Below are 55,887 nucleotides of genomic sequence, written 5' to 3' on the forward strand. Positions count from 1 at the left end.
CCTGCGCTTCGTGCCAGCGCTGAGCTGCCATGACCGCGGCGACCAGCGCCACCAGAAACCCGAGGACGGCCGCTACGTCGTTGCGGCCGGCCGCGTAGGTGGCGTTGGACAGGGCCTGTGAGGAGGTGCGCGACAGCTCGCGCGCCTCGCCGTCGAGATCGCGTTGTCCCGGTGCCCGCCCGGCCCGCTCGAACTCGATCGCTGCGAGCCTGATCTGACCGCGCACCAGCATCGGGGAGATCAGTGCGGCGACGACCACCAGGTCGCCGAGTGCGGCAACGTCGCCCGCACCCTGGAGCAGTCCGCCAAGGCCCAGCTGTTCGGCTGCCGATCGGACCTTGGCCTCGACCGTCTGCCAGATCTCGGCGGCCGGAATGTCCGGCGCGCTGGTCGGCTTCTGCCAGCGCTCGCGCACGCGCGGCAGCGACAGGTCGTAGGCCAGTCTGCTGCCGGAGAACCACACTGCCCGCTGCCCGCCGTCGCGGTCGCCGGGCAGCGCCACCGAGTAGCCGGTCACGTTGCCGTCGGGGGCGATGCGCTGCTTGACGCGGACGCCGGCGGCTTCGACCTTGGCGAAGAAGTCGGCGTCGCTGACCGCGGTCGCCGCTGCCGTGCGCACTATCCACTGGAGCTCCTCGCGCGGAGTCTGCGACAGTCCGCGTTGGGCTGCCTTCTCCTGCTCGCCCTTCGTCGGCCAGCGCTTCGCGGTCTTGTCTCCGTCCGTCAGCCGACGCAGTCCCCAACGCACCTCGAAACGGCGCGCGACCTGGTGCATCTTCGGGATGTCCTGGCGCAGGTTCGGCCGACGGCCGTCCTGCCTGGCCAGCGTCGCCACGATGTGAATGTGGTCGTCCGCGTGCCGCACCGCCACCCACCGGCAGCCGCGGTCATCACCGTGCGGGACGATGCCGGCGGCGTGCATCATCTCCCGCGCGACCTCCGCCCACTCCTCGTCAGTCAGGGTCCGATCCTCGGGGGCGTTGCGCACCGCGATGTGGTACACGTGCTCGTCCGGGCGCTTGCCGCGCAGCGCGTGCACGGGCGCGTCCAGCAGCATCCCCAGGTCCCCGATGGTGAGGTCCCCTGGGAAGCGCACGGGGTCCTTCTTCACCATCTCCGGGTCCCACGCGGCCACCATGTGCGGGTCGATGTGTTCGTCCCGCCGGCCGGGTCCGTAGAGGTAGAAGAGCAGCCCTGCGGTGTCGCTCCCACCGTCGGCCTTCTTCGGCATCATGATCCGTCGCGCCTCTCGCGCATCACCTGGAGCGTGGCGTCGTCCAGCCGCTTGACCGCGGCCTCCACACGAATGGACACCGCCTCCAACTGAGCCGGGGTGACCGTCCCGCCCGAGTTCAGCACGAAGGCGATCTGGTTGAAGTTGTTGCCGATCCGGCCGAGCTCACCGCGGGACTGGATGAGCTCGGCAAGGACCTCCCTCGCGTCCACCGAGACCGGCACCACGATCTCCTTCGCCACCGCCAGTGCCGCCCGCGCGGCCCAAGCGGCTGGCGCCATTCCCTCACGGCCTGCCGCCTCGTGCAGCACTGCTAGCTCGTTGTCGTTGAACGCGAGATTCACCCGGTGAGATCGCGGTGCATCTGCCTGCCGCTCCCGGCGCCGAACCCGCTGCTTGTCAGCCACCCAACCCCCTACGCTCGTCAACGCCGGTCCGTGCTCGGACCCACTCAACGGCCCAAAGCGAATCGGAACGATCCGCGGGCCGCTGCCGCTTATTGGAACAATAAGCACTAACTCGCTACAGGTAGTTAGCGTCAGAAAGTCTGCTGACCGGCGGCATCAGGGTACGGCGAAAGCCTCTGCCGTCCTGCGGGATTTCGGGTAAACGGCCTGTGCCGCGGCCGGTGCCGGCTCTACGATGCCGAGCATGACGACCGTTGACGATGACTTCATCCAGCAGATGAACGCGATCCAGGCTGCGCGCGCTGCGGCGATCCAGCCGCTCGCCGAGATCCGTTCCGAGCGCAACCGCCTGTTGCTGCTCTTGGCCGCCACCGACGAGCCGTACGCGAAGGCGTACGCCGCGGCTGAGGCCGCCGGCTGGAGTGCCGGGGAGCTCACGACGCTCGGCGCCGAGGCGCCGACCCGTCGGGCGACCGGCCGTCCGCGCAAGGTCGTGGTCAGGAAGCCTGCGAAGAAGGACACGGCGCCCGCTTCCGCCCCCGCCGCTGACGCTGACGCAAGCTAGGGCGAGAGCCGCACTTCGGCGACAACGGCGGGCTGATCAGACCGGCCGAGACATCGGTCGGAGAACAAGGTGAGCGCGGCACCCCGGTTCGGGTGCCGCGCTCACGTGTGTACCGCTCCCTCCCCGGCTGTTCGATCGTCCGGTCGGGCTTCTCCGTGTCAAGGTCGTACGTCCGCTGCTCGGCCTTCGCTCCTTCGTCGCTGCGGCCTGTGCTGCGGGCGCTCCACCTTGACACTCCGGCGCCCGACCTCTTCGACAGCCATACCGGGGAGGGGTCGGGGGGCGGTCAGCGCCTTGGGTCGGCCCGGGCTGATGTCTCCTCGCGGGTGCCGCAACGAGAGCGGCGCGAATGACGCCCCTCTGCCCATGGAAAAGGTCCCGTCTCCCGGTGAACGGGGAGACGGGACCGGCCCGGATATCGACTCGCCAAGGCCGTGGTGTCACCAGGTAGCACTGGCGAAGATCACGGGCGCCACCAACGCGTGCAGCTCGCCCTGGAGCGCAACCGCCGGGAACTCGGCGATGGTGTCGAAGGGGCCCGTCATCAGCATCACCGCGCGGTGGACGTTCGCGGCACGCCGCCAGTCTCGGCTGAGCAGCAACGTGTCCTGGAACCACACCTGGCCACCGGGACGGGCGACTGTCAGGTGCTGCTCGCTCAGGACCGCGGACCACTGCGGGTTCACCTGGGCCGCTTCCGGATCGGCCGACCAACCGTCGGCATCGAGTACCACCCGGAGGGGACTGCGGGGCCCGTGGGGGATCATCAGCGCGGGCCGGCCACGGATGAGCTCGGGCCAGGGGCGGCCGTCAAATCCGCTCGCGGTCACCTGCACTGCACAGGGGAGCATGCGTCCCGGTCGTGCCCCGAGCACGAGGTCGTCGTCGGTCACTGTGTGGCCTCGGGATCGGTGAGGTAGGTCAGCCGGTCTCCGCCGTCGGTCTCGCGGATCGGTGAGGCGGTCAGGATGGTCAGGCGGTGCTCGGCCGGCCTGCTCGGGCGTGTCGAAAGCCTCGCCCAGTTCAGGCCCTCGATCGTGAGCTCGGGGGCCTGGCGGATGGTGTCGGCTGCCAACTGAAACGCTCCGGCCTGGGTCAGGCTCTGACGGTGCAGGGCCGTCAGCGCACCCTCGGGCACGACCGTGTCGGCGTCGAGATAGACGACGACTCTGCTGTTCGTGGCTTGACTGTGAGTCGGGTCGTGGCTGTCGCTGAGCTCGGGGTCGATCGCGGACACCAGCAGCGTCACGCGGTAGTCGGGCAGCGGGTTCCACAGGGCTCCGTGCACGGTGAGCGTGTCGGCGAATCGAAGGGCGTCGGCCGCGGCTTGCAGGGCGTCCGCCTGCGTGGAGCCGGCGCACTCCAGCGCGGTGTAGGCGTTCACGGTCACGTCGTTCTCGCCGAACGCGTTGAGGTAGCTGAGGGCCTTGTGCGCGTCGCCGATGGTCCGCATCAGGTCCTGCCCGATGGCTGAGGAGATCGGGCGCGGAGCTACGGCGGCGGGTCCCTCCGAGGGGCGCATCGCCGGTGTGAGGTCGGGCCGGTGGCCGTCGCCGTCGTGCGGCTCGGCGGGAGAGTTCAGTGTGGGTGCCATGACCGGAACATAGGGTCGGCGGCGGGCTCGATGCCCACGCAAAGTGCGTGGGTTACCGAACGGCGTCCGGGCACAACAAGGTCCCCGGAGTCGGCGGGCGACTCCGGGGACCTGGACCGCGCACCGGCCACGGGGGAACGGCTGGCGGCGGTCGCTCAGGGGGTGGTGACCGGCTCGCCCGCCGACGTTCCGGTCACCGCCCGGCTCAGTGCGGCGAGGCTCCGCCGGGTGCGCTGCGCGTCAGCTTCGAGCAGTGCCCCGCGAAGCTCGGCGGGGTTGAAGAACGGGCTGCCGAACTCGCCTCTGCTGCTCAGCCACGTGGCAGCCTGGTGGCACTGCAACCGGTTGGCGGGAACCAGCAACCAGGAGCCGGTCGAGAGCACTCGCACTCCCGGCAGATCCCGGCATCCGTCCGCGGTGCCGACCGCGGTGCCGACCGCCACCAGGACGACCAGCTCGCGCCGGTCGTAGTCGGCGAGCACCGGGTATCCGGCGTCCAACGGCAGCGTGAGGATGTCCAGTGCGGCGAGTCCGAGCTCAAGGGGCGCCACAACCGCATCCCAGTCGAGCCCGCACGGCGTCAGCACGACGGTGTGCTCGCAAGCGTGACGCATCCGGTGAAGAACCAAGTCGTCCGGCTCGCCCAACGCCGCCCACGGCGGGACATCGGGTGGAGTGAAGTCCGCAGAACTGCCCATCCCTGCACCGTAGGACCGGTACAACGGAATGAGCCCACGCACTGTGCGTGGGTCGTGGTGGTGGTCCCAGCTCGGAGCAGCAGCATGGACAGTCAAGGCATCGGTCGCCGCGTCGCCTACTGGCGGTCGCGCCGACGCATGACGCACGCAACACTCGCCTCGCTGCTGGAGCGGTCGGTGCGGTGGGTGGAGGACCTGGAAGGTGGCCGGCGGCAGAGCGACCCGCGGCTCTCGGTGCTGGAGGCCATCGCGCGCGTTCTCCAGATCGAGCTGGGCGCGCTGCTCGCCGATGCGCCCACTGCGCAGTGCGCTGACGCGGTAGAGCTGGCGCAGATCCGGGCGACGCTCCAACGTCATGATGTGATCACCGGAACGGCTGGCGCCGACTGCGCCGACCCTCTCCCGGTGCACGTGCTGCGTGCCCAGCTCGTGCACGCGCGCTCCGCGTTCCAGGCCGGTCGGTTCGGCTTGGTCAGCCGGTCCGTCCCCGAGCTGCTGGTGACCACCAACACGGCCGCGGCCCTGCTGTCGGGCGATGACCAGCTGACGGCCTACCAGCTGCTCGCCCTGACGCTGGAGCTCGCCGAAGCCGCCGCGATCAAGGCGGGCGACACCGACCTGGCGACCGTCGCCGGCCACCGGGCGGTGGCTGCTGCTGAGCGCTCCGAAGACCCGGTCATCATGGCGTCCTCGGCGCGCCACCTGGCCGACGCCATGACCTGCCACGGCCAGCCGGAAGCGGCGGTTGCCTTCGCGCTGGCCGCCGCTGCCCGGCTCGCGCCCGCCCTCCTTGCGCGCGGCGGTACGCCTGCGGCCACCAGCGTGCTCGGGATGCTCTACCTCAAGGCGGGACTGGCGCAGGCCGCGGTGGCGGAGTCGCTCGGCGAGACCCCCGCGGTGGACGCGGTGTTCGACCTTCTTGGTGAGGCCGACGGGCACGCGAGTCGGTTGGGCCGGCGCGACGGCAACGAGCTCTGGACCGCCTTCGGCACCACCAACTGCCAGCTGTACCGGGTGGCCGCGCACGTGCAGCTCTTCGACGGCGCCGCCGCGGTGGCGGTCGCCACCGAGATCCCGCCGCCGGCGACCGCGGCTTTGCCGCGCGAGCGCCGTGCCCACCTCTGGGGCGATCTCGCCCGGGCGTACACACAGGCCGGCCGCTACGAGGATGCCGTCACCACCCTGCTGCGTGCCGAAGACGAAGCGCCGGAGGAAGTGCGCTGCAGGCCTCGGACCCGGCTCCTGGTGGAGGACCTGCGACTGCTGGCGGGCAGCTCTGGCCAGGGGCGCTTGCGCGCACTGGCCGGGCGCTGTGGACTGCCGCAATGAGTCGCACTCTCTACATCATCGGCTGTGCCGCCCCGCCCGCCCGCCGGATCGCCGTCGGCATCCGCGCCGCGCAAGCGGCCGGCTGGGACACCTGCCTGGTCCTGACCCCGTACGCCTACCGGTGGCTCACCGAAGACCCCGACCCGGCGCTGGAGTTCACGCTCGACGCGCTCACCGAACTGACCGGGCACCCGGTGCGTCACCGGTACAAGCTGCCCGTGGAGCCGGACGTGCTGCCGCCGGCGGACGCGTTCCTGGCGGTGCCGTTGACCTTCAACACGATGAACAAGTGGGCGGACGGGCACTCGGACACGCTGGCCGTCGGTCTACTGACGGAGGCCTTCGGTCTCGCGCACCGACCGCCGGTCGTCGCTCTGCCGCACTGGAACGATGCTCAGGCCGCCCACCCGGCCGTCGAGCGCAACGTCGGGGTGCTCCGCGCGGCCGGCGCCACCGTGCTGCTGGGTGGTGAGGACGGCTTCGTCCCCCATCCGCCCGGCCGGAGCAGGCCGGATGCGTACCCGTGGTCGGCGGCCGTCGCTGCGCTGCCGACCCTCGTGTCGGACTGACGTACCGACAGCTCACCGCCCGACCCGGTCGGCAAGGCGCCCACCGCGGTGATCGCCACGGCCACCGTCCCAGGCCGCAACGGGCCCACCAGGGGCGCATGAGGGCCCCGGCGGGCTCCACGATCATCGTGGAGCCCGCCGGGGCCCTCTGTCGCCGCACACGACCGCGGCTCGACCGCCGGCCGCGGTCGCCTACTCGATCGGCTCGAAGTCGGCGCCGCACGCCCGGCACATGATCCCGCCGAGCTCGAACATCCCCGGGGTGACCCACATGGTCCGCGGGACGCTGCAGGAGCATCCGACCTTGAGTCGCTTCCCCGCGCGGGTCGGCGTCAAGACGCGACCGACCTGGTCCTCGGCGAACAGGCCCTCCTCCGCGGTGCTGGGGACGACGGGGGTCGCCGGGCCGGGGATCGCGGAGAACTCGAGTACGGCAAGGGCGAACGCGTACTTGTCCACGGTCGCGTCCGGCAGCGTGACCGCGGCGAACCCGATGCGGTTGGTCGGCTTCTTCGGCGCCGTGAACCCGAGCTCCACGGCAAGCTGCGCGAAGTAGTGGTTGTGGTACCGGCCGCCCTCGCTGCTGGTGTCGCGCAGTCCGCGCTTGGCTGCCAGCGCGTGCACCGCCTCGTGCAGCAGCGCGAACAGCAGCTCGCGCGGCTCGCCGTGGAGAGCGGCGCTGCTGACGTAGAGCTCTCCCACGGCAGTGTTGCCGGTGCTCCAGCGGCCGGACGTGAACTGGGCGAGTTTCGCCGACCGGGCCGGACCGGTGACGGCGACGACGGTCGGAACGTCCGGGTGGTTGCTGCGGATCTCGGCCCACATCGCCTCAAGGTTCCCCGCGATTCGGGAGCCGTGACCGGGTGAAGTGCGCACGGCAGAGCTTGACATGTCCACGTCAGGTCACATCCTTGGTCATGTCGACAAAGCGCGAGTAGTGACCCTGGAAGGCCACCGTGATCGTGGCCGTCGGCCCGTTGCGGTGCTTGCCGACAATCAGGTCGGCCTCGCCGGCGCGGGGGGACTCCTTCTCGTACGCGTCCTCCCGGTGGATCAGGATGACCATGTCCGCGTCCTGCTCGATCGCGCCGCTCTCACGAAGGTCGGAGACCATCGGCTTCTTGTCCGTACGCAGCTCCGGGCCGCGGTTCAGCTGGGCAACAGCAATCACCGGCACGCCGAGCTCCTTGCCCAGCTTCTTCGCCGCCCGGGAGATCTTCGTGACCTCCTGCTGCCGGTTCTCGTACCGACCCGCGCCGAACTCAACGAGCTGCAAGTAGTCGATCACGATCAGGCCGAGCCCCTGGGGCGTCATCGCCTGGCGTCGGGCCTTCGTGCTGATGTCCATCATGGTCAGGCTCGCATCGTCGTCCACGACCATCGGGGCGGCCGAGATCCGCGGGGTGCAGTTGCTGACGCGCTGCCAGTCCTCTTCGGTCATGTTGCCGGTGCGCATGTGGTGGAGCGCGATGGTGCCCTCGGCCGACAAGATCCGCATGTGCAGCTCTCGGCGCGGCATCTCCAGGGAGAAGAACATGGACGGGAGACCGCGGCGGATGCTGCACTCACGGGCAATGTCCATGGCTACGGTGGTTTTCCCCATAGCTGGCCTCCCGGCAATGACGATGAGCTGGCCCGGCTGGAGACCATCCGTCAGAGCGTCCAGATCTGCGTACCCGGTCGGGATGCCGGAGATCTCGCCCTTCTTCCGCTTGCCCCTCGCCTCCATCCAGTCGAGCGTCTCGTCCAGGCCCTCGCCCAACGGCTGCTCGGTGCCCTTGCTCCGTTGCTCGGTGATGGCGTAGATCTCGGCGCCGGCCGCGTTCACGATCTCGTTCACGTCGCCCTCGGCGGCGTAGCCCATGCCGGCGATCCGGGTGCCGGCCTCGACCAGCCGGCGCAGCACCGCCTTCTCCCGGACGATCTCGGCGTAGTACGCGGCGTTGGCGGCCGTCGGCACCGAGTTCACCAGGGTGTGCAGATAGCTGGGGCCGCCGACCCGGGTGATCTCGCCGCGCTTGGTCAGCTCGTCGGCCACAGTGATCGGGTCGGCCGGCTCGCCGGCGGCGTAGAGATCGAGGATGGCGAGGTGGACCAGCTCGTGCGCCGGGCGGTAGTAGTCGGCCGCCTTGAGGCCGCTGTCGCTCACGTCGCCGATCGCCGACTTCGTCAGCAGCATGCCGCCCAGCACGGACTGCTCGGCCGCGAGATCCTGCGGGGGGACTCGCTCGAAGTCGCCGCTGGGGGCCTGCTCGGTGTAACTGTCCCAGCTGCTGTCATCTGACTCTGCGGGCCTGGGTGCGACTACGCTCATGGGTGATCTCCTGTTCGAGGTCATGGCGGCCGGGCCTTTCCACGGGTTCCCCGGCCGCCGGTTCTTTTTGTCAGGCGGCGACGGCGTTGGCCGGCTGGCCGGCCGGGCAGCGATACGGGCCGCGCGCGTTCACCGGGTCCTTGTAGTGGGTCGGGACCGGGGCGTACGGATCGCAGTCCGCGCACTTCGCCAGGGTGGTGCTTCGCTGCGCCGGGAGCTTGGGCTCGGCGGGGGCGCCGAGCTTCTGCGCACCGGTGGCGCCGTCCAGGCCGCACCAGGAGGCCTGAGTCGAGCCCATCCACCGGGCGAGTTCGATCAGCCAGGGGATCGACTTGCCCTTCGCGATCAGGCCGGCAGCCGAAGCGTCGAACTCCTGAGCCGCTCCCCGCCTGCGGTGCGGGCCGAAGCCGGCTTCGATTCGGGCGGTCACCCAAGCTCCGCGGATCTGATCCAGTGCACCTGCGGCAACACCCTGCTCGGCCTTGCTGGCAGCCGGGTCCGGCTGTTGATCTTGCGGCGCAGCGATCTTCTCTTCTTCGGTGACCGTCGGGGCAGCGGGGTCCACGTGGGCACCCGGTGCGGAAGAAGAAGAAGGGACTGAGTTAAAGGACAGAGTTGGGGTGCTTGAAGCACCCGGGTTCGGTGCTTCAAGCACCCGGGTGCTTGAAGCACCCGGGTCAAAAGCGGACGAATCGTCACTATTCAGGTGGGGGGTGCTTGAAGCACCCGGGGTGCTTGAAGCACCCCCCTTGGGCTTGTCGGCACCACGCTTCGTGCCCTTGTCGGCGCGGGGCTTGCGCTCGGGCGCGGCCAGCAGATCCGGCCGTCCTTCGGGGGTCAGCGGGCCGAGACCGCGTTCGGCGCGTTCGGCGTTCACCTTGGCGAGTTGGCCGGCGCCGTAGTAGGAGTACGGAATCAGGAGGTCGTAAACTTTCGGCCGCTTGTACTCGGGGATGTGCGCCGCGGCGCGCTGGTCGCCCTCGCGGATCACCCCCCGGTCCTCCAAGGCGTTGAGCCTCCGCGTGACGACGGACTTGTCGCACAGTGCCGAGCCGGCGAGGGTGTTCCTCGACTTGTAGGCGCTGGTGCCGTCGGAGTTAGCGTTCTGGGCCATGCTCACGAGGATCAGCCGCTCGTAGGGGTCGGCTACGGGGGAGTGTTCGAGAGCCCACTCGATGGCGAGGAAGCTCACCGGGCGCCTCCGGGAGTGAAGCCGAAGTCCGCGGTGTACAGGCTGTGGGGCAGCCGAGCATGAAAATCGCCCTCAAGGGGCGTGGGAACTTGCGTAAGACCGGGCAACGCGGGCATCCTTTCCCGCGTACGCAACGACGGCCGCACCCCCAGTTGGGGGCGCGTCGCCCCGGTACACCCGAGCGAGGAAGGGCCAATGGCCTAAACTCATCTGCCCGAGTGCCAGCCGGGGGTGTTACCGTCGATTTGTACGCTTGTGGACCATTGGCCCGGCACACTCGATCCCCATCGAGCCGGGCCTTTGGTGTATCTACAGGTCATTGTGAGCGAAGGTCACGCTCAGCGGGTCGAAGGTTACCGCCAGTCCAGGGTTGGTAAGCAAGTCGGCGCGCCGGAATGGGTGTACTGACTTTATGACGCTGGATCACCGCTCGAAAAGCTATATCTAGTGGAGCTCTCCGGAGAGAGGCCCTAGATGTGGTGATCCGAGCCGCGGGTTCCGGGGGAACTAGCCCCCCGGAACCCGGACGTCTGTCAGGCCACCTTGCGGTGCGTCAGGTTGTGCTCGGTGACGACCAACTCGGTTACCTCGATGACGCGGCCGTCCTGGTCGCGGGTGACCCGCAGGACCAGAGAGACCGCGGCAGGGTTCGGCAGGTCGAGACGCTCGCGCTGCTCCGCGTTCGCCAGGGCCGGCCGAGAGTCCTCCGTCTGGCTGATCGTGAGGCCAGCCTCCTCGAAGCGCGTGAGCATCCCGCCGGGGCCGGTGCTCTCCTGGCGCAGGATCGGGATCAGGTCAACGATCTCCGATCGGAACCACGAGCAGGCCGTCTGGAGCCGGACGTCGCCGGCCAGCATGAGGCGGTCGCGGACGAAGGTCTCGGTGCCCGGCTCGACCCCGAGCAACTCGGCGATGTGGGCGGGGGCAGGCCGGTCGTCCAGCTTGGTCGTGACGGTGGCCTGCATGCCGGCATCCTTCACGTCGGCGTAGAACCCGCGCTCGGCGCCGTCCGTCGGCCCGGTCAGGTTGGTGCCCAAGCGCTTGATGTTGAATTCGGTCATGGTGGTGTCCCTTCCTTGGGAAGTTGCTGTTGAGGTGTGATCCCGGCGTGTGAAGTCCGCAGGGAGCTAGCTGTCGAAGACCAGCGAATTGCGTCCAGTCATGACGATCTGGGTGACTTCAAGGACACGGTCATTCTGGTCTCGGGTCACCCGCGTGACTCGCAGGACGGCCGCTGGAGCGGTGAGGTTGAGCAGCTTGCACTCGTCCAGCGTCGCCAAGGCGGGGAAGACCACGTTGCGTTGCTGGATGGTGAGTCCGAGGTCCTCGAAACGCTGCAAGTACCCGCCAGGGCCCGTGACCTCTTCCCGCAGGATCGGGATGGCCTCGGATATGGCGGGGAGGAACCAAGTGGCGGCGTGCTGGTAGACCAACCCGTCACCCTTTTGGATGCGGTCACGGACCAGGGTCCGACTGCCGGGTTCGACGCCAAGGAGCTCGGCGACCGCTTCCGGTGCAGGGCGATCTTCGATCGTGGCCGCGACCGAGTAGGCGATGCCTGCTGCCGCCATATCGGCCGGCAGGCCGCGGGTCTCGCCCGGCGTCATCAAGCTCGAAGTCAGCCGCTTGAGCTTGGCCGTGTCGTTCACGATCGTGCCTCGACGCTTCCGGACACTCAGGAGCCCTTCGGCCTCAAGTTGGCCGTAGGCCCGACGGACGGTGCTCTCCGCGAGACCCACCTGAGCAGCCATGTCGGCCTGCTTCGGCATGGGGTCGCCAGGTGCATAATCACCCGCTTTGATCTTCTCTCGCAGCTCGGCTGCGAGGTTCTCCCACTTGGGGCTGTTGGCGGCGTTCACGGCGGGCCTTTCGGTATGACGTGCCGTCACCATAGCCATAACCGCGACCCGAAGTCCAATAAGCACGTGGTTATTGACGACGTGTCACAGGCTGTGCCAGAGTCGTCCTTGTCGCCAGCCGGACCGGGACGCGACCCCGGAAGGGCAGGTCGATAGATGCACTACCGCCATGCCGCTGACCGGGTGATTTGCTCGGGAAAAGGCACAGCGGGCTTCGGGAACGCGACTCCCCTGGCCCGCTGCTGGACGGTCCCGATCAACCTCAATCCAACTGAGGGAGTGAACCGCCGTGCGCACTATGCTGCCCTATTCCGCCGTGCAGACGCACATCGACCCCAGCACGATGGCCGATTTCGTGGCCGAGATGATGGTCGAGTACGACCTCTTCGAACTCTCCACCGAGATGGGCGTTGACCTCCTCGCCTTCGCCGAGCACGTGCTCGGCGAGGACGCCGAGGAGCGTGCCGCCCGCCTCGCCGCCGCCGCGGACATGCTCGCCGACGACCCCACGCTGTACGTCGAGACGTTCCGCCTCGCGTCCCGCTCGCTGGGCTCCGCCAGCTCGAACCGGGACGCCGCGATCTACCTGCTGCCCACGGCCGGCGCTCGCCTCACCAGCACCCGGAGGGCCGCCGCGTGAGCGACGACAGGATGGCCCTCCTCATGCCCCTCTTCTACTTCCGGACCGTCCTCGCCGCTGCCTTCGCCGGCTGGATGACCGCGACCCACGCGAACCCGACCTTCACCGTGGAGCAGACCGCGATCTACGCGGCCATCAGCTTCGGCTTCGCCCTCTGGGCCCTCAACGAGGGTTGGGCGCGACTCCAGACGCAGGTTCGGAGGTTCGGGCGATGAGCTACACCCGCCGCACCTTCGGCCGACTGGCCGTCGCCGCCCTGGACTTCCTCTTCGAGCCCGTGAAGAGCGCGGGGCTGCTGGCCGCGCTTGGCGCCGATCTGGTGATCTGGCCGAACGACATCCAGCGTGTCGCTGAACACCGTGGCCTGTTCGTGGTCGTCCTCGGTATCGTCGCCGCGCTCGACGCCATCGCATGGTTCTGGCCGGCGCCGACCGAGCCGGTCGAGTTCGACCCGTACGGGATCTACGACGAGCACCTCTTCGACAATCCCGAGATCCCGCTCCTGTCGGCCGACCAGGCCGCGGCGAAGCTCTGGGCCCTCGGGCTGCCGGCCGCCGAGATCGCCGCCATCTTCGACATCCCCCAGCACAGCAGCACCACCCGCATGAAGGAGATCACCCCGTGAGCACCGACCTGTCCGACTTCTACGCGGAGAAGCGGCGTGACCGCGCCGAATCCGCCGAGCAGGCCAGAAAGGACAAGGCCGCTGAGGCTCAGCTCCGACGCGACGAGGCAGCGACTGCCGCCGAGCTCAAGCGCCAGGACGCCAAGGCCGCGGCGGAGCTCAAGCGCCAGGAGCGCCGCGAGGTCGAGCAGCGCAAGAAGCGCGAGAAGGCCGAACGCCTGGCCCGCCGTCAGCAGCGGATCGAGTCGGCCCGGACGTGGCTGGCGGAGGAGTCCGACACCGCGTTCTCGATCGCGATGATCGTCCTGGCCGTGGTGCCCGCGATCATCTCGCAGGTCGGTGCGCTCGACGGCAAGACCGACACCGGGTCGGCTGTCTCGCTGGCGCTGATGCTGGAGCTCGGCGCCTGGTCAGCCACCGTGGGCGCGTCCAGGGCGATGCGCGACGGCCGCCCGGTCACCCCGTACCGGCTGGCGATGTGGGGATGCGCCGCCGTCGCCGCGGCGATCAACGTCTCCCACAACGGCGGACTCGGCTCCTGGTTCGGCTGGGTGATGGGCGCCGCGTCGCTCGCCGGCGTGGGCTTCTGGGAGCTGAGGTGCGTCGGGCGCCACGGCACCAGCCGCCGGACCAAGGCCCAGCGCGTCGAGGACAAGCAGCGCGCCCGGCACACCAAGATGCGCCGCAAGCACTTCCCCGACCTGTGGACGCTGGCCGACCGCATCCTCGCCGACGCCGAGTTCGGCAGCATCACGCAGGAGCAGGCGTGGGAGCAGGCGCGGGAGGTCTACCACGGCACCACCAAGCCCGGCATGACGCCGGCCGTCGTGGCGATGCGCAGTGTTACCCGCCGACGGATGGAGCAGGCGCTGGCCGTCGATGGGGAGGCCGACCCGCTGTTCCCCGACACCGTGCCCGACGACCTTCTCCGGCAGTTCCGGGGAACCTACGGGACCGTCTACCGCTCGCCGCTCAACGGTGACGAGGACGGCGACGACGGCCCTACCGGACTGAGCGTGCAGGGTGTACCCGCAAAGCCCTCCGGCGGCCCCTCTGAGGCGGCCGAAACCCTTGGGGGTAAAGGGAAGCGCGCCCTTCGGCGTCTGGCGCAGAAGGGCGACAGCAGGCCGCTCGATGAGGCCGATCTCGCCCGGGTTCGACTGCTCGCCGAAGGCCTCGGCGGTAAGGGCAAGCTGTCCGCCCGCAACGTCCGCGAGGCGATCGGCTGCCGCAACGACTACGCGATCCGACTGCGTGACGCGATCAAGAACGAGGACGTCGAGCAGTAGCTCGGCCGGGGGCGGGACGGGCCACTCGTAGAAGGGTGTCCAGACCCACGAGAAGAGCAGCCCGCCCCACCCCGCATACCGACTCGATCAACGAACCAACGAGGGAGCGGTCACCATGATCCGCATCATCACCGCCGAGACGTACAAGCACCTGCTGAGCCGTGAGGTCGAGGCCCGCAAGGTCGCCGGCCTGGAGGAGGAGCTGCTCGACACCACCGATCAGCTCGACACCTACAAGTCGCAGCACACGGCCGACATGCAGCGGCTCACCGAGCTGACCGATGAGGCGAACGCCCTGCGGTACGACTTGGCCGCCGAGAAGGACAAGCTCGCCGAAGCGGAGCGCGCCAAGGGTGCCATCGCCGCCGAGTACCGCCAGATGCTGGCCAATCCGGCGAGCGAGTTGCGCGGGACCCTGGCGGTGACCTTCATCAAGGAGATGGTCGCCATGGCCAAGGAGAAGGGCCACGGCGACGCGTCGTACATCGACCTCCTGGACGCGCTGATCGTCCAGCCCGCCGCTGAGGCCCAGAGCGCGAAGAGCACCGCGCCCGACTGGGTCGCCTCGCAGCAGCAGTACCGCGTGGCGCTCGATCAGGTCTGACCCGCTCCCACGCCCAGACGACAAATGCGGCCCCGGCATCAACTTCCTACGGTCCTGCCGGGGCCGCGTCCTTCCCGAAAGAAGGTGTGACCATCATGGCGAAGACCAAGACGCCGGCGCCAATCGCCGCCCCGGCTGACGACTCGGTATACGTCGTCGCCCCCGGAATCTCGACGCCGGCCCCCGCCGAGCAGGTCTCCGAGGTGAAGACCCCGAAGACCCGCGCCAAGGGCGGCGTCGTCCCTGCGCACCACACGCTGATGACGCTCTCCAACGTGGCGATGGTGGCGGGCGGCTCGCTCTACCAGGGCGGCGGAGTGGGCGGCGTGGCGATCGCCGCCGGCGCTGCCGGCCTGATCGGCACCGTGGCCGCCGCTCGTCGGATCGCCTCTCCCCCGGCGAAGAAGTCGAAGGACTCCGGCGGTGCGGGCTCGACGGCCGCCAAGCTGGCCCGGCTCCGCAACGGCTCCTCGAACGGCTCGACCGGGAACTCGGGCTCGAAGAAGGGTGGCGGCCTGTTCGGCGGAGGTTCACGTGGCGGCTCGACGCCCGGCTCCTCCGGCTCGGCCTCGGGCCTGCGCCTCCCCGGCCAGACCAAGGGCGGTGGGTCCGCCGGTGCGGGTGGCGGATCGGGCTCGAAGGGCGGCGGCCTGTTCGGCGGGGGCACCACGAAGGACGGTGGCTCGGGCTCGAAGGGCGGCGGCAGCTCGAAGAACTCGAAGGATGCTGCTGGGCGCGGTGGCCGGGTTGACGCCGGCAAGTCGAGCGGCGCCTCCGACAGCAACAAGAAGAGTCGCAAGGGGAAGGCCGCCGGCACCGTGAAGGCCGCGGCCGACCGGATCAAGCGGGCGACCGACCCCGTGGTCGAGCCGGTCAAGAAGAAGGCGGAGAAGGTGGCTGACAAGGCCGCCGATCGCCGCGACGACCCGGTCAAGGCCGCCAAGCGCGAGGCGAAGAAGCTGGCCCGCGAGGCGAAGCAGGCCCGCAAGGTCGCCAATTCGCCGAAGGCGGCCGAGAAGAAGGCCGAGCGCAAGCGCAAGGCCAAGCACGCCGGGCGCATGACCAAGGCCGGCGTGCTGGCCACCGGCGGCGGCCTGTGGAACACCCTGTGGAACCTGATCACCACGGGCAAGCCGGTGGGCTTCTTCAAAGCCTTCCGCATCATCTGGAAGCGCCGCGCCGAGCAGGCCCGCGCCGAGAACGACGCCGCCAAGGCCGGCGGCATCACGGCGACGAAGGTGGACGACCCGGGCAACACCCCGGCGGCCGGCTCCACCAGCTCGACCACCACCACGGCCCCGGCGACCACGCCGGAGCTCATCATTCCGAGGGGTGCCATGTCCGCGTTCGCCAACAATGCCCAGCAGGTCCAGGACGCCTACAGCCGCTACAGCGCGCCGAGCATGATGTCCGTCTGGGCGGAGTACAAGGGCCTGCCGAGCGGCATCCGCGCCGCGGCCGTCGCGGTCCTGGCGCTGGCCACCAACACCAGCGACAAGTACCCGGCCAGCAAGAAGGTGGCCGCACAGGTCGGCGCCGTCTACGCCCTGGTCCTGCAAGCCGCCAAGGTCGCGGACGAGATCGGCCCGAACTTCGGCCTGGTGCACGACCACGACATCATGCGGCACGTCGCCCCGCGCAACGGCTTCACCGGTGAGCAGATGTGGAACCTGGGCGCGAAGCGCGGTGACGGCTCCACCGGCAACGAGGTCAGCGTCTTCGAGCTCGCCGCGCAGGCCACCGCGACGACCTACACCCGGTACTCGCCGCCGGACATGATCGCGGTCGGGGTCGAGTACAACGGCCTGCCGACCGGCCTCGAAGCGATCGCCGCCGCCGTGCAGCACCTCGCCACCCGGTCGGCCGACAACTTTCCGGTAGACCCCCGGATCGCCGAGATGGTCGGTGCCGTCGCCCGCCTCCTGCGGGCCGCCGCTTCCGCCGCTGCCCAGATCACCCCGCTCTTCCGTCGGGAGCACGCCACCGACATCTCGAACCACGAGAAGCCGCGCAACGGGCCGGCCGCCGAATCCATGTGGAACGTCTGAACCTCCCCGACCGGCACCCCGACTACCCAAGGAGCACATTCTCATGAGCAGCAGCACCGCCGGCCGGTTCCTGGACTGGAACAAGAAGGCCACCCCCGGCTGGATCACCGCCACCGCCACCACGGGTGCACTCGCCGCCGCCGAGCTCGGCCACCTCAACCACATGCCGTGGATGGTGCCGGCCGGTGTCGGTGCGGCCGGGGCGATTGGCCAGCTCATCGCCACCACCAAGCGCACCCACAAGGACGGGAAGGACGTGGTGAAGACCGGCCTCGCCTTCCGAGCGGCCTGCTGGCTCGCCGGCGGCGGCTGGACCGCCTTCGCGCTGGGCACCGGCCCGTGGACGTGGGGCAACTTCGGAATGCTCACCGCCGGCTCCCTGGTCTGCTGGGGCCTGGGCGCTCGGGTGAACGAGGCGGAGGAAGTCACCCGCGAGGTGCGCGTCGAGATGCGACGCAAGCTCGCCCGGGACAAGAAGGCCGCCGAGTGGGTGGACCGCATCCGCCGCGTCTGCCGCATCGAGCTCCTGGACGAGAACGGCGACGCCGAGGTGGGCATCGAAGACTGGAAGAGCGGCACCGGCTACACGGTGCAGCTCAACCTCCGTGAAGGCGGAGAGTCCTGGGAGGACATCAAGCGCCAGGCCGCCGCGCTGGCCGCCGACCTCGACCTGCCGATGGGCTGCGGCGTGGACGTGGCCATGGGCCGCAGTCGCCGCGCGGTGATCCTGCGGGTGAGCACCGTCAACGTCATGGGCCAGGACCTGCCCTTCCCGACTGACTACAGCCCCACCACCATGCAGAACCCGGACGGCACCGAGAACCCGATCGCCATCGGCAAGCACAGCGACGCGGCCGACGCGCTGATCGGCCTGCTCGACAACTGCGGCGTGGCGATCGGTCAGGTCGGGTCCGGCAAGACCAACCTCCTCAACGTCGTCAACGCGCAGACCCTGCGGACGACCGACACCCTGGTCTTCCACCTCGACGTGACCGGCGCCGGCGTCTCCCTCCCGTGGCTCCGGTCCTGGGCCCTGCTCGGCCTGGTGGACCGACCCGTCATCGACTGGGTGGCGCCGACGGTCGCTGAGGCTCGCAACATGCTGACCTTCTGCCTTGAGGTGATCGCCGCCCGCAAGCGCGGATACCAGGACCGGATGAACGCCAAGAACACCGACAAGCTGCCGATCGGGCCGGATGTCCCCGAGATTCTGATCATCGTGGATGAGGTCGCCGAACTCCCCAACGAGATTCACGAAATGCTCGACTCGGTGACCAACACCGGCCGCGCGGTCCGGGTCCGTGAGCTGATCTGCGGCCTGCGGGCAACTCAGGACGTGATCACCGCGGCTATGAAGAAGCAGGCCAAGAGCCGCATCGGGATGTTCGTCACCGACCCCGAGGAGCTCTCGCACCTCTTCGCCGGATACCAGAACCTCGACACCGCCGAAGCCCCCGAGCCGGGCACCGGCTTCGTCTCCTACCTTTCCGACCGGGCCCGGGCGTTCAAGGCCTTCCGCATCAAGCCTGAGCAGATCAACGAGATCGCCGTCGCGGTCGCCGGCCGCCGGCCCGCGATGGACCTGCTGTCGGTGGGCGTGCCCTCGGGGCACCTCTACTCGTCCCGGTGGGCGCGCACGCTGCCCCTGCTCTACCCGGACGCCGCCCTCGCCCCGGCGGTCGAGTCCTACCTGCAGAGCACCGGCTCGGTGTTCCTCAACTCGGCCCCGAGCACCGGGCCGCTCACCGTCGTGCTGACCGACCCGGACAGCGGGGAGACCTACGTCGGCTCGACCGGGGACGACACGATCGTGGGCGGCGACGCCATGCGCGATGCCATCCTCGCCGCCGCCGCTGCCTTCGACACCGAGAACACCGACGGGGATGACGACCCGGCTGGCCCGGAGACCACCACCGAGGAGGAGATCCCGCAGGACCTCCCGAAGGTGGACATGACCCGCCTGGCCAACTGGCAGGACCTCGCCCTCGCCTACCTCATCGAAGCGCAGGCCGACGGGATCAGCGCGGCCGACATCGCCGACAGGCTCAACTCGGCCGGCCACCCCACCACCCGTCAGACCGTGTCCGGCTGGCTGTCCCGGATGGCCGCCAAGGCGGAGGCCCGCCAGATCAAGCAGGGCAAGAACGTGGTCTACGTCCACTCGAACTACACGCACGGAGCGTAACAACACGTCGTGTCGGTCGTGTCGGTCGCGTAGCCGACACGACAGGAGAGGGGGCCAGGGTGCCCCGCAGAAGCCCCTGACCCCCTCTTTTGCGCCCTGATCCAGGCGACACGACCGACGCGACCGACACGACGAAGCCTCCACCGCCCCCAATCTCACCCAGCGTAACCAATTGAAAGGACCGACCCCATGAGCGTGCTCAGCGGCCTCATCAAGACCCGCACCGCGAAGCAGGACCCCGCCAAGGAGCTCACCGAGGAAGGCCTCAAGATCATCGAGGAGATGCGCAAGGTCGGCGAGCGCGACCCGCTCCAGGCCAACCACTACGCCACCCTGGCCACCGCACTGTTCACCGCGGCCACCGCCGTCATTGCGCTCGACGCCCGCAACGACGTCGCCCGGCGCTGACCCGTCTACGACCGTCGCCCTCAGTGGTGGACTCGGAAATTCAGAGTCCACCACTGAGGCCGGCGGCCGGCTGACCGGCCGGACCGACAATCACCGAGGGGAACCCCATGACCGACCACCGCACCGCCGCCGCCGAGCTGCTGGCCAAGGGCCGGATGAGCAACGAGGCCGACGCCATCGTGCACGCCCTGCTCGCCCAGGTCGACGCCTCCGACCGGATGGCCGCCGCCTTCGAGCGCATGGCCGACAGCCTCACCGACGACGCCGAGCAGGCCGAAGCGAGCAAGGCGACCTACCGGGACCAGGACGAGGCCCGACGCGCGGCGGAGGCCCTGGCCGAGGAGCTGGAGGAGAAGGCCCTCGACGTGCTGTTCGACCAGGGCGCGAAGGGCTGCACCGCGCTGGAGTTCGCCGACCTGCTCACCGGGCGCGGGATCGAGGCCACGCGCAAGGTCCGCGAGCGGTGGCTCGACAGCTGGTCCTTCGGCGACTCGGCGATCCGCATCTCCGCCCGCCCGGGCGGGCTGCGGACCTACATCCACGCCGCCCACGCCCCGGCGCCGGCCGACGAGTTCGACACCGTCTGATCCGGCATCGAGCTCCGTGCTCCTCGGCTCCGGCCGAGGGGTGCGGAGGCCGACCGGCCACAGAACCCCCCAAGGTCCACAGGAAGGCACCGCCATGTCCGAGACCGAGATCTACCAGCCCGCGCCGATGAACCTTCAGGCCTACCTCGCGCAGCAGCAGTACGCGGCGCCCCTTGTCCAGACTCAGCCGTTGCAGCCGTACTACCTCACCGACCCCGCCACCGGTCAGCAGGTCGTGGTCATGGGCACCGCGCAGAGCGCGCTCTACCTGCACCAGTCTGCCGCGCCGGTCATGCAGCAGGTGCCGGCCGCCGGGGTGACCGTGGATCGCGGCGCACTCTTCCCTCGGTGGGCTCGACGGGCCGCTGTGATTGTGGCTCTTCTGTGCGCGATCGCCTGGGGCGCCGAGAAGGTGTTCGCCGCCGCGGACCGGGCGCTCGCGCACCTGCTCCACTTCCTTGCCGAGCTGCTGACCGTCGTTGGCGAGGGTCTGTTCCTGCTCGGCCTGGCGGTTGCCGCCGGGGTCTTCATCAAGGCGGTGGCGTTCGGCGGCTCCGAGAAGAGCACCAAGAGCGCCAAGGGTGCCGACGCTGGCCCGACCTTCATTCAGAACGCCAGCGGCCTGTTCGCCCGCAACGTCATCAAGAACAAGTGGTGAGCGTCCTCGCCGTCGGCGCGAGGTGAACGGCCGTCCGTTCCACCGAAGGGGGCGACTCGCGACCGCGGGCCGCCCCCTCGCCCGTTCGGGTGACACGCGATCGTGGGGCTAGAAATGCAGACTCAGAGTCGGCATACTCTGTACATGCCGACCCTGAGTCTGCTTTATTGGGTGGGCAGCAACGAGAACACAACCGCCGGGAGCCTCCCGGCGAAAGGACGGACCCCCATGCAGCAGAAGACCTTCACCGCCACCGCCGGCCCCGTCGTCACCGCCATCAGCAGCATGACCGGCGTCATCCGCGCCATCGTGGTCCCTGGCCTGACCCAGGCCCGCGTCACCGTCCGGACCGCCGACGACAGCGGCCGTGCCGCCGACGCGGTGGCCGGCGCCGAGATCCGGCAGGACGGGCGCCTCCTGAGCGTCGTCGTCCCGCCGGTCGAGAGCGGAAACACGAGCTTCAACAACGGCTCGACGGTCTTCCAGAGCTTCGGCACCGTCCACCGCGGCGAGGAGGTCGTGGGGATGGTCATCGACGGAGACTTCAACGTCGCCGGCGGCACGGAGTTCGGCCAGCCCCGCACCGGAAAGGCGGCCAGCGAGATCGACGTGCTGTTGGAGCTGCCCGAGGGCAGCGACCTCGGGGTCCGCACCGAGCTGGCCGCCACCATCAGCGCCGGCGGTGCGCTGCGCAACGTCGACCTGAAGTCGGGCGTCGGCAGCGTGGTCCTGGACCGCGTCGTGGGCGAGCTGACGGCGAAGACGGGCACCGGCTCCATCCTCGTCCGCGACTACGCGGGCACCCGCGCCACGCTCAAGACCGGCGTCGGCACGATCGACGTGCACGTCTCCAACGACGCCAGCGGCGACCTCAGCGCCATGTCCGGCGTCGGCAACGTCGCCGTGCGCGGCGCCACGCACCTGCGGGTGAGCGCGAAGTCCAGCATCGGCCGCGTCACCCGATGACCGGCCCGGGGCGGTCGGCACAGCTTGCCGGCAGAGGCGACCGCCCCGGGTGCACCCAACCAGCTCCAACGCGGAGCGGGAGGGACACACCCATCCTCCCAGCCACCAAGGAGCACCAGATGACCCCCCGCCCGAACGCCGAAACCAGACGGGCCGCCCGCGAGGCGATCGAGGAGCTCAAGAAGGTCCGCGACAAAGCCCACGCCGATGCCGAGATCGCCAAGGTCGAAGCCGACAAGGCGATGTGGCAGGCGATCGACGCGCTGATCGCACAGGGCAAGGTCCTCCAGAGCGACGCCGCCACCGCCACCGCGTACTCGCGCGACCACGTGGCCAAGCAGACCGCCCGCTACCGCGGGGCAGTGACTCAGCCGACCCGCTCAGCGCAGGACGGCCCGGGAGACAGTCCCGCCGGGCCCGATCTCCCGGACGCCGGTGCCGATCGCAGCACCGATCAGCTCGACACCACCAACCAAGAGGAGTAACGGACATGACGTTCGGCCACCGCACCTACAGCGGCCTGATCCAGGTCGAGATCCAGACCATCGGCACCCTGCACCCCGGCGCCCTGGAGCTGATCGGGGACGGGCTGTACTTCGACTTGGGCTCGAAGTTCCGTAACCCCCACCACGACCCGGCCATGCGGTACCGCACCGGCCTGGACCCGGAGGTGCGGGAGCACGTCCTCACCACCGACGGCGTGATGCACATGGTCGAGCGGATCGCCGAGAGCGCCCGGGGCGTGCTGGCCGGATACGCCGACAGCCGGCACCAGCTGGTCCGGGTGACCATCGCGTGCCGGGGCGGCCGGCACCGGTCGGTCGCGGTGGCCGAAGCGGTGGCTGAGTACCTGCGGGCCGGCGGGGTCGGCGTGGATGATGTCATCCACCGCCACATCGAGCTGCCCGTGGTGGAGAACCAGAAGTGAGCGGCCTCGAACCGCGCGCACGACGCGCTGAGGAAGACCCGTGGGCAGCGTTCTGGGTCGGCGACCAGGTTGCCGTCACCGGCGGCAAGTACGCCGGGCGGCGCGGGAACGTCTTCTACGTTCAGACGGACGGGTTGGTGCTGGTCACCGGTATCACCAGCACGGTGCGCGAGGCGGTGGTGGGCGTGCCGGCCATCAGCCCGGAGCACCTGATCCGCACCGGCCGGGCGCCGTTCCAGGTCGGTGAGCAGGTGGACGTGACCGGCGGCCGGTACCTCGGTGGGTCCGGCCCGGTCTCGGCGGTCCAGTCGGACGGCTCGGTCCAGATCGCCGGGCTCGGCGGACTGTGGTCCGTACTGGTCGGCGACCCGGTGGTGCGGCCCGAACTCCTGCACCGAAAGACATCCCAAGACTGCGGCGACTGCCAGGGCGACACCTGCCTGACCTGCAACGACATCCCGGGATCGTCCGAGGTGCACGACGCCTTGACGCAGCTCGGCGACCTGGCCCACCTGATCCCGGCCGCAACGGCAGCCCTGCAGCTGGTTGCCGCCGCGATCCGCCACGGCGGCGCCGACCAGGCCGACGTAGTCGAGGCCGTGAAGGACAGCGGTCTGGCCGACGCCTTCGCTGGCATCTTCGACGCCGCTTCCGATGCGGTGTTGGACGAGCACATCGCGGCTGGCTTCGACCCGAACGACTTTGACGTCCGCCTCGAAGCCGACAACCTCACCGCCGTCGGCAGCGACATCCGCCGGGCGATCTCCCCGCACATCTGAGACCGGCGCCACAGCTCCACCGCACCCGCAGTGCACACCGCACCACCCCGCGGCGGCAGGCTCGACTACAACCCCGTGGTCAGCCCGCCGCCCGGCCCGCACAAGGCGGGCCTGGATCACCGACAGGGAGAACGCCACCCATGACCACTGCCACAGACACCCCCGCCGGCCGTGTCCGGCACTTCATGAGCCTCAACCCCCGCTCCCCCATCGCGGCACGGCTGACCAGCCCCTTCGAAACGATCGAAGTCACCGTCGCCGACTTGTCCGCGGTGGTCTCCGGCAGCGCCACCAAGGCGCAGGAGAGCAACGTCAGGGTCTTCTGCGAGGAGTACGAGCGCCGCATGGAGATCGACCACGACGGCGTGAAGCTGCTCAAGGAGGACGTCCGCACCTTGCTGGACTTCCTCGACCCCGAGCGGCTCGACCCCGCCGACGTGGTCGACGTGACGCTCGACTGGCCGGAGGGCAGTGAGGGCTTCCGCCTCACTCGCCGCCAGCTCGGCGAACTGCTGGTGCAGGCGGAGGCGCTCGCCGCCGAGAACGACTGACGTAAACACCGCATCCTGCGGGACCAGACGCAGCAGGATGCACACCGACGGTCCTGATCAACCCCGAGCGGGGCGGCCCACTTTCCACGGCCGGCCGCCCCGTCCACTCCCAAACAAGGAGCACACGCCATCATGCAGCACACCAACAAGGCCGCCAGCTTCGCCGCCACCTACGCCCTCCTGCGGGCCGCCGGCGCCGTCGCTGACCACTGGATTCAGACCAGCGAGCAGAGCGTCACCAAGGGCAAGCCGGGCCATGAGGGGCGGGCCGCCTGTGCGGTTCACGTCGCCTCCTACGTCGGCGCCCAAGGCCTCGCACTGGTGGCCGGCAACCGGGTGCTCGGCCTGGGGATGCGGCCGAGCCGGATCGCCGCCGCGCTCCTCATCTCCGGTGCGACCCACTACATCGCGGATCGCCGTCGCCCGCTGGAGCGCCTTGCCGAACTCACCGGGAAGGCGGAGTTCTACCACCTGGGCGAGGACACCGTGAACGCCAAGGGCGAGCGGGCGTACCACGTCGGTACGGGCGCTTACCAGCTCGATCAGTCGTATCACCACCTGTTTGAGGCTTTCGCCGCAATTGTCAGTACGGTCTGATACACCGTCACCCGGCGCGGCGGCGAACCCGCCGCGCCGCCCAGGTCTCAGCGTCCACGTTCAGCACCACCAGCTGCTGGACGCGCGACTGCCCCGGGCGCACGTAGTCGAGCAGGTCCCGCACCTGCTCGGCCACGGCCGCCCGGCCGGTACCGACGTAGAAGGGAAAGCGACAGATGACCAGCCCCCGCCCCTCCGAGACCGCCCAGAGCGCCGTGGAGGCGATCCGCGAACTCAACCACCTGACGCTCAACCGCAAGATGACGGCCCCCGAGATCAAAGCCACCGTGCAGGAAATCACCGCGCTGGTGGACCACCTCCCGCAGCTGTTTGAGCAGCTGGCCAGGCAGCTCGGCAGCCGCCAGGCGGAGGGGGCCATCGAGATGGACACGCAGGACGACCCGGCCGTCATCGTCCCCGAGGTACTCGCCCGGCTCGCCGAAGCGGCCGGTCTCACCGAGCCCGCCAACCGCATCACCTACGGCACCCCGGCCGGCCCGCTGAGCAAGGCCCTGCACGACGCCGCGTCCTCCCTGTACCAGATGTCCCACAAGGGCAACCTCGACGGGTACAAGGACAGCGCCGATGTCTGACGCGCTGGAGACCCACCTGCGCTACGACGCGCTGGACCACAAGGCCGACTGCAAGCGCCCGGCCTTCGAGATCGAGTACCGCCAGACCACCGGCCGCCGCAACTACCCGGCTTCCGGCCACAAGTGCACCGCCGGGCAGACCGACGAAGACGGCTACGACTGCGACCACGGCAACTCCTTCTCCAAGACCGTCCTGCGCGTGATCTGCCGCTCGTGCGAGCAGGCGTACAGGATCGACGGTGAGTCGGTGAGCCTGACCTCGATCGACCTGGACAGGCTCGACGTGGACCTGCACCCGCGCCGCACGGCCGGGCTGTACCTCTACAACGGGCCCTGCAAGAACCTCTACAACGGCAACCCGGAATGGGTGCTCGCGGCCCACGCCGAGAACGCCGGCCACTTCCCGGTCGCCGAGCAGCACGTCGCCGGGGCCATCTTCTGCGGCTTCACCAAGCGCGGCGCCGTCGAATGGTCGGCCGTCGCCGGACTCGTCGTGGACCCGAAGCAGCCCTACAACGACTTCTTCCGGCACAGCTGGGTCCGCCGCAGCGCCGACCAGAAGTTCCGAAGCCTGACCGCCGCGGCGAAGTGGATCGCCGAGCAGAGCGCCGAACTGCGCGCCGAGAGCGCGGAGACCGGGCAGCAGGCCGGCGCATGAGCGCGGCCGACCTCCCGCCGGGGCAGCAGCAGCCCGGTGTCCAGCCGGTCGACGTCCGCCTCATGGGCGAAGAGCAGGCCGTGCGCCGTCTGGTCGAGGCCCTGGCGAAAGCCGCACCGTGCGGCCCCGCGACCTACCGCCCGATGCGCGGAAGCACCGGCACCCGCGCCTACTTGAGCGTGATCGTTCCTACCGAGGAGCCGAAGTGACCGACACCATCTACAGCGACACCGCCACCAAGGCGTACAGCTCGGAGTGGGCAGGCGAGAAGTTCACGGTCGTGCCCATCCCGGCCGGCAGCCCCGGGATTCACCTCCTGGCCAAGCTGATCGGCATCGACACGCCGGCCGCGACCGAACTCCCGGTGGAGGCCGTCAAGCAGGCCGCCACCGACACCGGCCGCCAGCCCCAGCAGCGCACCCTGCTGCGGGTCGCCGCGCAGCTGCTCGACCAGGCGCACCGGGACAGCACGGTGACCGCGACCGGTTGGCAGGCCTTGGTCGAAGCCCGCGAGCACCTGGTGCGCGCCTGGAAGGTCGCGCCGGGCGCATGGGGCTTCTCCTCCAGCCCGGACGGCACCGCGCAGTGCAACATGTGCGGAAACCGATCGCCCGACCTCCGGCAGGACACCACCGCGCCGTACGCGGCCGAGACGGTGCTCAAGGACTGGTACGACGCCCATTCGGACCTCTGCCAGCCCCTCCCCCGCCCGAGGTGCCGGGGATGCGACGCCTGCGGCGGGTGCGCCGCGGCACCGTCGCCGATCCACTCCTGTAACCGCTGCATCTGCCACGACGGGGATCACGAGTAGTCCCGTCCAGCTCCTAGGCTGAACAGTGAAGGACCCCGGGCAGGGTAAGTGCCCGGGGTCCTTCACTTTCGCAGGATATTCGATCGGCGATGCGGGGCCCTTCGACGCCCCGCCTGCCGTGTACACCCGGTATCGGCCCGGGCGGTGCCGCTTCTACGCGGCGGCCCGGGGCCGGTAGGTCAGGCTCCGGGGTTGCTGAACGTGGCCGCCGGAACCGGCGGCTCGCCGGCCTGCTCCGGGATGGGCGTCTCGGCGGTGCCCGCGGCTTCGGCCTTGGCGGCTTCCTCAGCGGCGGCTTCGGCCTTGCGCTTCTCCGCGGCCTCCTTGGCGAGCTTCCTCGCCTCTGCCCGCTCGGTGGCCTCCGCCTTGCGGGCGGTCTCCTTGTCGATGGCGGCCTTGGCCTTCCGGCGCGCCGCCGAGAGGTCCTTCGCGCTCTTGGTCAGAAGCTCAGCCAAGGCATCCAGCTGAGCCGTTACCTCGTCCGGGGCAGCCTTCATGGCCCTGCGCAGGGCGTCGGCATCCGTGACGCTGGCGGCCTTGGCGAGGATGGCCGTGCTCACGTTGTGGATGCGCTTGGCGGCCACGTGCGTCGGGACGGGAAGGGGCGACTCTGAATTTCCGAGTTCCCTCGGACCGGTCAGGAATCCGAGCTCCCGAGCGACCTGTTGCAGGACAGCCTGCGTCGGCCGGGGGCGGGCCGGATTCTTGGCGGCTGCGGTTGCGACCAGCTCTCGGGCAGCGTCCTTGCCCCGCTTCTCCAGAACCTCGGCCACGACCTTGCGGGCGGACGCCCGGATCAGCAGGTTGGCGACCTCGTCACCCAGTGCGGACAGGGCGCGGATGCGCTTCGAGTCGGCGATGAGCTCGAAGACGTAGGTGTCGTCCACCGACAGCACGTCGGCGCCCCACGTGCCGAAGTTGGTGTAGCCCGCGGTGACGTGGAGCTCGTTCGTCTGGGCCACCTCCAGGATGATGCCCTTATTGAGATTGACGTAGCTCTCGACGTACCGGCCCTTGGCGTCGATCTCGTCCAGGAGCAGGCGGACCCACTCAAGCTGTTCTTCCTTGGTCTCCGCGGCGAGATCGTCCACGGTGACGACCCGCTGGTTGACGAAGAAGCCCTTGGTCTCCTCCAGCTCGGCCGGCGGGTTCTCGATCGCGGGGTCCACCGGCACATCGACACCCGACCCGCGGCTCGTGCGGGTGTTGCGCTCGCGGTCCGTGCGGGGGTTAGCCATTCTTCTTCACTGCCTCTCGGAGTAGCTCGGCGGCGAGCTGGGACATGGCATCGTCCTGGGCCAAGCGCAGCGGCTTGCCCAGGGCCTGGCCGTAGCCGTCGCGCCCGGACTGGTTCGGGATGGTGGTCTTCAGGACGGTCTGCTTCTCGGCTTCGAGATCCGCACGGAACTCCTCCGCCATGGCCGTTCGGGCATCGGTCCGGGTGAGCAGGACGACAACCCGGGGGGCCCTGCCCGTGAGGGCGAGCTGCTCGACATGACTGATGATCGACCAGATCCGCTTGAACTCCGCCTTCGTCGGCTGCATGGTGACGACCAGGAGCTCGGAGGCCGCCAGCACGGCAAGACAGCCGTTACCCCGGTGACGCATCCAGGCGCCGGAGTCCATCAGGCCGATGCCGTGCTTCGGCGTGATGCTCGTGATCTCACGCAGGACACCCGAAGCGGCCGGGGCCCGGTGGACCGAAGCACCGAGGTCGTGCTCGTCCGACCACTCAAAGAGGCTGCCGTCCTCGCTCTCTCCGGGAACGTCGGCATCCATGCCGGCGCACGGAATGCCCCAAGCCGACCAGTGGCCAAGCATGTGCCCGGCGATGGTGGACTTGCCGTCCCCGCCCTTGCCCACTATCCCGATACGACAGCCTTCGGGAGGCAGCGGATTCACGATCGTCTCAGTCATGGATGGCAGGCTATCGGGGTCGGCTGGCCTGACCCACTCTCAGTGCGCAGTGTCCCCCGGGAAGGTTGCTCCGGGAACACAATCTGCCCGCTGACGACCGATGTCAGGACGGTTGTTTCACCCGCCAGGGTGGCCTTCACGCGTCCGGGCCCGGTGCGCCGACCCGGTGCGCTACGGTATTCACCATTCACCACCAAGGCCGGAGCGCTGGCCGAAGCCCTGCCGTCCGGCCCACGACCGGCGGCACCGCGGCAGAGGTGTGAGGGACGGGGATCTCCCCGCTGACCCGGACACCGCGCGAGAGCAGCCCCCTTGCACGTGGTCTACCTGTAGCCGACGCTCCCCTTTCGCGCGGCCGGGTCGTGGGACCGATCGCCGCGCCGGAAAGGCACGTCATGCCCAAGAGCGGACGCGACAAGAAGCGGGACGCCCGCACCCGCAAAGCCCGGACCGGAGCGCCCCTGAGCGCCGCCACCACCGGCACCGCCCACCAGCACACCGCCCCGCCGCACCTTGCCGCGCTGCTGGACGACACCGACCCGAACCGGGTCTACTCCCGCGCCCTGACCGCCCTCGACGGCACCGCACAGCAGGACCAAGCCCTCAAGCTCGTCGGTCACCTCCTCGGCGCCTGCGACGTGAAGTGCCGGCCCTGCCAGGACAGTGCCGCAGCGCTGGCGGTCAAGGCGGTGCCCGCGCCAGTCGTCGCCCTGGCCGCCGCTGTCTACGCCACCCACCCCGGCCCCGGCTGGGTGGCCTCCGAGACCACCCGAGCCCTGTGGCCGGCCATCCGCGCGCTGGCCGACCGCGGACATGCCGACGACCTGGTCGCCGCCGCGGCCCGACTGCTGCCGGGCCAGCGCCGCGAGCTGCTGGAGGACACCCTCGACATGGCGATGCTCACCGGGATGACGCACGAGCAGATCGTGGAGCACATGCCCCCGGTGGAGGTCATCACCATCCCGGTTCCCGAGCCCGAGCCGGACACCGAAGGGACGTACGGGGTCCTCGTAGGTCAGGTCACCATGGGCGACGGTCGGCCCCTGCCCATGCTGACCCTTTACCCGGAGACCCCGACCGCCGGCCTGGACGACCTGCGCCGGCGCACCGACTGGCGCGATTGGGACGGCATCACGCTTCCCCCGATCGACTTCAACTGGCGCCTGCGAACCGACATCGCCACCAGGTCGCTGACCGAGCTCGTCCACATCGACAGCGAAGGATGGGACGGCGAACTCCTCTGGCGGGCCGGCGAGAGCGTCACCCTCCCCCAGCCCTGGTGGGACCTGCTCGACCGAGCCCAGCACGTCCTGGTCGTCGGTCCCAGCGACGACAACGGCCAACCCGTTGCCGGCGCCACCGCCGTCCTGGCCCGAGTGAGCTTCAATTGACCGGGCCCCAAGACGCGCTCCTGACCTTGACCGCGATCGGACGCCGCGCTGGCGTCGGCCGCGTAGCGGTTGCGACCTGGCGACGACTGCACGAGGACTTCCCGCCCGCGGTCGGCGGGAGCGAGCAGAGCCCCCACTTCGACGCCGATCAGGTCGACGCCTGGTTGCGCCTCCACGGCAAGGTCAGCGACGACGACGAGGCGCCCCCGACGCCGCCGGCTCGCATCGACTTCGGCGACGGCCGGGTCGTGACCATGAGAGCTCCACGCCTGGCCGACCACGGAGACCGGCGGGAACTGGGCGGGTACGTCGACCCGGACGTGTCGGTGCCTTGGCCAACTGCGACCGTGCGGGTCGAGATGACGAACGCCGAGCCGTTCGAGGTGGCGGACGCTCAGATCGACTTGAAGTCCTACGGGCAGCCGTGGCGGTACCTGCGCCTGAGCTGGCGGACCGCTGCTCGTACGGCCGCTGATCCGGAAGGAAGCATCAGCCCGGCCCGACCTTGATCGCACCACCAGCCGGATGCCGGCAAGCGAGAGGGCGGCGACTCCCCGCGGGGAGTCGCCGCCCTCCAGCACGTTGCGGCCTGGCCAGCGCGGGCGCCTACCGCTGGTTGGGCTTGCGCCCCTGCTGCGTGTCCGCAGCAGGGCGGCGCAGGTGCTTCGCCTGCTCGCCCGCCCCGGCGGCCGGCTTCTTCGTCGGCGTCTTCCGGGTGGTGGAGCGAGACCTGGCCGCAGCAGCCGATACCCCCATGGTCGCGGCCGGCTTCTGCCCGGGCAACGGCTTGCGCAAGGCCTCGCCCATCTTCTGCAACGAGGCGACGTTCACCTCGTTCGTGGCAGCCGGTCCGCCGGGACGCTCCTGGCCGGCGCCGGCACTGGCCGGGCCGTTCCCCATCGTGAGCAGAGCCTCAGCGCTGGGCAGGCCACCCAGCCCGCTCCTGCGCTGGGCGACGCTGTAGGCGCCGGCGGAGTTGCCGAGCGCAAGCAGCGCCTCAGCACTCGGCAACTCGGCCGGGCTGCGGCGGAGTCGGTCAGCCGCGGCCTGGGCTAGGCCGGAGATCGACTCGAAGGTCCGGATCGAGACCGCGCGGACGAAGCCCTGCACACGCACATCGCTGAACAGCCGATCCGCGTACTCGCCCGCCCGTTCCCGCAGCGTGCTCAGCAGGTGCCGAGCGGCACCACGGACGGTCTGGATCTCCTGCCACTCGGGCACGCCCTGCAACGACGCGCTGCGCTCGTCGGTGCGCTGCAGGGCGCTGCTGACCGCTTCGGCTGCCGTCGGCGGTTCGCTCTGCCCGGAGGGCTCCCCGGCGGAATGCCCGGGCTCCGCCGCGGGGGCGGGCACCTGCGGCGAGTCGGTGCGCGACCACCGTCCCTGGAGCGTTTGCAGGTCGGTCTCCAGGGTCGCGCGCAGATCGTCGGCGCTGCCGTGGTCGGCCGGGACGTTCTCCGCCCACGCCTCCATGACCCCGGCCAGCTCCTCGGCGAGGCTGCCGACGGATTCCGCCGGTGCCGGCGTCTCGGGAGCTTCGGGGACAACGACGTCAGGCTCCACCGGGGTGGCGCCGCTGTTGTCGGCGGCCGACAGCGGGAGTTCGTCCATCTGCGGTGGAGCCGTCTCGCCAGCAGGGGCGGCGGCCGGCGCTTCTTGGGTCTGCTCGGTCATGGTCGTCGGCTCCGGGGTCGGCTCGTCGTGCTGGATCGGCTCGGTTGTTGTGGTCACCGGGTCACTGGGTGCCTCGCTGGCTGTGGCTTCGACGCTGCCCTGGTCTGCGGCGGGCACGTCGAGCGGTTGCGTGAGCGCCGGTGGCTGAGCGGGCGGCTCCACCGGAGTGTCGTGCTCCTCGATCAGGGCCTCCAAGTACTCCTCGCGCATGGCGCGCATCCCATCGGCGTCCGTGCCCAGCCACTCGTCCAGCGACGTGTAGGCCGCCGGCACCCGGCCGGTCCGGACGTACGTCTCCAGCTCCTGCTCCCGGCCGTCCTCGTAGGGCGGCACGGCAGCGTCCTCCGCCCCGGCGTCCTCGGCGGGAAGGGCTTCGTCGGGTTGGACAGTCGGTGCAATGGGGCCCGCGGCCGTCGGCTCGACGGCAGGATCGGGCTCTGCCACCGCGACCGGCTGATCGACGGTCAGCTCTTGGCTGGGCTCGGGCTCGGGGACCGTTCGCTCCTCCGGGAGGGCACGCTGCTCTCCCGGAGCGGCGTCCTCCGTGCTGGCGGTGGCGAAGAGGTCGAGCTGCCCGTCGGGCGCCTCGACGGCGTCCGGCACCGGGCTCTCGTCGGCGGGCGCCGGACTCGGAGCATCGACGGGCAGCGCGTCGGCCGCGTCCTTCACCTGCTCGTCGTCAGCGGCACTCGCCCCCTCCCCGGTCGGCGTGCTGACCGGTCCGTCCGCCACGTCGCCGACCGCACCCTGGCCAGAGGAGTCGCCGAGCTGGATCTGCTCCGGCTCGACGGCGGACTGCTCCAGCTCAGCCGCTGAACTCGGTGACTGATCCACATCGGCCGCCGAGAACAGGTCCTCCTGGACCGGCTCCACGCCGACCCCGGGGGCCTCCACCGCCCCCTCCGCTGGGGCGTCGGATGCCGGTTCGGCGACCGGCCGGCGGGCGCTGGTCAGCTGGTCCGGCTGGTACGACACGACCGTGCCGTCGCGCTGCACGTAGACCGCCCCATCGGGAGCATCGGACAGGACGTACCAACCCTGCTCGTCCACGTCGGTGACCGGTTCGCCGAACTCGAACCGGCCGCCGATCAGCTGCCCGGGCGCCTCATCCGCCGTGCCCTCGACCTCGTCTACTCCCGGCTCCGTCAGTGCACCGGGGGCCCCACGTTCCTCGGCCGGCGCCTGCTCGGCACCGGCGGCCTCCGGCGTGACGCCCTCGGAGTGATCGGGGAGATCGACCCCTTCGGCCGTCGCCTGCGGCTGACTCGGATCGCTGGAGCCCGCGACCACCGGGCCGGCTTCGGTCCGGCTGCTGACTGCCGGTTCGACCCGGACACCTTCGTCTGCCGCTTCCCGCTGCTCCGGCTCGACCTCCACGATCGTCTGCTCGCGCGTCGCAGCTTGGGCCCGCACCGCATCGGCGGCGGCCTGGAAGCGGGCGGTGAGGCGCAGAGCGACCACCGCCACCTCCCGAAGGGGACCGCGGAGTTCCTCCTCCACCGCCGGCGCCAGTACTGCGGACCACGCCGCCACCGCGTAGAAGTTGCTCAAGACCCTGTCGGGCCCGCCGGCGTCAGCAGGACGCATGGTGGCCACGCGGTTGTAGGCGATGTCCAGCTCGGCGATCGCATTGTCGGGGGAGCCGAAGCCGTTGGGGCGGCTCCGCCGATCCTGGTCGATGTAGAGCCGCACCGTGGGGATCTGCTCCCACCGCCCGTAGGCATCCCGCAGCGCCTCCATGTCCGTGGAGAGCTCCACCTCGACGGCGTAGGGCTCCGCGGGGCCCAACTGCGGCACCGCCAGATCCGGGGCGGCGACGGCCAACACCGCCAGCGCGGCCGGCTCCGACCGCTCGGCGGCGGATCGGTCCCCGCGGTCCCGATGAGTCTCGACGGTGCGTCCAGCCGCGGCGAGAACACGCACCGCTGTCTCGACACGCCCGCGGCGAGTCTCCTCCTTCCACGTCCGCGGCAGATACCAGGCACCAATGCGCCGCGATCCCTTCCACCCGCCGGCAGCCCACATCGCCGCCTGGGCGGTGGTGTCACCAGGTCGGATGCCGAACACCAGCGAGTCGGCGCCGTTGTGCAGCACCCACACCGGATCGCGGCCCTGCGCGTCCAGCTCCGGCCGGTGCACCTGGTTGCCGTAGACCACGGCGTGGTGACGGGCCATCCGCTGGGCGACGGTCACCTCGTCGTCGGTGCCGCGCACCGTGTCTCCCTGCACGGTGCCCTCGTAGCGGTACTGCACGAAGCTCCATCGCGCCGAGCCGACCTCCTCACCCGACGGGCCGAACAGGGTCACCGTGCGATCCGCGGTCGCGTAGAGGTAGCCGTCCTCGGCCCCGGGCACCGCGATGGCATCCGGCGGCGGCCCCGCCGGCGCCTCCGCTTCGGGCGTGGCAGGCTCCGGCGGGGGAGCATCAGCGACCGGCGCCGCCACGGGCTCCGGCTGCACACCGGACTGGCCTGCGTCCGCTGTCGGCGCCGCGGCCGGCTCGCCAACCTGCACGTCGGGACCTGCCGTGTACACCACGTCCGGCCCGGTGCTCACCACGGGCTCGACCGGCCCCTCCCCCGGCGCGGCTTCGGCCCGACCGGTCTCCTCGGCGGGCACGATGGACTGCTGCTCTCGCAGCGCCTGGTAGGAGAGTGGACCGGCTTCCTGGAGCGCGACCTGCCGGTCCCGACCGTCCTGTGCGAAGTACACCCCGACCAACTGCTCGGAGTCGCTCCCGGCCACCAAGTCGTCGGCGAACTCCCTGAACACCAGCTGGAAGTTGTCCAAGTCGTTCACGCGGGCAGCCTGGGCCAGCCCGGGGTCAGTGCCCGCCGCCGTGACGAGTAGGGCCGCGATTTCACCGGCCGTAGGCGGCTCGACCGCAGCAGGCTGGGCACCGGCTACCGATTCCTCTGGCGGCGCCGATGGCACGCCCTGCTGTTCGGCTGCTGCTGCCGCGGGCGCCGGTTCCTCCCCAGGGCCCGGTTGGTCGTCCACTGCGGGCGGCGTCGGCGGCTCGGCGCCGAGCTGGCGCTGTTGGCCCGCAGCGTCCCCGCCCTGGGCCGGGTCGCGGCTGCGGTCGTTGTCCGGGAGCGACTGGATCAAGCCGACGAGATCGTCACCGGAGAGGACCATCGCCGACCCGCCGAGCTCGCCGACCATCGCGCGAGCGTCGTGCAGTGCCATCTCGGCCTCGGTCATCTCCCGACCGGGCGAGGTGTCGAAGGGGGCGCTGTCGCTCGCTTGCTTGCCAGCTGAGGCGGCGCCCTCGCGGACCGCCATCTCCAGGAACGTCTTGCGCTCGCGGGCGGCCTCCAGCTCGGCGTGCTGCTCGAAGGGCCGGCCGATGTGCGACTGCGTGTCCACCAGCTGGGCCCGGAGATCGGTGATGCTCTGCCGGGCCTGCTCGACCGCGGCTTCCGCGCCATCGGCCGCTTCCGTGATCGCCCGTACGATCCGCCAGCTCTGCCCCTTGCCCATCCACGACAGGTTCAGCCGCAGGGTCTGCTGCTCGCCCCCGGCGGACAGGTGGGCGTACGGCTCGTACACCAGGTCGCGGCCCATCTGGCGTCGGAGCAGGGTGAAACTGACCTCCAGTCCGCGCCACGTGAACCCGGTCCCGGGGCGCTGCACTGTGCCCGCCGCCTGGGCCACCGCAGCGAGAGCGGCGGGCACGTCGTCGGCCTCGATGACCCCGCCGTCCGCCGTCCGCCACAGCTCATCAGTGGCACCAGCCACAGCGCCGGCCAGCGCCACCGCGGTGATCGCGGTTTCCTGCGCTTCGCCGATCTCGCTGGTGAGCACCTCGACGCGCCGACGCATCCGGCTCTGCGCCTGGCGGTGTCCGTCGGCCCGGGCGTGCAGCTGGGTGAGCTTGCCGGTGGCCTCGGCCAGCTCCAGCAACAGCGGGTTGCCGGACGCGATCGCCTTGGCCTCGGCGAATCCCGCGCCGACCGGGTCGATCTCCTCGATCACCCGGCCGACCTTCCGGCCGGACATGATCTGGGTGACCGGCCGCTGCTTACGCTCCAGCCCCTGGAACATGTAGCTGTCGAAGCTGTTCTCCGAGATGTAGCGGAAGAACTTCACCGGCCGACCGATGTCGATCATCAGGTTCCCTGGCCGGTCGAAGCGACCTTCGCGCTGTTCCCAGTCCGCGGGCCGGTGCGGCGGATCAGCGTGGTGCAGGGCCACGCCGCGCGTCTGCACGTTGGTGCCGACGCCGGCCTTGTCGGTGCTGGCCAGCAGCACGGAGACCTTGCCGGCCCGGCAGTCGGAGAACAACTGGGTCTTCGCCAAGTCCGAGTTGTAGTCGTGGATGAACCGAATTCGCTCGCGGGGGATGCCCTCAAGCCCGTCCACTCCGTCGATCAGACCGGCGCGGATCTTCCCGTAGACCTGACTGCCTCGCTCCTTGCCGGGTGTGCCCAGGTCGCAGAAGACCAACTGAAAGCCGCCGGCGACATCGTCCGCATCGCCGGGCAGCTTGAGGTCCTTGGTCTCGTGGTACTCCTTCAAGACCTCTCGGACGATCGCGCCGGCCTTGCCCGGTCCGTCCGGTGCCAGACCCACCAGTTCCAGGTCAAGGGCGGCCTTCCGGCCGTCGGTGATGACCTTCAACATGTTGTCGTCTTTGGGCTTCACCTTCCCGGCCTGGATGTCGTCGATCCGGTCGCTGATGCCCGCCACGTAGCTCTGGAGGTTGGCCGTGGGCTCGATGGCGACGGTCTGATCGTCGCGCTCCGGCCGCTTGATGTCGAAGGACTCGCGCGGCCGAAGCTCGGCGATCTCCTGAAAGAGCGCCAGCGCCTCGTCGGCGTTGGCGTACTCCACCGGCCGCCGCTTGAGCCGGAAGGACACCCCGTCAACGCCGACCTCGGGCCGGGACTCGAAGTGGATGAAGTTCGCCGCCCACGCGTCCGGCATCTCCAGCCCGATCTTGGCCAGCCGCTTGGGCTGCAAGTAGTGCTGGAAGACGAACATCTCCCGGATGCTGTTGCTGATCGGCGTGCCGGTGTAGAGGCAGGTCACGTTGTCACGGCCGGTGCGCTCGCGCGTGACCTGAATCTTCAAGTCCAGGTCGGTGGCCCGCTTCGACGGCTTGCCCAGCGACATCCCTTCGGTGGTGGCCGGCAGCGCCAAGTTCTTGAAGTAGTGCGCCTCATCGACCTGGATGAAGTCGACACCGAGGTTCTCGAAGCTCACGCCGGCGTCGGACGCCTTGGACCGCAGATCGCTGGCCCGGGCGTCGAACCGCTCGACCTGCTTGGCGATCTCCTTGATGCGCCGTGACTCTCCATCCTCTTCCACGTCGCCGAGCGCTTGCCGGTAGGCGTCCGCCAGATCCTCCAGGTACTTCGCCTCGGAGACCGGGTGCACCCCCAAGCGCCCGAAGGAGTTGTGGGTCATAACCACGGCGTCCACATCGTTGGTGGCGCAGCGCGTTGCGAAGAGCATGCGGGACCGGGCGTCGGCAAGGTCGCGCTTGCCGGCCATGAGGATGTTCGCGGTCGGGAAGACCTTCTTCCCGTCCCGGGCGATCTCCTCCAGCAGGTGGTTCGGGACCACGATCATCGGCTTGTTGACCAGGCCGAGCTGCTTGAGCTTGAGCGCGACCATGAACATGGTGGCGGTCTTCCCGGCGCCGACCGGGTACGGGCACAGCGACCCTTCTTCGGCGCTGAGGACCCGCTGCACCATGTCCCACTGGTGGGAGTACGGCGTGAACTCCGGGTCGATGCCGTCGATCGTCAGGTGGCGGCCGTCGTGCTTGCGCAGCACGGTGGAGTTGAACAGCCGGTTGTAGTCGCCGGCCAGGCGGTCGGCGCGGTCCGGGTTCTCCCACACCCAGGAGGAGAAGCGGCGGGCCAGGTCGCTCTGCTTGCCCTCGGCGAGCAGCGTCGCGCTGTCGTTGCGCACGCGCCGCTCGCCCCCGCCCGGGAGCGGGACGTTGTCGTAGACCGTCGGGGCCTGGCCGTTGAGCGCCAGGTCGAGCAGCTGGTAGCCGTTGACGCGGTCGGTGCCCCACTCGCTGGTGGCCGCGGTGGGCAGCGTCATAGGCTGATCCACGCTCCACGTCGCGCTCCGGGCAACGTGGGTGATATCGACCCGACGCCCCAGCACGTCCTCGGCGAAGTCGGCCACGTCCTCGACCGGAATCCAGGGCGCGCCCAGCTTGGCGCGGATCTCCTCCGGCGCCAGCGGCTCGGGCTGCACCTCCGTCAGCGCCGCCACGTGGCGCTCGAACTGCTCCTCGCCGCGGGCGACGGCCAGCTGAGCCCGCTCCAGCTTGTCCACCACCGCGCCGGACAGGTAGTCGTCCGCGGTCAGCAGCTCCCCGCCGTCCGGGTCGGCGAAGACCAGGTCGCCCAACGCCTCGGGGACCTGCTCGGCGGTGATGCCCAGCAGGCGGGCGATGGTCGGCTCATCGACCCGGTTGTGCTCGTTCAGGCACAGCGACAGCGCCTCTTCGGGCGTCTCGGCCGACGTGGGCCGTTCGATGCGCCGGTTGACGCGCCGGGAGAGTAGCGCCGCCTTCGTGGCGGTCTGCGTCTCGTCGTCAAAGCTCTCCAGCGCCAGGACGGCGACCACGTCGGGGTCGCGGCGGAACCCGCCCAGCCGCGGATGCCGGCGGCTGATGGCCGGCAGTCCGGTCTCTTCGTCCACCGCCCCCTCGTGCAGGGTGTAGCGGTTGATCGGACCGTGCGCCGTGACGTAGATGTCGTAGAGCCGGTTCACCTCGGCGCGCAGCGGCTCCAGCTCTGCGTCGGGCCGGTCGTGATCGGTCTCAGCCGCCATCAGTGCGAGCGTCGCGTCGCGCAGTCGGATCAGCTTGGGCAGCTCCTTGCCTGCCCGCGGTACCGCGGTCAGCGCGCCCTCGATCACCTCGTGCGGCACGTCGCCGACGAGGTGGAAAGAGCCCTCCCGCTTGCCGTCCGCCCGGACCGGGAAGGGCATGTTGTCGGCCGTGAACTGCTCGGCCTCGCCCGCGACGTTCCAGCCCCAGCCCTTCGCGCGGGCGGCGGTGGCGATGTCGCTGAACGCCGCCTGCAGCGCGGCGTCGAAGTCCTGACTGTCGGGGGCCTGTACCTGCAAGGTGTGGCCGTACTGGGCGGCCCGGCCCTGGACGAAGGTGCCGAGCACGTGCTCGGGGTGCTGGATGAAGTAGTCGTTGCAGATCTGGTCAGGCACGCCGGGCACCCGGCTCGTGCCCATCCAACTGCCGTAGTCCGGCTCGTCGTGGTCACGTCGGCGCAGGACCAGGATGTCCGCCAGGACGTTGGTGCCGCCCTCGGCCAGCGCGCCGTTGGGCAGCCGGATCGCGCCCACCAGGTCGGCGTGCTTGCCGATCGCCCGCCGAGCGTCTTCGCTGGCGGAGTCCATGGTGTATCGGGAGGTCAGCAGGATGGCGATGCCGCCCGGCCGCAGGGCCTGCATCGAGCGCCAGATGAAGTAGTTGTGGATGCTGTCGGTGACCGCCTTCGGCGCGGTCAAGTCGGACACCGGGAAGTTCCCGTACGGCACATTGCCCAACACCAGGTCCACGCTGTTGGAGCGCAGGGCGGCGTCCTGCAAGCGGGCGTTGAGGATCTTCGCGTTCGGGTGCAGCAGCGCGGCAATCCCCGCGGTGGTCGGATCGCGCTCCACGCCGAGCCACCGGACATCGACGTCGGCCGGGGTGCGGCCGATGAAGGCGCCCTGCCCACAGCCCGGCTCCAGAGCGTCGAGTACGCGCTCGGTCGGCACGCCGAGCTCCCGCAGCGCCGACCAGGAGGCATCAATGATCCCCCCGGGCGTGTAGTAGGCCGTGGGGGTCGCCTGCTCGGCCTGCCGGTAGGCCTGCCGCGGCAGGATCTGTTGAAGCTGCTCGCCGATCTCGGCCCACGTGCCGGTGCGGTCCGGGGCCAACGCCGGCGCGAGCGGTCCCCAACCGGGCCAGTGCCGCAGCAAATCCAGGTCCGCGGCGGTCGCCTCGACCTCGTCGGCTTGGATGCGCAGCAGTGTCTCGACGGCGGTCAGGCTCGCACGGGCACGGCCGATCGGACCCAAGCGCTGGCCGGCCGTCTCGGACGGCTGTGCCGGGACAGGGGCTACCGCAGTGTCAGCAGGTGAGGACAAGGGCTCTCCCAGTGGATCTCCGGCGCTGCGTTAGCGCCGTTCGCTGCCCCGACCAGCGGGCGAGCGGGCGGACGGCGGTTCAGACAGAGGCGGCGTACGCGGACAGTCGCGCCTCGAAGGCGTCGTCGTCGTTCTCCGGCAGGCGCGAGGGGCCGTCCTCCTGGCTCGGCGTCAGCCCCGGGTGCGCGAGGACCATGTCGATCCAGCGCGCCACCCGCGCGGGTGCCGGCACCAGGGCCTCGCCCATGAACCAATCGACGGTCCCGGCTTCGGCGGGCAGCACGGCCTTCCAGCCGTACGCCTCGTCCCAGACCAGCTCCAGGTCCTCCTCCTCATCGGCGTACGGCCCGCTCTCCGGCGGCGCCAGCGTGATCACCGCCGTGCGCACGGCGGGAGGCTGCCCGGTGGGCCAGGCAAGGAGCACACTCAGGCCGGCGTCGCCCACTGCGGCGGCAACGGCCTCGACGTAGGGCTGGTGATTTGTGCGGGTGATCAAGATGACTCCCTTGGTGCTGATGGGGTTACGGACCGGTCTAGCACGGCAGTTGTCCACCGCGCCGACCATTAACGATGGCGTCCTGAGACGTTGGCGGCCCGGAAGCTGCCAGTGGTCGGGCGACGGCGGACAGTGTCCGATCGCCCTCATTTGGCCTACGCCGGGGTGACCTTGGCGCCCCGATGTCGTTGGCGCGTACGCGGCCAGATGACCGCCCGCGGCCTACACCGTGCCGTGCGCACGACAGCAGACCGCGGGAGGGCCGGTTGACCTACACCGAGTGGGAGCACCTCGCCGACACCATGGCCGCCGACGGCGCCTCGAAGTCGGCGCGGCTCCGCTGGAGTTCGGGCCTCCTGCCCAAGGTGGCCTGGCGTGGGGCGCTGATCGGGCTGCTGGTGACTGGCCTGGTGCTCGAAGGGCACGCCGTGCTGCCGGTCGAAAGTCGTACAGCCGCGGCAGCCATCGACCAGCCGCTGCCGGCAGCAACCCCGCTCGTGCTGCCCTTGCAGGACTCTCCCCAACCGGCCACCCCGACCCCCGAACCCGCTCCCCCGGCGTCCGTCGAACCACCTGACGAGCCCGCATCTGACACCACGCCGGAGCCCGAGTCGGCGCAGAGCCCGCGGCCCTCTCGCGCGACGCCGACGCACCGCCCCCGGCCGAGCCACGGCGGCCGGCCGGAGGAACCTCCGAAGCAGCCGGCCCCGGGTCGGCCGCCGGCTGTTCCCGGTGCCCCGGCGGATCTCTGCGCCGAAGGGAGCCGGTACGGACAGCTCCCCGGTGACCTCGTCCAGATGTGCCGCCAGCTGCTCGGGTAGCCGGTGACCGCAAGATCTCCCGTCCTGGGGGCGGAGCTCGGCGCCCGGCGCCGCAAGACTTCCCGTTTGCTCCCCGGACGCGCCGCCAACGGCGGGTTCGCCGAACGCTGAGGCGTGGTGCTGTCCGGCGCGAATGGCGGGTAGAGGTCGCGCTCGGGCTGCGCGCCGGGCAGTGCCGCGCAGCCCTGGGTCCAGGGCGCGGGAGCGGCCCTGGTACCCCAGAGAGCAGGTGCCGGAAGGAGATCAGCGGATGAGCCGATCATGGCTGGTGGTTCCACAAGTTGACCGTGTCGGAGAGTCGCAGCGGCTTGTCGGCCGGCCCCTTGATGTGGCCGGGCACGATCCGGTCCTCGTGCTCGCAGTCGCCGGCCTCGTGGGTGCGCGGGCTGAGGCAGGTGTACCGGCGGTACGGGCGGACCGGCCAGCGGCACGTCCACTGCGGTTCGCGGCGGCCGGTTGACGCCTGAGCGTCCTGTTCGGCAGCGGCCCGGGGTGGCCGGTGCCTCGTGTGGACGTTGACGATCCGCACCGCGCTGTCGTCGGGGATGTTCGCCCTGCGGTCGCGCTTCTGGCCGTGGCGAGGTCGCGGCACGGTCTCCAGCTCGGTGAACTGGGCGTTGCCCTGCTGGGCCATCAGCTGCCAGGCGGTGTAGACGATCTGAGCCCAGCGCATCGTGCTGTCCGGCGCGGCCTCGCCGAACGGCACCCCGTACGCCAACACCACCTCGTTGTCCCAGGAGATCGGCCCGGTCCCCGGGGTTGTGGCGAGCAGCCCCGCGGTGACCTCCGTGCCGTCCGGGCCGACGCTGGCCACCAGGTCGGGTGGCAGCAGGTCGTAGGGCGTGCCGGACGCCGCGTAGAACGTCATCCACACACCCCGAGTGGCCGGGTCCAGGCGGCGCAGGTCGCCGTGCGCGTCCTGGTTCAGCCACTCGACCGAGCCGGGGCGGCCGTCCACCCGGGCTGAGTCGGGAGTCCATGTTGACCAGGACACTGCGACGATCGGTGAGGTGAGCGACAGGTCCGGTCCCGGCACAGTGAAGCCAGTGCCGGACATGGCCTCGGAGAGGTTGATGGAGTAGCCGCCGATCGGCGACTCGAAGAGCATGAAGCCCTGGTCTGCCGGGAGTCTGTTCTCGCGCACCGGCTCGGTGGGTGGGGTGGCCGCGGCGGCGAGCGACAGGCTCACCATGTCGGCGGTCGCGTAGTAGAGGCGGGCCTGCTCCAGTCGCTGGACCTCAAGGCGGGCCAGGAGCTGACTGCCGATCGCGCCCGCCGAGTAGGTCGTCCCGGCCGTCGGCACCCGAGGGATCATCGTGGCCTTGCCCGCGTTGATGGCTTGGGCGAGCATCTGCATGCCCGTCACGGAGCTGGTGTAGTTGATCAGGTCCGCCCGCCAGTCGGGCAACTGCTGCGGCTCCGGAGCCGACCACGGTGGAAGTGTCCTCGGATCGGGGACCGCGCCTCCGCCGTGCCCGTGGCGGTCCCCTTCTGCGACTCCCTGGTCGGCCATGCTGCTTCCTCCTTCATCGTCCCGGCGAACCGGGGGCGGGGCCTGCGGTGAGTGGACGTGCGGCACGGCTCTAGGCCTCGGGGGTGAGCTCGAAGTCCTGGTGACACACGCCGCAGGTGATCGGCCCGCCGTCGAGCAGGCCCGGCGTGGCCAGGATTCGGCGGGGTCCCACGGCGTCGCGGATGCCACCGTGGGCGTCGCGGCGGACGTGCGTGAGGCAGCCGCAGACGATGGTGCAGCGGCTTCCGCCGCGCGGGTTCTCCGTGCGCTGCGTGCCCGTGGGCATCTCCGGCAGATCGGTGCCGATCGCCCCGGGCTGGACGACAACGACCGGCGGCAGCACCTCTCCGGGCGCACTGCCCTGTTGGGCGATCAGCCGGGCGTCGGGGTCCTCGATCAGGTGCCCCACCGAGGCATCCAGGGCGGCGATGACCTCGGCGTAGCGGGTGATGGTCACCTCCCGGATCAGGCAGTTGCTGTATCCGCGGCGCTGCTGGTCGGCGTCTGCGCGGGCCGGCGGTTCCAGCCCCACCTCGCTCGCCAGCTTGGCGAACTCCCGGTTGTGGTACCGCCCGCCGCTGCTGGTGTTCTTGATGCCCCGTACGGTGCCCAGGGCGTGCGCGGCCTCGTGCAGCAGCGTCTGCATGATCCTCACCCCACCCAGCGCGAGCAGCTCGCCGCTGGCGAAGAGCTCGGGGCGGACGGCGCTGCCGTCCTTTGCGGTCCACGACCCGGCCCAGTGGTGGCCCCAGGTGACCGCGTCCTCGCCGGGCTGCCGGCCGTGCCCGGTGATCATCACCACGGACGGCAGGTCGGGGTGATGGGCGCGGATGGTGTCCCAAGCGTGCTCCAGAGCTCGGATGATCGTGGAGCCGTGGGCGTGCTCCCCCGTGATTTCGGGGGCGATGGCGGTCGTCATGGGCAGCACCTTATCGTGCTCACGATAAGAAATGTCCCCGAATCGGGGACATCCCCAGGAATCCTGAACACCAGTCACCTTTCCGAGTGGCACAGGCATGTGTCGCCGGTTCGGCGACACATGAGAGGCTTCGCCGGTGAAGGACAGCACCGGTCAGCAGGCCGCAGAGCAACTGCTTAGGGACAAGTACGGCGCCGGCCGGGAGTTCCTGGACCCGCTGCAAGTGATGCAGGCGGTACGGACTGCCGCCTGCGGGTACGGGGTGCTACCCGGCGACGAGCCGCCGGCGGTGCCGCTGGACGATGTCCTGGCGGCCCTGACCCAGGTGAAGGCCGCGCGCGCTCGCCTGGATGCGCTGGAACTGGACCTGATCGGCGCTGCCCGGAGCCGCGGCGGCACCTGGCAGCAGGTTGCCGACCGCCTCGGCTTCGAGCGGCGGCAGGCTGCGGAGGCTCGAACTGCTCGACTGGAGCGCGCCGTTCATGAGTTGGGCGACCGCGACCCCGCGGAGCAGCGACTGGTGCGGGCCCGCCGGCGGGCCGCCGACGCCTGGTGCACGGCCAACGCGGTCCGGCTCGACGCCATCGCCCGCCGACTGGCCGACGTGCTGCACGAGGCCTGGCCGCAGCTGGAGCTGGACGTGCTCGGCGGCCGGGCCGTGCGGCAGTTGGACACCGCACTCACGGACGGCGCTGACCCGGTGGATCTGGTCGCCCACCTGGAGAGCATCCGTTCCCGGCTCATGCCCTACAACCGGCCGCCCCTGGAGTTCACCGGTCCGCGCGCTGAGGAGGCTGAGCAGACCCGCGACGCGCTGGCGGAGCTGCTGCACGAACTGGACCGGGTACGGGCGGAGGTGCGGTCGGCCGGCCCAGGCCGGGCGGTGACCACCGACAGCTGACCGGACCGGCCGACGGTCACCGGGGCAGCAGCACCACGGCGGTCGCGTCGTCGCGGTACCCGTCGCTGTTCTTCTGGACTGCGGCCACCACCGCCTCGGCCAAGGCCTGCGGATCGCCCTGGTACTCGCGCACCAGCGCTTCCAGTTCCTCGCGGGACAGGTCGTCGGTGCCGTCGGAGACCAGCAGCAGCAACTCGTCGGCCGGCGCCTGGGACAGCGCGACGGTGGCGACCGTGGCGGTGGAGAGGCTGACCCGCACCCAGTCGTCCATCAGTGGTGGGAGCTCCACGTTGCCGTGCTGGCGCAGGTAGGCGCCCATGGTCTGCGGGTCGGTCCGACGTCGGAGCGCCGATCCGTCCCAGCCGTAGACGTGCGCGTCGCCCACCCACGCGAGGAGTGTGGGGCGTCCCGGCTCGGCCAGGGCCAGCACCGCGACGGCGTCCGGCGCGTACTCCTCGACCCCGGGGTCCTCGATCAGGCTGGCGGCGGCCATGATGCCGGCGAGTGCTCCCCGGGTGGACCCGATCCGCACTGCCGTCTCGGCCAGCAGCCGCATGGCCACGGCGCCCGCTGGGTCGTTGCCGATGCCGTCCACCACGGCCGCCGCCACGATGCCGCCGGCCGACCGGAAGGCCGACCCGGCGTCCATGTTGTACTCCCGGACACCGCGGCGCGTCGCCACGGCCGTGATGATCTCCTGCGCAGTCGTCATGGTCAGCTTCGCGGGGTGTGGTCGGCGTCGAGGGTGGTGTCGAGGTGGGAGAGGTTGTTCTCCTCGTCGGACTCGTACGGCTGGAAGCAGACGTGGCACTCCATCACGCCGTCGTCCTCGTCCGGCTCGTCCTGCGAGGCCGGTTCGGCGGTCGTCTTCAGGGCCACCGTCTTCCCGCGCCGGCGCGGGCTGATCGGGTCGTCGGCGGCCGGGACGGGCGCGAGTGGGGCCTCAAGACTGGCCGTGAGGAGCTTGCCGTCGGCGATCTGGCCGATGGCGATCTGCGGATTGTCGAAGAAGTTGGTCATGCCGGTTCCCTCCGGGCGGGGCTGGTCGTTGTCGTCCTGGTTGGCGTCGGCCGGGCGGGAGCCGCCGTCGAGGTCCACGAGGTCGCTGGCCGGGACAATGACCCTCCTGCCGACCGTCGTCGGGCCTCCGGGGATCAGGCCCAAGGACTGGGAGATTCCCTTGGCCACGGCCAGCTGGGCAATGGCAGTTCGGAAGACGGGCACGTTCTCGCTGGTCATCTCATAGGCAATGGCCCGCTGCCACGAGGGGTTGTCCGGGTCGTAGACGACGGTGATGGGCGCCGCGGTGCCCTCCGGCCACCAGCCCTCGCGTACCCCGCGCCCGATCGCGCGGGACAGGCCGACGGTGGGGCCGTTGAGCTTGCCGACGCTGCTGCGCAGGGTATCGGCGTCGGCGTAGCCGTCGCCGTCGATCACGACGATCTCGGCGAAGCGGCGGGCGCTGGCGGGGAGCGAGCGGAGGTAGCGTTCCGCGCGCTGGACGGTCCACTCGGTGTCGGCGGTAACGAGCAGTTCGTGGCGGTGTTCGGCGACAAGGTCGAGCAGTCTCCGCTCGAACTCTTCCGATGCGCCTTCGATGGTGATCTTCATGAGGGCCTTCCGGCAGATACTTGCCCGGCTCTCCGGGGTCTGTAGGGCGAGTGTGCCCGCCAGCCCCCGCTTCGTCTAGACCCTGGAGAATCTTGCCGGAATTCCTCACGCCTTCGAGTGACAACTTGTCAGGTGTCCCCGAATCGGGGACGCGTCGTCACTTATCAGTGGTAAGCTCCGCCTCACTCGTGATAAGACTCCTTACCGTGGGAGACAAGCTAGTGCAAATTGATGACGCCTCACTCGGCCCCCCGGCGGCGTCCGCCGAGCTCGTTGTCCGGCCTGATCGGCAGATCGTCGCCGACGTGTCCCCGTGGACCACCGCGGACTTCCAGCTGACCGAGCACACCCGGCAGAAGTTGCGCGACGCGGTGCCGGCCGAGACCTTCCGGGCCTACACCCGGTGGTGGGGCCAGGCCGCCACCTGGTGCGCCCAGCACGGGCGAATCCCGCTGCCGATGCGCGCGGAGACGCTCGCCGAGTGGACCAGCACGCTGACCGACACCGTCTCGACGCGCACCGGCGAACTGCTCGGCGTCGCCTCGCTGGAGCAGGCCGTCGCCGCGGTGCGCGCGGTCCACACCGAAGCCGGCTTCGACGGCATGCCCGGCACCAAGCTGGCCCGGCGTCTCATCACCGCGCACGGCAAGACGCTGGCCGACGCCGGACGCACCGAGCGACAGTCCGCGATCGTCACCGCCGACCAGACCCTGGAGATCGCCGAACGGTGCGACCCGACCACCTTGGCCGGCGCCCGCGACCGGGTCCTCATCTCCTTCTCCTTCGCCGCCTGGACCCGCCGCTCCGAACTCGCCAAGCTCAACTGGACCGACACCCGGGTGAGCACCGACCCGGACAAGCCCGGCCTCTACGTGCGGTTCCGCAGCAGCAAGACCGACCAGACCGGCAAGGGCGCCGAAGTCTTCCTCCCCGCCCGCGGTGACGCGCTCTGCCCGCTGCAGGCCTGGCGCACCTGGCGGCTGCTGCTGGCCGAGCGCGGCATCACCGGCGGCCGGCTGCTGCGCGGCGTGGACCGCTGGGACAACGTCCGCGACCAGCTGTCCGCCGGCTCGGTCAACGACATCTCCAAGCGCCTGGTCGGCGCGGCCGGGTACGCGGTGGACGAGCAGGGCCGCGAGTTCACCGCGCACGGCTGGCGCGCCTCCGGTCGGTCGGCCGCCCGCAAGGCCGGCGCCTCGAAGGAGAGCGCCGACCGGCACGGCCGCTGGTCCCGGAAGTCCAACACCGGCGACCGCTACGAACGCGACCGCGGCGAAACCGCCGATCACCCCATGGCCAAGGTCGCCGCCCAGCAGCAGGCCGCCAACCGCGCCCGGGCCGAAGGCGAACAGGACCGGCCAGCGTCATGACCGCCCCACACCCCAACCACCGCACAGGAGCAGGCAGATGAGTCAGCGCAGCACACAGGCCTTCAACCTCGGCCGGCACCTGTCGGAGAAGACGGACGTGCCGGTCGAGCTTCGCCACGAGAGCGGCGCTCGGTGGCTGGTGCAGTGGCCCGACGGACCGACCCGCGACCAGATGCGGGCGCTGGTCACCGAGATGCTGGAGAAGCACCCGTACCACTTCGGCCTGATGAAGAGCCGGGAGATCTCCTTCTCCCGGATGGACACCACTCGGGCCTGGGCCGCCCGCGCGGTGGCCGCACGCCGGGACGGCTCCCTCGCCGCGGAGACTGCCCGCGGCGCCGCGCGGCGCCGGGAACTCGGCATCGACCGCATCCGGGTCGGCATCACGGAACCCAAGGCGGCGGAGTACTACGTGCTGGTGAACTTCATCGAGCAGCAGATCGACGACACCGCCTACCCGGACCGGCCCAGCGACCCGACCGACGCCCCGCTCATCGAGGAGCTGCTGACCGCCGGGCGGCGCTCGGAGTACGCCATGGCGAACATCCTCACCAACGAGCTTCTCGTCCCCGAGAACGACTGAGCCCTGCCCGCACCCGACCGACAAGGAGACCCAGTTCAATGACGAACGACGACGACCAGTACGAGGTCGAGGCCGACAACCGGCGCCGGCAGGCTGCCGACCTGGAGCACATCGCCACCTACTACGCGCTGGAGAAGCGTCGCGGCATCCGCGTTGCGCTCGGCGGCCGGGTCCGCCACAACGGACGCGAAGGCGCCATCGTGGACACGGCAGGGCAGCGGTTGAAGGTGATGTTCTACGGCGACGAGGAGCAGAGCATCTGCCACGTCACCTCGGGGATGGCGTACGAGACGGCCGCCGGATGGATCGACGCGACCCCGGTCCCGGACCCCTGGGCCGTTGCCCCGACGGGATGACGAACGACGGAAGGCCGGTCACCACCAGGGTGGTGACCGGCCTTCCGTCGTGCCGGTAAGAACTCTGTCACCAGCCGCAAAGCGGTGATCAGCCCTTTCTGTGCGGGCTCAGAGGACGCCGCCCTTGGCGCGGAGCCGCTGGGTCTCCGCGAGCGCGATGCTCAGCGCGGAGCCGAGCTGGTCGGCCTCTTCCCCGGTGAGTTCGGCCTGCTTCTCGGCGCGGCGGAGTCGGTCCTCCAGGAGCGCGCCGCGCAGGGCTGAGGAGGCGCCCGCGGGCATCCCGTTGCTGAACGCGACGACCGTGCCGTAGAAGCCGTGCATCAGGTCGTCCGTGCTCTGCTGGCCGTCCGGGTCGCCCGGGACGGACATGGTCGTGCGGGCGAGGATTTCGGCGGCGGCAAGGAGGCGGCCGGCCGCGATGGCGGGGCGCTCGATGGCGCCGCCCCCGTCGGGGTCGATGTGGAGCGCCCGTAGCGCGTTGCCGATCATCTGGGCTGCGCCGGGCCGTTCCGGGACCCCGTCGATCCGGTCGGAGGTCTTGTCCTGATGCGTCGTCATGGGCGGCAGCGTAACGGCCGGGTCAGCCGAACGGGGTCAGTACGGCACCGACCAGCCGGACCCTGGCGTCCTCGGCGTGCCCTTGGCACAGCAGAATCCCCTCACCGCCCTCGGCGCCGACCACGCGGAAGGTGACAGGCTCAGCGCAGGGCGATTTGAGCCGGTCGTATCCCCACCGCGTCCCGCACCGGGAACACACTGTGCTCCCGCCACTGCTGGACAGGCCAGCCGGACCGCAGGTGGGGCACGTGCCGTGGTGCGCGGCACAGGCACCGCGGGCAGCCCGCGCCCGCGCAACGGCGTCGGCGCTCTCGCGGAGCTCCCCGGCAGCCTGGCGCGCGTAGCCGGCGGCAGTGTCCACCCGGAAGGCGGTGACGCGTTCGCGCTCCGGGACCTGGCGGAGCTTGTCCCGGACCTCGGCCAGCCGCAGCGCGAAGGCCTCGGCCTCGGCTGCGAGAGCGCGCAGGCCAGCCGGGGTTACGTCGTGGTCGTCGTCCATGCCCACCAGGGTCCCACGGTCGGATGGCCCTGATCGGCCCCACCCATCATGTCGCCGAATCGAGGACATTCCTTATCGTGAACACGATAAGGAATGGTCGCCCGAACGCCGCATCCTGTGGGTGTGGCCTCGGGAAGGGTCGGGACCGAGTCAGCTCCGGGCGCGACCACGCGCCTTCTTGTCGCGCTTGCGGTTGCTCTTCGAGGGCTTGGTGGCGCTTCGGGCGCCAGGGACGGAGCCAGGCCAGGGCTGGTCGAAGATGCCCTTGATTGCGGCCTGGCCGGTCGGGTCGATGGTCAGCTGGGTGTCGGGGTGCATAGGGGCGATGCAGGCGCGCAGGTCTCCGGCCATCACTCGGAACGGGACGTACCCCCGCCCCGAGTCGAGGAAGGCGATCGGCCGGTCAATCGGCCACTGCGGGGCCATCCGTTGGTGGAATCCGCCCATCCCGGTGCCCTCGTGCCAGAACCAGATCGCCACGCGCCACTGCCGCGCCCGGTCGTTGTCGGCGTTGAGCAGGGTGTTCAGCAACTCCGCGCCGATGCCCCGGCGCCGGTGGTCTGAGGCCACCGCGATGTCTGAGATCTCCACTACCCGCTCGCGCAGCTGGCGCACCATCGGCTCCGGCAGCTGGGTGATCGCGCGGTGCGACCACCCTCCGGTGGCTCCAGCGTTCACCAGGCCCACCACCGTGCCGCTGGACTTCTCCTCCGCGACCAGCGTCACCAGCACGTTCGCTGTGGCCCGGGTGGCAGCGTTCCCCTTTCGCAGCAGTTCATAGGCGGCATCCGCGCTCATCGGGACGCCGCTGGCGCCGCTGGCGAACTCGGCCGCCATCGCCCTCAGCGCCTCCTCGGTGGGGCCGGTCCCGGCGGGGGCGGTGGCCATCTCCAGCAGGTGCCGGTGGGCTACGAGGCTCTGGGCGTCGTAGCCGGGGTTGGCCTGCTGCATCAGCTCCAGGGCGGTGTCGATGTCGTCGGCTTGCAGGGGGCGGATGCGGTAGAGGGAAGCGTCCATGGCAGAAGGGTAGGGCGAGCGCGCGCCGCTGGCGGGGAGGGTGGAGCTCCGGAGCGCCGGTTGGTTTCGCACTGATCTTGGAGTTCTGGCGCCTGGCAGGTGCATGCTGGGGGTATGGTCAGGCGATCGGCTAGGTGCTGCGATCAGTGCGCCGTCGAGCTGCCGGAGGGCAGCCGGAAGTCGCGGCGGTACTGCTCGGCGGCCTGCCGCACGAGGGCCTGGCGGGCGAAGCGGGAGCGGGAGCTGTGGTGGCGGACGAACGTCGAGTTCGCCTTGGCCGTGCGGGAGGGCCGCCACTACAGGCGCCCGAAGGTCCGCTGCCCGATCTGCCACGGCTGGTGGGTGATCGGGGAGGCTCCGAAGGCCGTTCGGAAGCGCAAAAGACGCCGTGTACTGCTCGCCGCGGTGCCGCACCCGGGCCTATCGGCGGCGTCTGGAGTCGCGTTCAGAAGGCGTCACCCGTTCAACAGGCGTCACCGCGTGACGGCTTCCGGTGACGTGATCGGGGACTTCGCCGGCCGGAGGACCGCGAAGGTGGGGCCGTGATGGCGGACCGGAAAGAGGAGCTTGCCGCTCTCGCTCGGCAGGCCGTTGCCGTCGCGGGTGGCCTGCGGCTGCTGGTGGAGCGGATGGGCGATGCCGGCTGGCGGATGCAGGACTACAGCGAGGAGGGCCTGCTCAACGTCGCCTCCGCCCTGCGGGGCACGGCGGTGCTGATGGCCGTGGACACCGGCAATACCGAGCTGATGAGCGAGCTCACCGGCCGCGCCGTGCACGAGATCGACCCCACAGAGTGGCTGCGGCAGCACGGCCAGGACGACGAGCAGCCGTGACGCGAGCCTCACCTATTCGGTGCGCCACGGCCAGGCCGGCGGCATCGCCGACCCCCACATGCAATTTGGGATAACAGAGAGGGACCTCAGCCATCCTCCTGCCGGCGGGGCCGGGCGCCGCGCGTGCACCTTCCGCTCCCACGTTCGGAAGGCTCACCTGAAGGGGTGGTGGGCGCTCTGTTATCCCAAACTCTCGCCGGTAGGGTCCGGGGGCATGGATCTCGACCCCTACGTCGTGCTGGCCCACTGGCTCGACAACACCCCGCTCGCCGACCGCACCGACGAGGACTACGACACCGAGGTGCGCGACTGGATCGCCTACGCCGGCCGCCACGTCTGGACCGCGCAACCCGCCGACGTAGCCCGCTGGGCCAACCGAGCCCGTGCCGAACGCACCATCGCCCGCCGCGTCTCCTCGGTGCGCGGCTTCTACGCCCACGCCCAGAAGCTCAACCCCGCCCAGCACAACCCCGCGCTCAAGCAGCTGCGGCCCGACGTGACAGCGCTGCCGCCCGGCCGGCCCCCGCTCGACCCACCCACCACCGCGCTGTTCGTCTCCGCCCTCGACCGCTACCGCGGCCCCCAGCCCGAGCGCGCCCGTGCACTCGGCTACCTCATCCTCGGCATCGAGCACCTGCGCGCCCATCAGGCGGTCGCCCTCGACCTCGCCGACCTGGTCCGCGAGCAGCACCGCCACACCGCCCGCGTCGAACTCAAGGGCGGCGGCACCCGCTTCCTCGAAGTCCCCCCGGCCACCGTGCTCGCCGTGAACGACTACCTGCCCCACCGCAAGACCCGCGCCCCCGACTCCACCGACGAAACCGGCCCACTGCTGACCAGCAACAATGGGCGTCGCCTGGACGGCCACACCACCCCCACCACGATCCTGCGCGCCGTCGCCGCCACCCACCCGCTCCTCGCCGAACTCGGCACCGCCATCACCTCCGATGCGCTCGCCGCCACCCCCAGCCCCTGGCCGCTCGCCACCCGCGCCACCCGCGCCACCGAACCCGACACGCCATGACCGGGGTTCACCACACCCGGGCGTCCTCCGGGGCAGCGCCGGCGCCGTGGTGGTAGCGCAGGACGGCCTCGGCGAGTGCGGCCCGGGCCCGGCGCACGGCGATCTCCTCCGCCCGGCCGGCGTCCCGCGCCCACTCGCACGGCCCGGCCGGACCCGCTGCCTCGACCAGATCCGCGTGGAGCTCGCCGAGCGCCTGGTCCCAGCGGCTCAACGCCCGCAGGGCGGCGCGCACCCGCGAGGTGACCGCCATCGCCCGGTCGGCATCCGCCCGGACGGTGGTCTCGATGCGCCGCAGCTCGCGGTCGTCCACGCCGGCGATGAGCTCACGCCAGGCGCCGACGCGGGCGTTGAACTCGGCCACCAGGACGCGCTGCTGGACGACCGTGCTGACCGGCACGTCGGTCGGCACCCACGGTGGAGTGCGCGCCTGGGTGGGCATCGAGCCCTTCGCCAGCGTGCCGGTCAGGTTCAGGCGGCGGCGGCTCACCGCTCCCCCGCGGCGGTCGTCCGCCGGCCGGACACGGCGAAGGGCTCGGGATCACACCGGAGAGGAAGCACGTACGGCCCAACGAGTGAGCGCACCGCCCGGGCACGGGCCCCGGCGGAGGGCGCCCTCTCCGGCCGGCCCGCCCGGGGGACTCGGAAATTCAGAGTCCCCCGGCACGCGTCCGCACATGAGGGTGCCCCTGACCGCGGGCGGTTCGCAGTTCAGGGGCACCGTCATGTGCGGACGCGTCAGGCCGGTTCGTCCGTGTACCAGACGCTGGGCACCCGGCTGCCCAGCCGGTGAGCGATCGCGTGCTCGCCCTTGGTGCAGCCCTGGAATGTGCCCGACGACTTCCGCAGCTCGTTCATGGCCGGCAGGTAGTGGTCACGGTGCCAGACCGACGGGCCCGTGTAGCCGCAGCTGGCCGGGTCCGTGCACTCCTGCCAGGCCAGCCACAGGGCGTGCAGGAAGGCGATGGCGTCCAGGTGCTCCAGCCACCGGTGGCACCAGCGGGCATCGGCGGACGGCTCGCCAAGGTAGGCCGGGACCAGCACGCCTTCGACCCACTCGGCCAGCGCGCGCCGCTCGGCCTCGTACATCTCCCCTTCGAGCAGCAGGATGAACGGCGGGAACTGCCACGCGTCCTCCTCGTCGGCCGGCTCGTTGTCGGCTTCCTCGGGTGCCTCCTCCTCCTCCTCCTCCTCGTCCTCGTCGGTGCCGGCGGCGCCGGCGGCCACCTCTTCCCGCAGGGCCTTGATCTCCGCCCGCATCGCCGCCAACTCGGCCTTGAGGTCGGCCACGTCCTCCTCGACGGCTGCCGGCAGCGTCCCGTCACCGGGGGTCGAGCTATCAGCCACGTCGGGCCGCCACGCGCTCCTCGTAGGCGGTGACCGCCCGCTTGGTGATCGCTGCCTCCTCGGCCGCCATCTCCCCGCCGATGTGCGACATGCTCTTCTCCTCGTACCAGGGCCGAAGAGCGATCTGGGCGACCGGCATCCCGGTGGACAGCAGCAGGGCGGTGCCCCGGCGCATCGCACGAACCTCCGCGGGTTCCAGGATCTGCTCGCGCTGCTCGCTCACGGAGGTCGAACCGCCGTCCTTGCTCTTGGTGTAGGAGCCGCGGTAGAAGTCGTGGCTGCCGACCAGGCTGGCGACATCGGCGCAGAACTTCGGGTCATCCAGACCGACACCGATGATCTTCTTGGTGCTGGCTCCCCACATCGCGTCCATGCCCACCTCCCCCCACGCTTTGACTCCCTGGCGGTAGCTCTGGAGGATCACCAGCGGCGTGATGCCCCGGGACCCAAGGTGGGAGTACAGGTCGGGGAGGTCGGCGATCCGGCAGATGTTGGCCGCCTCGTCCAGGATCGCGCGCATCGGCTCCGGCAGTCGGCCGCCGTGCCGCTCGCCGGCCTCGGAGCCCGCGGTGAAGACCGCGTCGGCGAGAGCGGCGACTACCGCAGATGCGGCGCCGCCCTTCTTGCTCAGCAGGTACAGGGTGTCCTTGCTGGTGGCGAACTCCTCGGGCCGGAACTGGTCTCGGTGCTTGTCGGGCGTCACCCACGCGAGGACCTTCTCGTCGCGCAGCGACGACAGGGCGGTACGGGCGTTCTGGTACAGCCCGCTCTGGGTCTCCTCGGCGATGTTGATGGAGGCCTCGACCTGCTCGGCCAGCACTCCCTCGTGCTGGTGGAGAATCCGCAGCGGGGCCTTCTCGTTGGGGTCGGCCACCCACTTGAGGACGTCGCGGATCTCGGCGCCGTCCCACCAGGCAGCGCGGAAGTAGCCGACCAGGATGTCGGAGGCGCCCTGACTCCAGAACGGGTCTGCGGCGTCGGAGGTGATCTGGTTGATGAAGTGGCTGGCGAGACGCTCGGCTCGGTCGATGGTCTCGGCCTCGGCGATGATGTCCCACCACCAGGTCCGTTCGATCTGCGCGACGCCCTGGGTGTCCAGTCCCCAGGACCGGCCGATCCGGCTGCGGGCGGCCACCGTGGCGGCGTACACGTCGGGCTTGTTCGAGGTCATCAGCAGCGCGGCCGGCGCCTCCTCGGCCACCGGGATCGCCACCGCGCTGGACTTGCCGGCGCGGGGGGCCATAAGTGCGAGGTAGGTGTCCTCGTCCGACCCGCGCAACTCCACCTTGGTCGGCATGTGGTTGCCGAGCAGCACGCCGCGGTCGGCGGCCTTGAGCGTCTTGGGCTTGACGCTCTTGAGGGAGGCGCGAAGGCGGGTGGCGGTCCGGGCGGCCTTCTTGGGGGTGAGGTCGCGCACCTGGTGCAGGGTCGCCAGGTGCGAGGCGTTGCGGAACCACCTCATGCCGAGCCACAGGCCCCACACGATCGCGGCGACGACGGCCACGTCGAAGAGGCAGGCGCCGACCCCGCTGGCGACCGGCGAGTCCCGCCACACCGAGTTCCAGTCCTGGGCCATGTGGAAGAGCGTCAGCAGGTTGGGCGGGGCAACCGGGCTGCCGGTCACGGCAGCGCCGGCTGCCGCTCCTGCCCAGGTGGAGGCGGAGAGCACCACGGCGCCGCCGAACAGGGTGCCGCCTGCCGCCCATGCGCGGTCGTTGTCGGTCATCATCAGCTGTCGCCCCCCGGCTGTTCGTTGTTGTCGGTTCGGTAGAGCCGTGCCTCGGACGGGGTGAGTTCGGTCGCCGCGGCGATGCCGGGCCGCGTGCCGATCTTGATCAGGTACTTTCCGCGGCCGGGGTGCACCTGGTCGCTGGTGTCCAGGCCGGTGGACGTGGCGCTGGACCAGGACTCGATCATCATGCGTTCCTGCTCGGTGAGCGCGCGCTTGCCGGTGACCCGGTTCAGCTCCTCGGCGGTGGAGGCGCCGATCACCCAGGTGTCGCAGCGGTCCATCAATCCGCGGGCCTTGGCCCGGTCTTCCTCGGTGGGCAGCGACTCGGCGTCGAGCAGCGAGTGCGTGACGTAGATCGTCACGTCGTCCGTGGTGCGGTTCAGTCGGCTGATCGAGTCCATGGAGTCCACCAGGCCGGGGCCCGACCTGAGCGCGCGCCACATCTCGTCCATCGGCAGCACGAGCTTGCGGTCGAGCAGGCCGATGCTGCGGGCACTGTCGATGCTGGAGTAGGCGTAC

The 55,887-nt window shown here is 70.5% G+C and carries 58 protein-coding genes (1 of these 58 only partly in view); 32 read left to right on the forward strand and 26 right to left on the reverse strand.

Annotated elements, in window-relative coordinates:
• A partial coding sequence (locus ABZY91_RS16910) for a mobilization protein (RefSeq protein WP_355403099.1) occupies positions 1-1,234 on the reverse strand: 1,234 nt, incomplete at its 3' end.
• Positions 1,231-1,641, reverse strand: a complete 411-nt coding sequence (mobC, locus tag ABZY91_RS16915) for a plasmid mobilization relaxosome protein MobC (RefSeq protein WP_355403101.1) — start codon at positions 1,639-1,641, stop codon at positions 1,231-1,233. The genes mobC and ABZY91_RS16910, both read right to left, overlap by 4 nt.
• 244 nt (positions 1,642-1,885) lie before the next feature.
• Between mobC and ABZY91_RS16920 the strand changes: the two genes are divergently transcribed.
• Positions 1,886-2,206, forward strand: a complete 321-nt coding sequence (locus ABZY91_RS16920; protein WP_355403103.1) for a hypothetical protein — start codon at positions 1,886-1,888, stop codon at positions 2,204-2,206.
• Between the two features lie 440 nt (positions 2,207-2,646).
• Here the strand turns inward: ABZY91_RS16920 and ABZY91_RS16925 are convergent, their stop codons facing one another.
• From ABZY91_RS16925 to ABZY91_RS16935, 3 genes are all read right to left on the reverse strand, one after another.
• Positions 2,647-3,099: a hypothetical protein gene (locus ABZY91_RS16925; RefSeq protein WP_355403105.1), complete on the reverse strand. Its 453-nt coding sequence runs from the start codon at positions 3,097-3,099 to the stop codon at positions 2,647-2,649.
• Complete coding sequence (locus tag ABZY91_RS16930) at positions 3,096-3,800, reverse strand: hypothetical protein (RefSeq protein WP_355403107.1); 705 nt, start codon at positions 3,798-3,800, stop codon at positions 3,096-3,098. Before ABZY91_RS16930 ends, ABZY91_RS16925 begins: the two co-directional genes overlap by 4 nt.
• A gap of 155 nt (positions 3,801-3,955) precedes the next feature.
• Positions 3,956-4,351 carry a hypothetical protein gene (locus ABZY91_RS16935; protein WP_355403109.1) on the reverse strand — a complete coding sequence of 132 codons (396 nt, stop codon included), beginning with the start codon at positions 4,349-4,351 and terminating at the stop codon, positions 3,956-3,958.
• Positions 4,352-4,582: 231 nt separating this feature from the next.
• On the opposite strand from ABZY91_RS16935, the gene ABZY91_RS16940 reads away from it, so the two are divergent.
• The gene (locus ABZY91_RS16940; RefSeq protein WP_355403111.1) at positions 4,583-5,827 is read left to right on the forward strand and encodes a helix-turn-helix domain-containing protein; all 1,245 of its coding nucleotides are present in this window, start codon (positions 4,583-4,585) and stop codon (positions 5,825-5,827) included.
• Positions 5,824-6,396, forward strand: a complete 573-nt coding sequence (locus ABZY91_RS16945) for a flavoprotein (RefSeq protein WP_355403113.1) — start codon at positions 5,824-5,826, stop codon at positions 6,394-6,396. Before ABZY91_RS16940 ends, ABZY91_RS16945 begins: the two co-directional genes overlap by 4 nt.
• 192 nt (positions 6,397-6,588) lie before the next feature.
• Here ABZY91_RS16945 and ABZY91_RS16950 read toward each other — a convergent pair whose 3' ends face one another.
• From ABZY91_RS16950 to ABZY91_RS16970, 5 genes are all read right to left on the reverse strand, one after another.
• Positions 6,589-7,221, reverse strand: coding sequence for a hypothetical protein (locus ABZY91_RS16950; protein WP_355403115.1), 633 nt, complete (start codon positions 7,219-7,221; stop codon positions 6,589-6,591).
• A 73-nt stretch (positions 7,222-7,294) separates the two neighbouring features.
• The gene (dnaB, locus tag ABZY91_RS16955) at positions 7,295-8,710 is read right to left on the reverse strand and encodes a replicative DNA helicase (protein WP_355403117.1); all 1,416 of its coding nucleotides are present in this window, start codon (positions 8,708-8,710) and stop codon (positions 7,295-7,297) included.
• A 70-nt stretch (positions 8,711-8,780) separates the two neighbouring features.
• On the reverse strand, positions 8,781-9,902 hold the full coding sequence (locus ABZY91_RS16960; protein WP_355403119.1) for a hypothetical protein: 1,122 nt from the start codon (positions 9,900-9,902) through the stop codon (positions 8,781-8,783).
• Between the two features lie 533 nt (positions 9,903-10,435).
• Complete coding sequence (locus ABZY91_RS16965) at positions 10,436-10,963, reverse strand: UTRA domain-containing protein (RefSeq protein ID WP_355403121.1); 528 nt, start codon at positions 10,961-10,963, stop codon at positions 10,436-10,438.
• 66 nt (positions 10,964-11,029) lie between these two features.
• Entirely contained in the window at positions 11,030-11,761 is a 732-nt protein-coding gene (locus ABZY91_RS16970; RefSeq protein WP_355403123.1) for a GntR family transcriptional regulator, read from the reverse strand.
• Positions 11,762-12,077: 316 nt separating this feature from the next.
• Here ABZY91_RS16970 and ABZY91_RS16975 point away from each other — a divergent pair, with 316 nt between their 5' ends.
• The 16 genes from ABZY91_RS16975 (at position 12,078) to ABZY91_RS17050 (ending at position 24,626) form a co-directional block, all read left to right on the forward strand.
• A complete protein-coding gene (locus ABZY91_RS16975) occupies positions 12,078-12,401 on the forward strand; it encodes a hypothetical protein (protein ID WP_355403124.1) in 324 nt (107 codons plus the stop codon).
• Positions 12,398-12,616, forward strand: a complete 219-nt coding sequence (locus tag ABZY91_RS16980) for a hypothetical protein (protein ID WP_355403125.1) — start codon at positions 12,398-12,400, stop codon at positions 12,614-12,616. The genes ABZY91_RS16975 and ABZY91_RS16980 overlap by 4 nt, the downstream gene beginning before the upstream one ends.
• Positions 12,613-13,026, forward strand: a complete 414-nt coding sequence (locus ABZY91_RS16985) for a hypothetical protein (RefSeq protein WP_355403127.1) — start codon at positions 12,613-12,615, stop codon at positions 13,024-13,026. Before ABZY91_RS16980 ends, ABZY91_RS16985 begins: the two co-directional genes overlap by 4 nt.
• Complete coding sequence (locus tag ABZY91_RS16990; protein WP_355403129.1) at positions 13,023-14,315, forward strand: hypothetical protein; 1,293 nt, start codon at positions 13,023-13,025, stop codon at positions 14,313-14,315. The genes ABZY91_RS16985 and ABZY91_RS16990 overlap by 4 nt, the downstream gene beginning before the upstream one ends.
• A 115-nt stretch (positions 14,316-14,430) precedes the next feature.
• Positions 14,431-14,919 carry a hypothetical protein gene (locus ABZY91_RS16995; protein WP_355403131.1) on the forward strand — a complete coding sequence of 163 codons (489 nt, stop codon included), beginning with the start codon at positions 14,431-14,433 and terminating at the stop codon, positions 14,917-14,919.
• A gap of 95 nt (positions 14,920-15,014) precedes the next feature.
• Positions 15,015-16,967: a hypothetical protein gene (locus ABZY91_RS17000; RefSeq protein WP_355403133.1), complete on the forward strand. Its 1,953-nt coding sequence runs from the start codon at positions 15,015-15,017 to the stop codon at positions 16,965-16,967.
• 43 nt (positions 16,968-17,010) lie between these two features.
• Positions 17,011-19,152, forward strand: a complete 2,142-nt coding sequence (locus ABZY91_RS17005) for a hypothetical protein (protein ID WP_355403134.1) — start codon at positions 17,011-17,013, stop codon at positions 19,150-19,152.
• 189 nt (positions 19,153-19,341) lie between these two features.
• Positions 19,342-19,560 carry a hypothetical protein gene (locus tag ABZY91_RS17010; RefSeq protein ID WP_355403136.1) on the forward strand — a complete coding sequence of 73 codons (219 nt, stop codon included), beginning with the start codon at positions 19,342-19,344 and terminating at the stop codon, positions 19,558-19,560.
• A gap of 107 nt (positions 19,561-19,667) precedes the next feature.
• Complete coding sequence (locus ABZY91_RS17015) at positions 19,668-20,147, forward strand: hypothetical protein (protein WP_355403138.1); 480 nt, start codon at positions 19,668-19,670, stop codon at positions 20,145-20,147.
• A gap of 94 nt (positions 20,148-20,241) precedes the next feature.
• The gene (locus tag ABZY91_RS17020; protein ID WP_355403140.1) at positions 20,242-20,805 is read left to right on the forward strand and encodes a hypothetical protein; all 564 of its coding nucleotides are present in this window, start codon (positions 20,242-20,244) and stop codon (positions 20,803-20,805) included.
• Positions 20,806-21,033: 228 nt separating this feature from the next.
• Positions 21,034-21,771: a hypothetical protein gene (locus ABZY91_RS17025; RefSeq protein WP_355403142.1), complete on the forward strand. Its 738-nt coding sequence runs from the start codon at positions 21,034-21,036 to the stop codon at positions 21,769-21,771.
• Between the two features lie 119 nt (positions 21,772-21,890).
• Positions 21,891-22,256: a hypothetical protein gene (locus ABZY91_RS17030; protein ID WP_355403144.1), complete on the forward strand. Its 366-nt coding sequence runs from the start codon at positions 21,891-21,893 to the stop codon at positions 22,254-22,256.
• A gap of 5 nt (positions 22,257-22,261) precedes the next feature.
• A complete protein-coding gene (locus tag ABZY91_RS17035; RefSeq protein ID WP_355403146.1) occupies positions 22,262-22,699 on the forward strand; it encodes an RNase adapter RapZ in 438 nt (145 codons plus the stop codon).
• On the forward strand, positions 22,696-23,478 hold the full coding sequence (locus ABZY91_RS17040; RefSeq protein WP_355403148.1) for a hypothetical protein: 783 nt from the start codon (positions 22,696-22,698) through the stop codon (positions 23,476-23,478). Before ABZY91_RS17035 ends, ABZY91_RS17040 begins: the two co-directional genes overlap by 4 nt.
• A gap of 140 nt (positions 23,479-23,618) precedes the next feature.
• On the forward strand, positions 23,619-24,029 hold the full coding sequence (locus ABZY91_RS17045; RefSeq protein WP_355403150.1) for a hypothetical protein: 411 nt from the start codon (positions 23,619-23,621) through the stop codon (positions 24,027-24,029).
• A gap of 132 nt (positions 24,030-24,161) precedes the next feature.
• Positions 24,162-24,626 carry a transcriptional regulator gene (locus tag ABZY91_RS17050; RefSeq protein ID WP_355403152.1) on the forward strand — a complete coding sequence of 155 codons (465 nt, stop codon included), beginning with the start codon at positions 24,162-24,164 and terminating at the stop codon, positions 24,624-24,626.
• 7 nt (positions 24,627-24,633) lie between these two features.
• Here the strand turns inward: ABZY91_RS17050 and ABZY91_RS17055 are convergent, their stop codons facing one another.
• Entirely contained in the window at positions 24,634-24,762 is a 129-nt protein-coding gene (locus ABZY91_RS17055) for a hypothetical protein (RefSeq protein WP_355403154.1), read from the reverse strand.
• A gap of 40 nt (positions 24,763-24,802) precedes the next feature.
• Here ABZY91_RS17055 and ABZY91_RS17060 point away from each other — a divergent pair, with 40 nt between their 5' ends.
• From ABZY91_RS17060 to ABZY91_RS17075, 4 genes are read left to right on the forward strand one after another with little or no spacing between them, the layout of a single operon-like run.
• Entirely contained in the window at positions 24,803-25,219 is a 417-nt protein-coding gene (locus tag ABZY91_RS17060; protein WP_355403156.1) for a hypothetical protein, read from the forward strand.
• Positions 25,212-25,877 (forward strand): hypothetical protein, encoded by a 666-nt coding sequence (locus ABZY91_RS17065; RefSeq protein ID WP_355403158.1) that lies wholly within the window; start codon positions 25,212-25,214, stop codon positions 25,875-25,877. The genes ABZY91_RS17060 and ABZY91_RS17065 overlap by 8 nt, the downstream gene beginning before the upstream one ends.
• Positions 25,874-26,086 carry a hypothetical protein gene (locus ABZY91_RS17070; RefSeq protein WP_355403160.1) on the forward strand — a complete coding sequence of 71 codons (213 nt, stop codon included), beginning with the start codon at positions 25,874-25,876 and terminating at the stop codon, positions 26,084-26,086. Before ABZY91_RS17065 ends, ABZY91_RS17070 begins: the two co-directional genes overlap by 4 nt.
• The gene (locus ABZY91_RS17075) at positions 26,083-26,688 is read left to right on the forward strand and encodes a hypothetical protein (protein ID WP_355403162.1); all 606 of its coding nucleotides are present in this window, start codon (positions 26,083-26,085) and stop codon (positions 26,686-26,688) included. Before ABZY91_RS17070 ends, ABZY91_RS17075 begins: the two co-directional genes overlap by 4 nt.
• A gap of 179 nt (positions 26,689-26,867) precedes the next feature.
• Here the strand turns inward: ABZY91_RS17075 and ABZY91_RS17080 are convergent, their stop codons facing one another.
• The gene (locus ABZY91_RS17080; protein ID WP_355403164.1) at positions 26,868-27,926 is read right to left on the reverse strand and encodes a hypothetical protein; all 1,059 of its coding nucleotides are present in this window, start codon (positions 27,924-27,926) and stop codon (positions 26,868-26,870) included.
• Positions 27,919-28,605: a hypothetical protein gene (locus ABZY91_RS17085; protein WP_355403166.1), complete on the reverse strand. Its 687-nt coding sequence runs from the start codon at positions 28,603-28,605 to the stop codon at positions 27,919-27,921. The genes ABZY91_RS17080 and ABZY91_RS17085 overlap by 8 nt, the downstream gene beginning before the upstream one ends.
• Positions 28,606-29,000: 395 nt before the next feature.
• On the opposite strand from ABZY91_RS17085, the gene ABZY91_RS17090 reads away from it, so the two are divergent.
• Both ABZY91_RS17090 and ABZY91_RS17095 read left to right on the forward strand, forming a co-directional pair.
• Positions 29,001-29,996 (forward strand): hypothetical protein, encoded by a 996-nt coding sequence (locus ABZY91_RS17090; RefSeq protein WP_355403168.1) that lies wholly within the window; start codon positions 29,001-29,003, stop codon positions 29,994-29,996.
• Positions 29,993-30,505, forward strand: a complete 513-nt coding sequence (locus ABZY91_RS17095; protein ID WP_355403170.1) for a hypothetical protein — start codon at positions 29,993-29,995, stop codon at positions 30,503-30,505. The genes ABZY91_RS17090 and ABZY91_RS17095 overlap by 4 nt, the downstream gene beginning before the upstream one ends.
• Before the next feature lie 97 nt (positions 30,506-30,602).
• On the opposite strand, the gene ABZY91_RS17100 is transcribed toward ABZY91_RS17095, so the two are convergent.
• Positions 30,603-39,722, reverse strand: coding sequence for a hypothetical protein (locus ABZY91_RS17100; protein ID WP_355403172.1), 9,120 nt, complete (start codon positions 39,720-39,722; stop codon positions 30,603-30,605).
• Positions 39,723-39,870: 148 nt separating this feature from the next.
• A complete protein-coding gene (locus ABZY91_RS17105; RefSeq protein WP_355403174.1) occupies positions 39,871-40,287 on the reverse strand; it encodes a DUF6292 family protein in 417 nt (138 codons plus the stop codon).
• Between the two features lie 266 nt (positions 40,288-40,553).
• Here ABZY91_RS17105 and ABZY91_RS17110 point away from each other — a divergent pair, with 266 nt between their 5' ends.
• Positions 40,554-41,108: a hypothetical protein gene (locus ABZY91_RS17110; RefSeq protein ID WP_355403176.1), complete on the forward strand. Its 555-nt coding sequence runs from the start codon at positions 40,554-40,556 to the stop codon at positions 41,106-41,108.
• Positions 41,109-41,367: 259 nt separating this feature from the next.
• Here the strand turns inward: ABZY91_RS17110 and ABZY91_RS17115 are convergent, their stop codons facing one another.
• Positions 41,368-42,621 carry a hypothetical protein gene (locus ABZY91_RS17115; RefSeq protein ID WP_355403178.1) on the reverse strand — a complete coding sequence of 418 codons (1,254 nt, stop codon included), beginning with the start codon at positions 42,619-42,621 and terminating at the stop codon, positions 41,368-41,370.
• Between the two features lie 70 nt (positions 42,622-42,691).
• On the reverse strand, positions 42,692-43,540 hold the full coding sequence (locus tag ABZY91_RS17120; RefSeq protein WP_355403180.1) for a hypothetical protein: 849 nt from the start codon (positions 43,538-43,540) through the stop codon (positions 42,692-42,694).
• A 136-nt stretch (positions 43,541-43,676) separates the two neighbouring features.
• On the opposite strand from ABZY91_RS17120, the gene ABZY91_RS17125 reads away from it, so the two are divergent.
• Positions 43,677-44,441, forward strand: coding sequence for a hypothetical protein (locus ABZY91_RS17125; RefSeq protein ID WP_355403182.1), 765 nt, complete (start codon positions 43,677-43,679; stop codon positions 44,439-44,441).
• A 16-nt stretch (positions 44,442-44,457) separates the two neighbouring features.
• On the opposite strand, the gene ABZY91_RS17130 is transcribed toward ABZY91_RS17125, so the two are convergent.
• Together ABZY91_RS17130 and ABZY91_RS17135 are read right to left on the reverse strand one after the other, a co-directional pair.
• Complete coding sequence (locus tag ABZY91_RS17130; RefSeq protein WP_355403184.1) at positions 44,458-45,153, reverse strand: hypothetical protein; 696 nt, start codon at positions 45,151-45,153, stop codon at positions 44,458-44,460.
• A 2-nt stretch (positions 45,154-45,155) separates the two neighbouring features.
• Positions 45,156-46,052 (reverse strand): hypothetical protein, encoded by an 897-nt coding sequence (locus ABZY91_RS17135; RefSeq protein WP_355403186.1) that lies wholly within the window; start codon positions 46,050-46,052, stop codon positions 45,156-45,158.
• A 206-nt stretch (positions 46,053-46,258) separates the two neighbouring features.
• Here ABZY91_RS17135 and ABZY91_RS17140 point away from each other — a divergent pair, with 206 nt between their 5' ends.
• From ABZY91_RS17140 to ABZY91_RS17150, 3 genes are read left to right on the forward strand one after another with little or no spacing between them, the layout of a single operon-like run.
• Positions 46,259-47,422: a hypothetical protein gene (locus ABZY91_RS17140; protein WP_355403188.1), complete on the forward strand. Its 1,164-nt coding sequence runs from the start codon at positions 46,259-46,261 to the stop codon at positions 47,420-47,422.
• Positions 47,423-47,459: 37 nt separating this feature from the next.
• On the forward strand, positions 47,460-48,005 hold the full coding sequence (locus tag ABZY91_RS17145) for a hypothetical protein (protein WP_355403190.1): 546 nt from the start codon (positions 47,460-47,462) through the stop codon (positions 48,003-48,005).
• 38 nt (positions 48,006-48,043) lie between these two features.
• Positions 48,044-48,361 carry a hypothetical protein gene (locus tag ABZY91_RS17150; RefSeq protein ID WP_355403192.1) on the forward strand — a complete coding sequence of 106 codons (318 nt, stop codon included), beginning with the start codon at positions 48,044-48,046 and terminating at the stop codon, positions 48,359-48,361.
• A gap of 108 nt (positions 48,362-48,469) precedes the next feature.
• Here the strand turns inward: ABZY91_RS17150 and ABZY91_RS17155 are convergent, their stop codons facing one another.
• The 3 genes from ABZY91_RS17155 to ABZY91_RS17165 form a co-directional block, all read right to left on the reverse strand.
• A complete protein-coding gene (locus ABZY91_RS17155; RefSeq protein WP_355403194.1) occupies positions 48,470-48,919 on the reverse strand; it encodes a hypothetical protein in 450 nt (149 codons plus the stop codon).
• 22 nt (positions 48,920-48,941) lie between these two features.
• Positions 48,942-49,418 carry a hypothetical protein gene (locus ABZY91_RS17160; protein ID WP_355403196.1) on the reverse strand — a complete coding sequence of 159 codons (477 nt, stop codon included), beginning with the start codon at positions 49,416-49,418 and terminating at the stop codon, positions 48,942-48,944.
• A 150-nt stretch (positions 49,419-49,568) separates the two neighbouring features.
• Positions 49,569-50,435: a GNAT family N-acetyltransferase gene (locus ABZY91_RS17165; protein WP_355403198.1), complete on the reverse strand. Its 867-nt coding sequence runs from the start codon at positions 50,433-50,435 to the stop codon at positions 49,569-49,571.
• Between the two features lie 545 nt (positions 50,436-50,980).
• On the opposite strand from ABZY91_RS17165, the gene ABZY91_RS17170 reads away from it, so the two are divergent.
• Together ABZY91_RS17170 and ABZY91_RS17175 are read left to right on the forward strand one after the other, a co-directional pair.
• Positions 50,981-51,268 carry a hypothetical protein gene (locus ABZY91_RS17170; RefSeq protein WP_355403200.1) on the forward strand — a complete coding sequence of 96 codons (288 nt, stop codon included), beginning with the start codon at positions 50,981-50,983 and terminating at the stop codon, positions 51,266-51,268.
• Between the two features lie 214 nt (positions 51,269-51,482).
• Entirely contained in the window at positions 51,483-52,292 is an 810-nt protein-coding gene (locus tag ABZY91_RS17175; protein ID WP_355403202.1) for a site-specific integrase, read from the forward strand.
• A gap of 7 nt (positions 52,293-52,299) precedes the next feature.
• Here ABZY91_RS17175 and ABZY91_RS17180 read toward each other — a convergent pair whose 3' ends face one another.
• The 4 genes from ABZY91_RS17180 to ABZY91_RS17195 all read right to left on the reverse strand — a co-directional run.
• A complete protein-coding gene (locus tag ABZY91_RS17180) occupies positions 52,300-52,779 on the reverse strand; it encodes a hypothetical protein (protein WP_355403204.1) in 480 nt (159 codons plus the stop codon).
• A gap of 248 nt (positions 52,780-53,027) precedes the next feature.
• Positions 53,028-53,636 (reverse strand): DUF4913 domain-containing protein, encoded by a 609-nt coding sequence (locus tag ABZY91_RS17185; protein WP_355403206.1) that lies wholly within the window; start codon positions 53,634-53,636, stop codon positions 53,028-53,030.
• Positions 53,629-55,365, reverse strand: coding sequence for a TraM recognition domain-containing protein (locus ABZY91_RS17190; RefSeq protein WP_355403208.1), 1,737 nt, complete (start codon positions 55,363-55,365; stop codon positions 53,629-53,631). Before ABZY91_RS17190 ends, ABZY91_RS17185 begins: the two co-directional genes overlap by 8 nt.
• A protein-coding gene (locus tag ABZY91_RS17195; protein ID WP_355403210.1) for an ATP-binding protein crosses the window boundary here: on the reverse strand, positions 55,365-55,887 show its final stretch. It continues 884 nt past the right edge of the window; the window shows 523 of its 1,407 coding nt (coding positions 885-1,407); its start codon lies off the right edge, out of view; its stop codon occupies positions 55,365-55,367. The genes ABZY91_RS17190 and ABZY91_RS17195 overlap by 1 nt, the downstream gene beginning before the upstream one ends.

The sequence above is a fragment of the Kitasatospora sp. NPDC002965 genome (assembly GCF_040611255.1).
Classification (GTDB): Bacteria; Actinomycetota; Actinomycetes; order Streptomycetales; family Streptomycetaceae; genus Kitasatospora.

Coding starts and splice junctions, on each gene's coding strand:
- ABZY91_RS17070 (WP_355403160.1), top strand. CDS start 25,874: ATGAGCGCGGCCGACCTCCCGCCGGGGCAGCAGCAGCCCGGTGTCCAG.
- ABZY91_RS17050 (WP_355403152.1), top strand. CDS start 24,162: ATGCAGCACACCAACAAGGCCGCCAGCTTCGCCGCCACCTACGCCCTC.
- ABZY91_RS17120 (WP_355403180.1), bottom strand. CDS start 43,540: ATGACGACCGCCATCGCCCCCGAAATCACGGGGGAGCACGCCCACGGC.
- ABZY91_RS17155 (WP_355403194.1), bottom strand. CDS start 48,919: ATGACGACGCATCAGGACAAGACCTCCGACCGGATCGACGGGGTCCCG.
- ABZY91_RS17165 (WP_355403198.1), bottom strand. CDS start 50,435: ATGGACGCTTCCCTCTACCGCATCCGCCCCCTGCAAGCCGACGACATC.
- ABZY91_RS16985 (WP_355403127.1), top strand. CDS start 12,613: ATGAGCTACACCCGCCGCACCTTCGGCCGACTGGCCGTCGCCGCCCTG.
- ABZY91_RS17030 (WP_355403144.1), top strand. CDS start 21,891: ATGACCCCCCGCCCGAACGCCGAAACCAGACGGGCCGCCCGCGAGGCG.
- ABZY91_RS17060 (WP_355403156.1), top strand. CDS start 24,803: ATGACCAGCCCCCGCCCCTCCGAGACCGCCCAGAGCGCCGTGGAGGCG.
- ABZY91_RS17025 (WP_355403142.1), top strand. CDS start 21,034: ATGCAGCAGAAGACCTTCACCGCCACCGCCGGCCCCGTCGTCACCGCC.
- ABZY91_RS17130 (WP_355403184.1), bottom strand. CDS start 45,153: ATGACGACTGCGCAGGAGATCATCACGGCCGTGGCGACGCGCCGCGGT.
- ABZY91_RS17160 (WP_355403196.1), bottom strand. CDS start 49,418: ATGGACGACGACCACGACGTAACCCCGGCTGGCCTGCGCGCTCTCGCA.
- ABZY91_RS17020 (WP_355403140.1), top strand. CDS start 20,242: ATGTCCGAGACCGAGATCTACCAGCCCGCGCCGATGAACCTTCAGGCC.
- dnaB (WP_355403117.1), bottom strand. CDS start 8,710: ATGAGCGTAGTCGCACCCAGGCCCGCAGAGTCAGATGACAGCAGCTGG.
- ABZY91_RS17010 (WP_355403136.1), top strand. CDS start 19,342: ATGAGCGTGCTCAGCGGCCTCATCAAGACCCGCACCGCGAAGCAGGAC.
- ABZY91_RS16945 (WP_355403113.1), top strand. CDS start 5,824: ATGAGTCGCACTCTCTACATCATCGGCTGTGCCGCCCCGCCCGCCCGC.
- ABZY91_RS17005 (WP_355403134.1), top strand. CDS start 17,011: ATGAGCAGCAGCACCGCCGGCCGGTTCCTGGACTGGAACAAGAAGGCC.
- ABZY91_RS17065 (WP_355403158.1), top strand. CDS start 25,212: ATGTCTGACGCGCTGGAGACCCACCTGCGCTACGACGCGCTGGACCAC.
- ABZY91_RS17015 (WP_355403138.1), top strand. CDS start 19,668: ATGACCGACCACCGCACCGCCGCCGCCGAGCTGCTGGCCAAGGGCCGG.
- ABZY91_RS17085 (WP_355403166.1), bottom strand. CDS start 28,605: ATGACTGAGACGATCGTGAATCCGCTGCCTCCCGAAGGCTGTCGTATC.
- ABZY91_RS17190 (WP_355403208.1), bottom strand. CDS start 55,365: ATGATGACCGACAACGACCGCGCATGGGCGGCAGGCGGCACCCTGTTC.
- ABZY91_RS17135 (WP_355403186.1), bottom strand. CDS start 46,052: ATGAAGATCACCATCGAAGGCGCATCGGAAGAGTTCGAGCGGAGACTG.
- ABZY91_RS17115 (WP_355403178.1), bottom strand. CDS start 42,621: ATGGCCGACCAGGGAGTCGCAGAAGGGGACCGCCACGGGCACGGCGGA.
- ABZY91_RS17150 (WP_355403192.1), top strand. CDS start 48,044: ATGACGAACGACGACGACCAGTACGAGGTCGAGGCCGACAACCGGCGC.
- ABZY91_RS17090 (WP_355403168.1), top strand. CDS start 29,001: ATGCCCAAGAGCGGACGCGACAAGAAGCGGGACGCCCGCACCCGCAAA.
- ABZY91_RS17080 (WP_355403164.1), bottom strand. CDS start 27,926: ATGGCTAACCCCCGCACGGACCGCGAGCGCAACACCCGCACGAGCCGC.
- ABZY91_RS17145 (WP_355403190.1), top strand. CDS start 47,460: ATGAGTCAGCGCAGCACACAGGCCTTCAACCTCGGCCGGCACCTGTCG.
- ABZY91_RS16950 (WP_355403115.1), bottom strand. CDS start 7,221: ATGTGGGCCGAGATCCGCAGCAACCACCCGGACGTTCCGACCGTCGTC.
- ABZY91_RS16930 (WP_355403107.1), bottom strand. CDS start 3,800: ATGGCACCCACACTGAACTCTCCCGCCGAGCCGCACGACGGCGACGGC.
- ABZY91_RS16920 (WP_355403103.1), top strand. CDS start 1,886: ATGACGACCGTTGACGATGACTTCATCCAGCAGATGAACGCGATCCAG.
- ABZY91_RS17170 (WP_355403200.1), top strand. CDS start 50,981: ATGGCGGACCGGAAAGAGGAGCTTGCCGCTCTCGCTCGGCAGGCCGTT.
- ABZY91_RS16940 (WP_355403111.1), top strand. CDS start 4,583: ATGGACAGTCAAGGCATCGGTCGCCGCGTCGCCTACTGGCGGTCGCGC.
- ABZY91_RS17035 (WP_355403146.1), top strand. CDS start 22,262: ATGACGTTCGGCCACCGCACCTACAGCGGCCTGATCCAGGTCGAGATC.
- ABZY91_RS17000 (WP_355403133.1), top strand. CDS start 15,015: ATGGCGAAGACCAAGACGCCGGCGCCAATCGCCGCCCCGGCTGACGAC.
- ABZY91_RS16965 (WP_355403121.1), bottom strand. CDS start 10,963: ATGACCGAATTCAACATCAAGCGCTTGGGCACCAACCTGACCGGGCCG.
- ABZY91_RS17175 (WP_355403202.1), top strand. CDS start 51,483: ATGGATCTCGACCCCTACGTCGTGCTGGCCCACTGGCTCGACAACACC.
- ABZY91_RS17045 (WP_355403150.1), top strand. CDS start 23,619: ATGACCACTGCCACAGACACCCCCGCCGGCCGTGTCCGGCACTTCATG.
- ABZY91_RS16995 (WP_355403131.1), top strand. CDS start 14,431: ATGATCCGCATCATCACCGCCGAGACGTACAAGCACCTGCTGAGCCGT.